This is a genomic window from Stieleria maiorica (assembly GCF_008035925.1).
In the GTDB taxonomy this organism is placed as follows: domain Bacteria; phylum Planctomycetota; class Planctomycetia; order Pirellulales; family Pirellulaceae; genus Stieleria; species Stieleria maiorica.
The window spans coordinates 1-57671 of sequence record NZ_CP036264.1 but is presented as its reverse complement, the minus strand read 5'-3'; the positions used below and the strand labels follow the sequence as shown (position 1 = coordinate 57671).

Genomic DNA, 57671 nt, shown 5'->3' with positions numbered 1-57671 from the left:
AAACGTGGTCCGGTTTTAGCGAAAGGCGATTCCCATGGCCAGTCCGTTCTGGAAACCGTCGATCGTTAGCGCCGATTTGATGTAGCTACGCTCGATGCGAGCGTGGAACGATCAGGAAACCACCTCCCACTTGTTCCCGGGTTCTACCTGAGAACACACTGCACTGGAGGCTCCGCCTGGCGTTGACAGCCTTCATGTTGACAGCGAAGGTGTGGCGGAGCCACACGGACGGTGCGTTCCCAGGCGGAGCCCGGGAACGAGGGCGATGAGGGTAAGATTGATCGACGCGACGGTTCAGAAAATTCCGGCGCCGAACTCGGAGTCGTTTCCGCCGGCGGGCTTCTCTTCCTGTCGGTCCGGACTGCGTTGCTTGGACGGACCCGGTGATGCGTGCGGAGGGTCGATCATCGCGGTGTCCACGTCTTCGCCGGCGTCCGAAAAATCGTCGTCGTAGCGCGATCGATAGCCGGGTTGCTGGCAACGGCTCAGCTCGGCTTCGAATTCTTTGATCACCGCATCCTGGATCAGCTCGCGGCAATCGCTGTTGATCGGGTGTGCGACGTCGGCATACAGTTTTTGTGGCGAGTCGAGCGCGCCTTCGCTTTCAAACGACAACTTGTTCCCGCAATGATTGCAGTAACTGGCCCGCAAATGGTTCTTGTGATGACAGCGATTGCAATGACCGGTCAACTTTCGACTGGGCATCGCCACGAACGGTCCGTTGGCACCGTCGATGATCTTCAAATCGCGAACCACAAAACAGCCATCGATCGTGATCGAACAAAACGCCCGCAGTCGATCTTCCGACGACTCCATCAACTTGATTCGAATCTCCGTTATCTCCACGATCTGAACTCCCTCGCTATTGACTGCGTTCTAGCTCGGCTCGATTTCAATGGGTGTCGCAGCAGGAACCGTGCGCGCCACTCGTAGCAATACACCAGGTTGCAACTCGGTCTTTAAACGCTTCACGATGTCCTTGGCCTGTTCGGCATCCTTGGCAATTCCAAAACATGCCGAACCGCTACCGGTTAGTTGACACGGTTGGAGTCCGCATTGCCACAGTGATTCTAACAATTCGCTCAGCTGTGGCAGAATTTTCAATGCCGGTTCGGACAGACGGTTCATCATCGCTCGACCCATCGATTCGCGGTCTTCCCGATCCATTGCCTGCAAAAATGACGCCGAACCGACCGGATGCTGCGGGACATTCAACTGTGCGTAAACGCCCGCTGTGGAGAGGCTGACCGAAGGATAGGCCACGACAAAGTGTATCAATGGACAAATCTGAAGTGGCAACAATCGCTCACCACGACCGGTCGCCCGGGCGGCGACCGCCGACTCTGGGCCGCCACCGCCGAGGAAGAACGGAACGTCGCTGCCGATCGACGCCGCGATCTCGTGCAACACTCTGGAGCTGTTGTCAATTTGGTGAATCTGGGCGGCACAGCTAATCGCATGGGCCGCGTCGCTGCTGGCGCCGCCCATCCCCGCGCCGGCCGGAATCCGTTTGCCGAGCCGAACGCGAAAGCCTGTTTTGACGCCGAAGGTGGCCCGAAAGGCGTCGAGTGCGCGGACGACCAGGTTGGAACCATCGGTCGGAATCCGCAACAACTCGGGCACTCGACCATCGCTTGTGTCCAAGCCTAACTCGCCGGCAATCGATTCGACCGAAGGCAACCAGGATGCCGTCAATTCGATTCGCCCCTGCGGGATCGGTTCGATTTCCAGTTCGTCGCGCCAGTCGATGGCGACCATGACGGTGTCGATTTCGTGATACCCGTCGTCACGGCGCGCGGGGATCTCCAGAAACAGGTTCAGTTTGGCCGGAGGTGAAGTTCGGACGACGGTCATGGTGTGAGTGCTTCGAGGGCTGCGAAAAGGGGTCAGGAACCAAAAACCAAATGGCCCGCAGGGTGCTTCGCATTTTTGGTTCCTGACCCCTTTTCGCGAATTGCCAGTTGACCCCAATTTTTAGGATAGACGAAGCACTACGCCCGTTGGTTGGACCACAGCGACAGCAATTCGACCAAGTGTTCGGTGGCGGCCACCATTTCATCCAAGCAGGCGAATTCGCGAACACTGTGGATATTGTGTTGGCCACTGGACAGGTTCGGTGTGGGCAGCCCTTTTTCGGTCAGCACACTTCCGTCGGTACCGCCGCGAATGATCTCTTTGGTGCACTCTCGGCCTAAGTTTTGGAAGGCTTGTTCGGCCAACGTGATCGACTCGGGCAACTTGGCCAGGCCTTCACCCAAGTTGCGGTACTGTCGCCGCGTCGTGACCTGGACTTTCAACCCGGGCCATTTCGATTCAACGTCGCCGGCGATCTGACGCAGCAAGTCGGCATAGGTTTCCAAATCGGCGGCATCGAACGATCGCAGGATCAATTCGACGGAAGCTTCCCCGACGCCGCCGGAGATGGAATTGGCGTGAATGAATCCCTGGCGTCCGTCGGTGGTTTCGGGCGTGTCGCGATCACGTGGCAGGGCGGCGACGAAATCGGCGGCGCCCCGAACCGCGTTGACCATGCGATCTTTGGCGATCGACGGGTGAATGTTGTCACCGATGAACCGCACCGTGGCGGCATCGGCGGAAAACGTCTCCACATCCACCACTCCCGCTCCGCCGCCATCAACGGTGTAGGCCACGTCGGCGGCCAGCTTTTCCAAGTCGATCTTGTCGGTCCCGTGGCCGATCTCTTCATCGCAGGTCATCACGACCTTGACGGGGCCGTGTTTCAGGTCCGGGTTCTCGATCAACGTCTCGGCCAATTCCATGATGATCGCCACCCCGGCTTTGTCGTCGCCTCCCAGCAGGGATGTTCCGTCGGTGGTGATCAAGGTGGCACCGACAAGCCCGTTGAGCGCCGGACAGGCGGCGACGCGGATCACTTCGCCGTTGGCAAGTTCGATGTCGCCGCCGGGATAGTTTTCGATCACTTGCGGCCGAACGTCTTTTCCGGGTGCGTCGGGCGAGGTGTCGACGTGGGCGACAAGCGCGACAACGGGTACGTCGGCATCGCCGACGGTGGACGGAACCGTCCCGTAGACCAACGCATGCTCGTCTTGATAAACGTCATCTGCGGACATCGCGGAAAGCTCCGCGGCAAGCAGCTTGCCGAGTTCCCGTTGGCACTCGCTGCTGGGATAGGTCTCGCTGCCTGGATCGGCGGGGGTCCCGATGCGAACGTACCTGAGAAAACGATCCAACAATCGGGCGCGGTTGATTTCGAACATGTCTTGTTTTGTGTTAAGCTCGTGCGGCAAGTGTCGGAAAAAGCCCCCACCCCAACAACGATTTTCAAACCGAGATCAAGGTGTTTGATGAGCGAAGACGTCTCCCATCTGGTATTTGACTGCGAAAGTATCGCCGATGGGGCGTTGATCGCGAAAGTCCGCTACCCCGGCGAGTCCCTCGCCCCGCAGGAGGCCATCGCGCGTTATCAAGCGGAGCTGATGGAGGAAAAGGGCACGACGTTCATCCCCTACACGTTCCAGGTCCCCATCGCGGTGGTCGTGGCCAAGGTTTCCAAAGACTTTCGCTTGATCGACATCGTTTCACTGGACGAACCGAATTTTCGTTCCCACGTGATCACGGCCCACTTTTGGAAGGGTTGGGAGGTCTACAAACGCCCCCAGTGGGTCACGTTCAACGGCCGAACGTTTGATTTGCCGCTGATGGAATTGGCCGCCTACCGTTTCGGCATCTCGATCGCACCCTGGTTTAAGAACGACGGCTATCGGTCGCCGCGGAATCGATTCAGCGTCGATTCCCACCTGGACCTGCAAGATCTGTTGACCAATTTCAGCGCTTCGCGGTTCAACGGCGGGCTGAACCTTGCCACCAAGCTACTCGGCAAACCCGGCAAGATGTCCGTCACCGGCGACCAAGTGCAACAACAGTACGACGACGGCGACTTAAAAGGCATCAGCGACTATTGCCGCTGCGACGTCCTGGACACCTACTTCGTGTTCCTGCGGTCGATGGTGCTGAGCGGAAAGATGACGCTGGAAATGGAGGTCGAGATCACGGCCGAAAGCAAAGCCTGGATCCAGGCCAAAGCCGACGACTGCGAAGCCTACGCCACCTATCTGGAGCACTGGGAAGACTGGGCCGATCCCTGGGAAAGCGACGCGGCCGATGCGGAGGGATGAGGGGGGCGTCGAAGGAGGTTTGGCAGAATGATACGGGGCAGAATGATGGGGGCAAAACAATTGCCGGCTGGCCAGAGGACATGGTGCTGGGGAAGTGGGCTTACATTCGCGCTACAACCGGCCTGATCATCATTCTGCCCCGTATCATTCTGCCTTCACATCGTTTTGCCCCCATTGTTTTGCCCCGCACGATGCTGCCGTCCCATCCACACGCACCTAAATTTCACCCTTCAGATATCGCAATCGGTGGATCACCTGGCCTTTGGGGTCGATCGGCGTTAACACCGGCAGAAACTGGAACCTGTCCGGGTCGACCTCGTAACCATGGAAGTCGCGGAGGAAGACGATGGTGTTGAGCATCCGCAGCAGTTCCGGTTCGTTCGTCGCGCGCTCCAGCGACCGATACATGGACGGTTTCGTCTCGACATCACTGTGGACCGCCAAGTATTCAACGGCCCGCATCACGACCAGCGGTTCGACGTCCAACAGGAACTTCTCGATCGTTGATGTCAGTGGCTTGGCGGCTTCGCCGAGCGTGCTGCAGGCGACCAACGCCCAGTAACGGACCCAAGGATCCGCGTCATCGAGCGCCGCTTGGATTCCCGGCAGCGCCTCTTCGATCGGCAGCAGCGCCAGGTTCACCGTGTCGATGTACCGGGTGATTTGACCGCTGTGCGATTCGCCGAACACCGTCGGATTGTTGATCGCTTCATCGACCATCACGGCTTCGATCACAAAGCTCAGATCCGGCAGCGACTTGAGCCGATCGTCCAGTTGATCGCGCATCTGTTTCAGTTGCGTCGCGTATTCGGGGTCCGACGCCAAATTGTTGACCTCGTCCGGATCCGCATTCAAGTCATACAGCGCCTCGGGCGCTTTCGCTTCATAGAATTGTTTGGCCGCACCGCTTAGCTTTCCTTGTTGATAGAGTTCGCGCCACTGCTGATACGCCAGGCAAAGGTAGCGGTAGTTGTTTTGCAATCCGTCCGGATAGAACGGTTCGAAGTTGCGGATGTATTTAAAATCACCGATCCGCAGCGTCCGCACCAAGTCGTACTTTTCATCGAACCGATCGGCGTACCCGAATGCTTCATCGCGTCGATCGACCTTTTCCGGATCGGCATCGATCCCCAGAAACGGTTTCCCGTCGACGCCTTCGGGTTGTTCCAATCCGGCCAGACTAAGCACTGTCGGTCCGAAATCGACGAACTCGACAAACCCCTTGGTCCGCGAACCGAGCTCGCGTGCCGCCAGCGATTGGAATTGATCCGGAACTCGCACGACCAGCGGCACGTGCAATCCGGCCTCGTACGCGTAGCCTTTGGACCGTGGCAAGACCCCGCCGTGATCGCCGAAGTAGAACACGAACGTGTTTTCCAACTGGCCGTCTTCACGAAGTTGTTCGATCACGCCGCCGACCAGTTCGTCGATTTTCATCATTCGGTCGTGGTACCGCGCCCGGGTGTAACGAAACAGCGGGGTGTCTGGGAAATAGGCCTGCAGTTTGACACCGGCCGGATCGGTCTGCGTCGGCTCCTGCATTTGGTCTTGGCTGAAGTGCAACCGGCTTTCATGTGAATCGCCGAACGTCTGCACATGGAAAAACGGCATCGATTCCTCTGGACGGTTCCTCCAGCTCGCCTTTCGACTCGATTCGCTCCAGACGTCGGAGCCCTTGACCGCGTTGTAGTCCTCCTTGCTGTTGTTGGTCGTGTAGTAGCCGGCCGCCCGCAGGTAGGCCGGAAACATCTGCAGTCCCTCGGGCATCGGGACGGAGACGAATCGTCGATGGAACTGCGTGCCGATCCGCGGGGCGTAACAACCGGTAATCAATGTCGTGCGGGCGACCGAACAGACCGGCGCGTTGGAAAACGCGCGATCGAAGGTCACGCCGTGGGCCGCCATCGATTCGATGTTCGGCGCCGGAGCCCCGTCGGGGTCAAAGTGTCGCAGATAGTCCGCCGAATTATCCTCCGACATGATCCACACGATGTTCGGTCGGCTCGGCGGATCGGCGGCTGCAGCGGTCGCCGCCATCTGGGACAGCAAGACAAGGCCGGCTAAAAAACCGGCTGCGAAGCGAGCGGTCGTCAAAGCACAAACGGGGGGGATGAGGCGAGTCATCGGGGAGAATTCCGGTGCGGATGGATCAATGAAGGAGGCGTCAGAGCAGCTGATTCTAACCCGAACCGGCCCCGCGGCGCAGGTTTCTGGAAACAAGGCTTGCCGAAACAGGGGGTCAGCGGGCATAATCCGCGACCCGAAAAATGGCATGCAACCCCACAATCACACCTGTCTGAATTGATTTTCGATGGCTAAGAGCAAGAAAAAGGCCGAAACGGTCTTCCTGGTTTGCGAAGAAACCGGCGATTACAACTACACCCTGAAGCGTAAACCGGGCGGCGAAAAGCTGCGTCTGAAGAAGTACAGCCCGCGACTGCGCCGCCACACCTGGCACGGCGAAAAGAAAAAATAAGCAACGCCCCGCCATGGGCGAGGTCGTGCGGAATCATGTCTTGTTCCCGGGTTCCGCCTGGGAACGGAAATCGCCCGGGCTCCGCCTCCGGCTGCAGGTCGGTTTGTGGGGGGAGCCACCGAGGGTGTCTTCCATTCAGATGACGTTACCGCTCAACTTGCTTCGCACGACGGACGAGCGGACGGCCTCCGCATCGCTGACGATGCCCCGGATTTGAAACGCGTCACGCGCCCTCAACAGCAAGTGAGTCCAAGGATGAAACGGAAATGGCGGATCGTTCCCCATGATGCCGCCCGCGTCGACCAATTGATCCGTGGATCCGGTTTGCCCCCCGTCGTCGCTCAGCTTCTGGTCAGCCGAGGCGTTTATGATCGCAACGCCGCCGACGCCTTCTTGTCGACTAAGCTGACGGGATTGCGAGACCCTCAGGAATTGCCCGGCGTGCCCGAGGCGACCGAGTTGGTCGCGGCGGCCATCGCTGAAAAGACGCCGATCGTGGTTTATGGCGACTATGACTGTGACGGGATGACCGGGACAGCGATCCTGTACAACGGATTGAAGTTGCTCGGCGGAGACGTCGCCTACCACGTCCCCAACCGCTTGGAAGAAGGCTACGGATTGAACGCCGATGCGATTCGGCGGCTGGCCGATCGCGGCAAAAAAATGATCATTTCGGTCGACTGCGGAATCACCAGCGTCACCTGTGCCGAACTGTGCAAGGAGCTGGGCGTCCAGCTGATCATCACCGACCACCACACACTTGATGACAGTCTGCCGGATGCCGATGCGATCGTGCACCCGAGATTACCCGGGTCCGGTTATCCCTTCGGCGAACTCTGTGGCGCCGGCGTGGCATTCAAATTGGCTTGGTCGCTGTGTCAAACGATTTGCGGATCCAAGAAGGTCAGCGAGCCGCTGCGTCGCTACCTGATGCAATCGCTGTCCCTGGCAGCGATCGGAACCGTCGCGGACGTCGTCCCACTGGTCGATGAAAATCGCATTCTGGTCGCGCACGGATTGCGGATGCTCGGCAGCGAGCCGTTGCCGGGTCTGGCCGAACTGATGCGGATCACGAAACTCGACGAAGCGTCAACGCTGAATACCGAGAGCATCGCCTTCAATTTGGCGCCCCGGTTGAACGCCTCGGGACGCCTCGGCCAAGCCCAGTTGGGCGTCGAATTGTTGACGACCACCAATCCGGAACGCGCCACGGCGCTGGCCGAATACATCGACCAGCTCAACAAGAACCGTGACAGCTTGCAACGCAGCGTCACGCTGGCCGCTCAAAAACAAGTCAAAGAAAACTTCGACGCCGAGAACGATCCCGCATTGGTGCTCGCCGGTGTCGGTTGGCATCAAGGCGTGATCGGCGTGGTGGCCGGTCGGCTGAGCGACAAGTATGCCAAACCGGTCATCATCCTCTCCATGGACGCCTCGGGCAAAGCCGACGCGGTCGGTTCGGGGCGGGTCGGGGGCACGGCGATCGACTTGCACGCCGCGCTGTCGGAATGCTCGGATCGACTGGTCCGTTTCGGTGGACACCAAGCCGCCGCGGGGTTGACGATCGACGAGCGTCAGATCGACGGGTTCCGCGAGGATTTCTGCGAAGCGGTTTCCCAGCAGTGGTCGGACGGTGAGATCGAACCTGAAATTGTCATCGACGCCGAAGCCTCCTTCGCTCAATTGAACCTGAACACGATCAAACAGATCGAAACATTGGAGCCCTTCGGCGCGGGCAATCCGCGGCCGACGTTGCTTTGCCAAAACGTCACGCTGGCCGAACCGGCGCGACGAATGGGCAGCGGCGACCGGCATTTGACCGTCCGTTTGGATCAAGGCGGAAAAACCATCCGCGGCGTCGCCTTCGGTGCCGGCGACTGGTGCGACGAACTCAACGCCTGTGACGGACCGATTCAAGTCGCCTATCGCCCGGTGATCAACGAGTTTCGGGGCTATCGACGCGTCGAAATCCACGTCGTCGATTGGAAACCCCTCCACGTCGGCGCAGCGACCGGTTGATCCCCTGCATCAGCCTCTTCGCGTACGACGGCCCACCCTATCACCTATCCACCAGCCTGCGCCGCAATTCTCTCGCCGCGGCGGCCGGATCTTCGGCGTCGTTGATCGCCGCCGTGACGGCGATGCGGTGGAAACCGCACGCGGTCACCTGATCCAGATTCGTCCGATTGATTCCGCCGATCGCGAAGGCCGGGCGGGGTGTTTGTCGGGTTTCGGCGTGAACTTGGTCTAAGAATGCCGTCCCGGCGTGCGAACCAAATGACTTTGTCGAACTGGGAAACGTCGGCCCGCAACCGATGTAATCCGCCCCGTCACGGATCGTTTGATGCACTTGATCGATCGTGTGCGTCGACACGCCGACCAATCGCTCGCTGCCGAGCACGCGTCGCGCCATCGCCGCGGGCAATTCGTCTTGTCCGACGTGCACTCCATCGGCGCCGGCGGCCAACGCGATGTCCGCGCGATCGTTGACGATGAACAACGCGTTGCAATCCTTGGCAATCGACGCACCGCATTTGGCCCGTTCGAACAACTGACGATCGTGGGCCTGTTTGTCTCGCAATTGAAACACGTCGACACCGGCATGCGACAACGTTTGCAGCCTTTCGATGAACTCGGATTCGGACCGGCCGCAATCGATCAACAGGTACAACACGGCCTCGGCGAGTCGTCGTTTTCTGCTTCCGGTGATCGCGTCGAGTTCAATCTGACGATGATGCGTGTACGCCCGATAGCGCAACGATTCGATCTGGCGGGCGAATTCAACGTCGACCGTCTTTCCGTATTCTTCCAGAACCCGAAGTGATTGCTGCACCCGCTCGGCCGCGGCGGTGATCACGTCGGCGATTTCGGCCCGCGAGTACTCCGCCGTCGTTTCCAACGCGGTGCCGACATCACCCTCGGTATCACGGGCCGCAAGCAATTCGGCACGGTTCAATCGCGACAGTGCCGTGGCGAGTTCGTGCCGCAGTTCCTTTGCAACCGCCGCGGCTTGTGAATCGTCCAATCCGAAACGGACAAACTCCTCGATCGTTCGAATCCCCTCGGCCGCCCGGTTGGCCGATGCGTCCAGAATTCGGTAGCTGGTCTGTCGAGAGTGGTCCAAGGACATGTTCCAAACGAAAACGCAATCGAAACGAGAAACCGGGCGGCGGTACACGACAGTTATCCCGCATTCCCGTCACGTTGTCGACCGTCATCGATCGGCTGATTAAATCAGCAGGCCGTCAGACTGCCGGCCAATACTGGGCAATCTTGCCTCGCAAGAAATCGGCGCTGCGGCGCAATTGGTCGATCCCCTCCACACCGTCTTCGATGCTGATCCAACTGTCGAACCCCTTGCCTGCCAACTCTCCGAAGATCGCGTCGTAGTCATTCAATCCCTTGCCGATCTCCCCGTGGCTGAGACGTTTGGCGTAGCCGACCGCCCCACCTTCTTCGCGGCGCAAGTCTTCCAAAGTCCCCTCGATCAAATAGCGATCACTGGCGTGCATCGTGACGACGCGATGGGAAACGCGTTTGAGCAATTCGATCGGATCGTCGCCGGCAAGGAACGCGTTGCTGGGATCGTAATTGACGCCGAAATTGGGATGATCGATCGCCGCGACCAGATCACAGAACACCTCCATCGCCTGGGCAAACTCGGGATATTCCCAGAAGTCGTCCTTGTAGTGATTCTCCAGTATCAAGGTCACCCCGTGCTGTTGTGCGAAGGGCAGACAGGCGCTGATGCTGTCTGCGGCAAGCCGAACGCCCTGGTCGCGAGTCAGTTCGGGCCGGCGCTGACCGCTGAGCACGCGACAGTAACTTCCGCCAAGTGTGTGGGTCATCTCGATCCAGCGCTTCTGTTTCGCGATCTCGGCGTCACGAAAGTCGGCGTCGGGGTGCGTGAAGTCGGGCGAGCAACAGAGCATCGGGATGGTCAGCCCCAAGTCCTCGACCTGGGTTCGCAGCAGGGGCCAATTGGCGGGATCGGCCAGTTCCAGAAACCCCGCGTAAAACTCCAAGCCATCGACGTCCAAGGTGGTTGCCAGTTGGAACCACTCGGCCAGCTTCATCGAGCCGTCTTTGCAGAGCGCCTGCATGTAGGCTTTCGGGAATGCGGCAAGTTTTGGCATCAACGACCTCAACTGGGTTTCAAAACAGATTTGACGACTTCGCCCTGGTGCATTTTTTCGAACGCCTCGTGCCACTGATCGATCGGCCAGACCCCACCGATGATCGGCTGGACGTTCAATTGACCGCTCGTAAGCAAAGCGAGAACGCGTTCCCAGATCGGCCAGTTGTGACTGAAACTGCCTTGCAGCGTGACGTTCTTTTGCACCAGGGGATCCAGATTGAAACCGAGCGGTTGCGGCCCCCAGCCGACCTTGCTGATCCAACCGGCCGGTCGGACGACATCGATCGCAATCTTCAACGTCGCACTGGCCCCGGCCGCATCGATGACACCATCGCATCCCAGACCGTCGCGTCGGCGGGCCCAGTCGCTCGCATCCCCGACGATGCTTTCACACCCATAATGCTCCTGGGCGATCTCCAGCCGTCGCCGATCCGATTCCAAACCGACCAAGGCGACTTCGGCACCGCACAGACGCGCCATCGCGGCACACAGGATGCCGATCGTTCCCGGCCCCAGCACGATCACGCGGTCGCCCGGTTCGATCCGCGCGTTGCGAACCACCGCGTTGTAGGCCACACAGCAAGGTTCGGTCAGACAGGCGTGTTCAAACGGCAACGCATCGGGAACGGCGTGCAGGATGCGCGCTGGAACGCGAACGTACTTCGTCATCGCCCCGTCGACGCCATATCCGAACCCTTTGCGGGACGGGTCCAGATTGTAGAGCCCGCGGCGTGTCATCGGGTTTTTCTGGTCGATGATCGCGGCCGTCTCACTGACGACCCGATCGCCTTCTTTCCAACCCTGGACCGCAGAACCGATTTCAGCGATGTGGCCGCCGAACTCGTGGCCCAAGACGACCGGATAATTGACCGGCCAGGAATGATTGGCGGTCCATTGGTGCAGATCGCTGCCGCAGACGCCGACGTTGGCCACTTCCAACAACACATCCTCCGGTCCGATCGACGGCCGATCGATCTCCCTCAATTCGACCGATTCCGGTTCGGGGGCAAAATTGACGACGGCGGCTGATTTCATGTTCGGGTCTTTTCTGAATCGGGAAAGCGATGACGCCGGAGTGTCGGGACCACAGGGATCCACCTTCTGGCGAAGGGAGCGACGGTTGGCGGGTCAGGCATCTGGGCTAGTTCACAGATTGTGCGTGGACCGCATCGCAGATCAACTTGAGCGATCCTTCCAAATCCCCGTCGGCGGTTTTGAAGGCGTCGGCGTCGATCGTCAGCGGGGCACCCAGCACGACCAGCGGTGCGCCGTACTTGGGACACTCGATCGCTTGTTCCAAGGAAAGTCCGCCGACCGCCTGCACAGGGATTTTAACCGCATTGACGACCTCGCGCAGCTGATCCAGCGGACTCGGCATCCGCAACCCACGCGCGGCGATCCCACGCCGTTCGTCGTAACCGATGTGGTGGATCACGAAATCACAGCCCAGGTCCTCCAGCCACTTCGCGCCGGCCACCATGTCCTCCGAGACCATGTTGTCCCCCATCACCTTGCAACCGAAATCCGCGCCCGCTTTGACGACGCAGCGGATGGTTTCTTCATGGGCGCGAGCCATCACGACGACGTGTGTGGCCCCCGCCTTGGCCATCATTTCGGCTTCCAGGTAGCCGCCGTCCATCGTCTTCAGGTCCGCCACGATCGGCGTCTCGGGAAAAGCCGACCGCAGGGCCCGCACGCCGTGCAGCCCTTCGGCCAAGATCAACGGTGTCCCGGCCTCCAACCAATCGACGCCGGCACGCATGGCGATCTCGGCCGTTTCGAGGGCTTCGTCGATGTTGGTCAAGTCGAGTGAGATTTGGACGAGGGGTCGCATGGAAAAAATGGGTGGGAGGTGGGAGTGAAACGGAGGGAGGGCCCGTAGGCTCGCGCCAAACGGCTGATCGTCGTTTTGAAATCAGCCGGTTCGCGCGAGCGTCCGGGCCTCGGCCTTACCTGAGCGGTATTCCGCCTACGGCAGTTCCATCACTTCGACTTTGCGAATGTGAACCTTGCTGCCCGGGTCGTGTTGTTGGAACGCGAAGTGTCCGGATTTGAAAGTCAAATCGAAATCCAAGTACTCGTACAACTCGTTTCCATCGACGGTGACCTTGATCCGCGTCATGTTGCGTCCCCGCCAGACATCGTCGCGAACCTCCAGGTCATAGGTGAACCAAGTCCCCGGCTTGACGTGTTGTTGGTAAACGTGACACATCCCATAGATCGATCCGGTGCGAATGGGGTCGGTGTGCGTGCTGTCGATTTGGGCTTCGTAGCCGTCGGTGAATCCCGGCTTGCGCGTGGTGCGGAAATAGAGCCCCGAATTTCCACCGTCGTTGATTTTGATTTCCGCGCGGTAGCGAAAATTCTTGTAGGGACCGGTCGTGTTGACCAGCATCGACGGCGGTCCGGAACCGGCGATCGCACCGTCTTCGACTTTCCAAACACTTTCCTCGTTGCCGACCTTTTCCCAGCCGTCGAGCGTTTCACCGTCGAACAAGGACACCCACTTGCCGTCCTCGGCCGAAGCGACCGATCCGGTCAAACAAAGCGACACGGCAACAACGCCACACATCAAACGACCCAAAATCATCATGGTGAGATCCCAAACACGTGAATGAATCAAGGAGGAACAGACGCCATCAACAGGCTGAATTCGTCAAACCGGTGGAATTCGGTGACCAGGCGGGAGCAACACTTTAGCCGCGCCCGGTCGCCATGGCTATCATGGAACGCAGTTTATCGTCAGCTTCTGACAGGATCGAAGCCGATCCCCTATTGAAACACCGAAACCAGAAATAGGATGCGAACTCTTTTTTTCATCGCGTTGAGCGTCACTCTTGTCAGCATCGCGTCTGCACAGGCGTCTGCACAGGCATCTGCGCAGGCATCTGCGCAGGCATCTGCGCCGCAGGAATCCGCACAACAGGTCGTCGATCGAACGACGTTGACCGGCAAAGTCATGTGTGGCTACCAGGGCTGGTTCAACTGTGACGGCGACGGCGCGAATCTGGGCTGGACCCACTGGGCGAAACGACGCGACCGCCCGTTCGGCCCCGGAAACGTGACCGTCGACCTGTGGCCCGATCTGACCGAGTACGCAGAACATGAACGTTTCGCCACCGGGTTCAAACATGCCGACGGTCGGACGGCCGAAGTGTTCAGCAGCACCAACCGCGACACGGTGCTGCGACACTTTCGATGGATGCAGCAATACGGAATCGACGGCGCGTTCGTGCAACGATTCGGCAACGGTCTGTCCAATCCCGTCTCGCTGCGGCACAAAAACAACGTGTTATCGCACGCGCGCGAGGGAGCCAACCGCGCCGGCCGCGCGTTTGCGGTGATGTATGACTTGTCGGGTCTCCGCGCGGGACAGGTTTCACGCATCCGCGATGACTGGGCCGGCTTGCAAACCGAATTGAAGATCGCCAAAGATCCGGCGTATCTGCATCATGAAGACCGCCCGGTCGTGGCAATCTGGGGGATCGGTTTCAGCGATGATCGCAAGTATTCGTTGGCCGAGTGCCTGGAACTTGTGCAATGGCTGAAATCCGAAGGCTGTACGGTGATGCTCGGCGTCCCATCCTACTGGCGCGACGGCACACGCGATGCCGTCGACGATCCGCTGCTGCACCGGATCCTGGAATCGTCGGACATCCTCAGCCCCTGGAGCGTCGGCCGTTACCGGACACCGGAACAGGCGACGCGCCACGCCGCAGACGTTTGGAGCGGCGACCGACAGTGGTGCGATGTGAGGCAAATCGATTTTCTGCCGGTCGTGTTCCCAGGATTCAGTTGGCACAACCTGACCGGCGAAAGGCTCGATTCTATCCCACGACTGAAGGGACAGTTTTTGTGGTCACAAATCGTTGGGGCCAAACGCGCGGGAAGCCAAATGATCTACGTCGCGATGTTTGACGAAGTCGACGAAGGCACGGCAATCTTCAAGTGCACCGATGACCCACCGGTCGGAGAGGACGTCCGCTTTTTGACCTATGAAGGCCTACCGAGCGACTACTATCTGAAGCTGGTCGGGCAAGGCGGAAAGCTGCTGCGCGAAGAAATTCCGCTGAGCGAAAAACTCCGCTAGTGCCGCGGAAAAGGGGTCCGGCACGAATGGACTCGTCGCCTCGTCCACTACCCGCAATGGACTCGCCTACTTGCCGCCTTTCTTGGAGACGTTGCGGACGGCAAAGGGGTTTTGTTGCGTGCGGCCGACTCGTTCTTCACCGTCCATCGTTTCTTTGCTGACGACGACCGATGCGATCGGCAATCCATACTTGTCCTCAAGGATGTATTGGATCGCAAACTCGTCCTGCTCCAGAATCTGAATGATCTGTTCGGGAACATTGCAGTCATCCAGGTCAAGCTTTTCGATGTTCTCGCGCATCGCCTGCTCGATTTTGACATTGCCCACCCGTCGTAGCTTTGCGGTCAGTTCGTCACTGACGGTGTACCAACCGTTGAGTGTTCCGCCGTAATCCATGGTGATCTTGGTGAGCGTGAAGTTTTCATCCAAGCGGTGCGGGAGATCTTTCTCGCTGTCCTTGATCATCCGTTTGATTTCGGCCTTGGTGATCTTGTCGTCCTTTTTGCTGTTCAGTGATTCCAAGTGGTCACAGCCCGACGAGGAGAGCAGGACGACGGCGAGAAACGTGACCGTGAATCTATGGTTGAATTGCATCGTTTGAACCTACCGGGTGAGATCATCTCTGTTGACGTAATGAATTGCATTTCCATCGTCTGAGACTACGGCGCATTTCATTTACGAACCCGAATCACCTGTCCCGGAGCCGGGAAACGGAACGTCCTCGGGGCATTGTCTCGCGCTGACCGTCAGAACTGTGACAAACGCACCTGGTCGGCAGCGAGACAAGCTTTCAAGACATCACTTTTTTGCTTCTTCGGCTTTCTGACATACGGTCCAGGTAGAGAACGTGTCCGTGACGACACGTTTCCGAAAACTCGATCGATCGCTGTGAAAGCGGAGTTTGATCGGACCTTTTCGGACGGCGGTTGGTTTCGCTTTTCGGAACCGGCGCTGCTTCTTTTCCGGGTTCCTTTTCACGTTGGAATGGCCCACTTAAGTCAACAGCGGATGTCTTCGATTTCGAAGGCTCCTCACATATGAGATTGAAAAATGAAAAAGTTCGCTAATAGCATCGTTGAGTTCTTGAAGGAAGAAGATGGCCCGACCGCAGTCGAGTACGCTGTGATGTTGGCCTTGATCGTCGTCGTTTGCTTGGCCGCTGTCGGCACGATCGGTACCGAATCGAACAAGAAGTTCGAAGAAGTGGGAGCCGCGATCGCCGCTAACTAAGCGGACGATATTCGCCCGAAGCGGTATCGCTTTTGTGGCACAGCCCGAACACGTCCCGGCGTCGATTCCTCGGCGCCGGGACGTTTTTTATTGCGCTCGATTTTTATTGCGCTCGATCGCGGACGCGCCTTCGGCTGATGTCGCGACCGCTGACGATTCGCTCCCTGCCTCATTCCAAGGCTCCGCCTTGGAACGCACTGCTGGTGTGGCTCCCGCCACACACGCCGACATGCAGCCAGAAGCGGAGCCGCTGGAAATCTCCGTTCCCAGGCGGAACCCGGGATCAGGGCACGTAAACCGCGCGACCTCGTGCCGGAGGGTCGAGCGCGGCGAGAACAGGGTTTCCGGCTTTCTGATCGGACCCGAACGATCCCGCCGCGGAGGGCCCTGCTCGGTGCAGTTGCTACATCCGGACCAACGTCACCCGCAACCGCCCCAGAATGCTTTGTCTAACTGGAGTTTTTTGACTCACCCGATTCCTGACATAGGTTTCCGTTGAGAGCAGATCACGACGATCTGCTGCCGAGGATTCGACCACGCGACGGTCACCAGAATCCCCGGACGGCCTGGCTCCCCAGAGAAAGGCAAACCGCACCGTAAGGGCGGGGCGCAAAGCTGCGGGTCCGTGGGCAAAGCGACTTGCTTTGTTTCAAGGATAGCCGAGCTGCCAAGGGAACGGTCGAGACCGTGACTGAGTCGCGGTCCCGATTGCCGAGGCAAGTCTTTTGGAGACGTGGCTGCTTCTTTTCCGGGATCCTATTCACGTTGAATCGGACCAGTAAGTCATCGTCGGAAGTCAACACAACAGGGCTTCCAACCGAGGAGTTTGGATAATGAAAAAGTTCGCTAATAGCATCGTTGAGTTCTTGAAGGAAGAAGATGGCCCCACCGCAGTTGAGTACGCTGTGATGTTGGCCTTGATCGTCGTCGTCTGCTTGGCTGCTGTCGGCACGATCGGTACCGAGTCGAACAAGAAGTTCGAAGAAGTCGGTGCTGCAATCGCTGCTAACTGATTTGGTTCTCGGCGGGCTTCTTGCTTTGAAGCGTCGCCGATGACCACCCGAGAGACTCTCGACGCATGGCCGGTGCCGGGCTTCATCGCATTCGCGCCGGTCACGTCGAGTCTCTTTTTTTGTGCCCCTGTCCCGATTGTGCACCTGTCCCGGGCGACCAGGGAACCCATCATGAACTATCCACTCCTTCCCGCTGATGCAGCCGAACACGTGTGGCAGCTTTCCTGCTGTTTCATCACGCTGTTGTTTGCAATGTTCAGCTGGATGCTGGGACCGCGCTGATCAATCATCGCGCGATCCACTCGCCGCTTGCCGCTCGTCGGCTCGCTCAAACCTCCTGCCACCGTTGAGGGCGTGCCGGCTTCCGCCGCGATTCCGCCACTCCTGGACTTCGACCACCAAAACACCTTTCTAAAGTATCGTCACGGGGAACTACACCATGGAAGCCATCATCCAGGGTCTGACCGAAAACTGGGCCGTCTGGTTTGTCACGGTCGTCTTGATCGTCGCCGCAGTCATCGATGGGGCCATCCTGAAGGTTCCCAATTGGCTGACCTTTCCCTTCATCGCCTGCGGTTGGATTCACTGCACCATCCAAGGCGGCATCGCCGGGCTGGGATGGAGTCTGCTGGGCACGTTCGTCGGAATGATGCTGTTGCTGGTGCTGCGAAATGTCGGCGGCATGGGCGGCGGCGACGTGAAACTGCTCGCCGGCGTCGGCGCCTGGTTGGGCACCGTGGTGACGCTTTACGCCTTCGCCGCCACCGCCATCGTCGGCGGGATCATGGCCCTGTTCATGATCTGGAAGAGCGGCAATTGGACAAAACACTACGCCATGGCGCTTCAAATTCTTGGGGAATGGAAGACGGTGAAGAAGCCGTCAGAGCTTTCCAAGATCGCTCGCGAGCGAAAACCGACCATGTATCTGTTGCCATACGGAATACCGATGGCGATCGGCTCAATTATCTATTTTGCCTACGCCGGAATGCTTATCTGAACGGAAGCTCAGACGTCTGTTTTTGGACACCTGAAATACCACCTGGTTTAGGTGAAAGACAACCCTCGGGACGAGCTATTTTTGGGAATTTATTCTAGTTAGCTCGTCCTCGGTGCTTAGGAAAAGCAAGCCTATTACACCAGCCATACGCCCGCCAATCGCACGGTTGCAGGCAGGTGCTGGTTGCAACCGAGTGAAGAGTGTGGGTCGACAGCCTCCTCCCAGCTCAGTCCTCCACACCCGAAACGTCAACACTGGTCTCGGACCAGCCAACGCTATGCGAAACAAATCACTTTTCTTGCTACTTGCCGGTATCTGCGGCACCGTTGCGGCCGTGGGCGTCGGACAGTGGATGCAGGCACAAAATGGCACTGCCACGGTGGACATGACCGAGATCTTGGTCACCACCGTCTCCATCAATTCGGAAGAACAAATCACGGCTGAAAAGCTGCGTCTGGAACAATGGCCGACCGACCGAATCCCCCAGGGAGCGTCGGCGGATCTGGGTCAGTTCGAGGGTCGATTCGCCAAGGTTCCGCTGTTCGCCGGGGAACCGATGTTGGATCTGAAGTTGATGGACGAAGTCGAAGACAAGGTGGTCCCGCGAGGGTATACCGTCGTCTCACTCCCGGCCGGCCGCGACGGAACGGTCAACTTGGTCAGCCCCGGCGACCGAGTTGACATCCGTGGCTTTTTCACCAAGGGCGAGATGTTCGCTCGTGACATGGCCTTGGACGTTTTGACCGGCATCAAGGTCTATGGAATCGACGGGATCACCAAGTTTGATCCCGACCAACCACGCACACGATCCGCCCGCGACATCCAGCTGCTGATCCGCAAGGCCGACGTCGAGGCGTTTGATTTCGCCAAGAAACTCGGAGAGATTTCGTTGTCGCTGGGAAGTCCGACGGCCGATGACGAAACCATTCCCGAAGGAGAGCCCAGCGAAGCGGCCCGCAACTTCCTGCGAGACCTGCAGGAGCGACGTGAAGAACAAGAACGGCTGCGAAAACTTGCCGAAGCGGAAAAACCCGCCGAGGTCGAGCAGACCGAAGCCGGTCCGAAGAAAGCCACGTTCCGCACGACAAAAATCATCAACGGACGAATGATTGTTTACGAATGGGTGGAAGGGGAACCGCTTCCGCGTGTCATCGGCGACACCGGATCGCTTGACCCGGCCAGCACCGACGACTCGGTTGAAACCGCCGTCGAGGAAAACAATCCGACGTCCGATGACTATCTCCGAGGAGCCGACAGCCCCTTCTTTCAGCCCGAAGGCGGAGAAGGATCTGAAGAGTGATCCCTCGATAGATAACCAGAGCAAATCAAGAACTCGTCGCCCAGCGGCGAGCGTGACCCGTCCCTTTTTTTACCCGACGTTACTCGCAACGAACTGAAGGATGCCGATGATGCAACTCATCGGCGCCGTGTTTCGGAGGATCCGAGACGATAGTTCTGCAAGGATGCACCTGCGATGCAAATGTTCCGAAATGCGGTTCGCCCATCCGCGCTCAAATTGATCGCCCTTCTCTCGGTGGCGTGTCTTGCGACTCATGCCGGCGCCCAAGAGGTCGACGACACTCAGCTGACGTCTGCCGCCTCGACGGCCGGCGCCGCCAACCACACGATCACCCGCTCGGTTGAGCGGATGCAAATGCTGGTCAAATCCAGCAGCATCCTGACACTGGAGGCGAAGATCCCGCGGTTCCAGGTTCACAACGAAGAAGTGCTCGGGGCCACACCGATTTCGCAGAACCAGTTGCAGGTGTTTGCCAAAACGCCCGGCACCACACAGATCAACTTGTGGGACACCGAGGACAAGCAGTACACCGTCGACATCACGGTGATCGCCGACGCCCGCGAGATCGAAGGCATTTTGTCGTCTCAGTTGCCGCTGGCGACCCTGAAGGTGATGCCGGTCAACGCCTCGGCAATCGTCTCGGGTTATGTCACCAGCGTCGACGATGTCGATCGGGCGATCGCGATCGTCGAGCAGTATTACCCGACCGTGGTCAACAACATTCGCGTCGTCGGTGTGCAGCAGGTCTTGCTGCACACCCGCATCATGGAAGTCTCGCGAACGAAGCTTCGCGAACTGGGCATCGACTGGGACTGGAGGGGCGACACCCGCAGCTTTACCAGCTATCCGGCCGGGATCGATACCAACACCGCGACGAACATTTTTCAGGGTGAAGAATTCAACGTGTTTGTTTCCGCACTTCGTCAACAAGACTTGGTGAAGTACTTGGCCGAACCGACGGTGATCGCCACGCACGGTCGACCGGCACGCTTCACCGTCGGCGGTCGGGTCCCCTACATCGTGCCCTCGGGCAACGGACAGGTGACGGTTTCCTATGAAGACTACGGCACCTCGGTCGACTTCCTGCCCTTCGTCGTCGGCCCCGGACGGATCCGCTTGGAAGTTCGCCCGGAAGTCTCCGAACCCGACGATTCGCGTTCGCTGGTCCTCTCCGGAACCAATGTCACGGCGTTCAGCCAACGCTATGTCGAAACGGCTGTGGAACTCCAGGCCGGCCAGACCTTTGCGATCGCCGGTCTGTTGCAAAGCCGCACCGAGGCGACCAGCCGTGCCACGCCCTTGTTGGGCGAGCTGCCGGTCATCGGTGCGTGGTTCCGTAGTGTCCGCGAACGACGCAACGACATCGAACTGTTGATCACGGTGACGCCCGAATTGGTCGATGCGATGGAACCGCACCAAGTGCCTCGTGGCGGTCCGGGTCTGCACAGCACGTCGCCCAACGATCACGACCTGTACATGAACGGTCACATCGAAGTACCGAACTTGTTGGGCGGCGATGGCTGCTCGATGAACAGCGGTCCGACCGTTTCCGGAAACGCGGCGATGATCCACAGCAACGTCATGCAGAACGGGGCCATGATGGCTCACGGCAGTCTGCTGTCCCCGGGCATGGGATTGCCGCCCGGTGCGACCCTGGACAAAGGTTCGGCCTTGCCGCCGGGAGCCATCCTCCCCGGCAACGAGCCGACGGTGGTCGGCGAAGGGGTCGTCATCAGCTCGCCCGAGGACAATTGAGTCCGATGGCTTGGGGCCGGGGGGCTTGGGGCCGGGGGGCTTCTGGCCTGGCGGCTTCCGGGCTGGGGGCAATCGGTTGTCGGTCACCCCGCCGACGACACCGCGGATCGGCGGCCACGTGGCCGCCGGATTGGGGAAAAGAATGAAGTTGAAATGAGCGACCGGATAGATCTGCAATGACAAACGTGCTACGAATCGCATTGGTCGACCCCAATGATGACACGCGTGATTCACTCAAGTCCATGCTTCTGGGCATGGACACCGTGTGGCTGGAAGCCGATTGTTCACGGTACGAGTTTTTCCCCGACGTGATCGAGCAGACCGCTCCGGACGTCGGCGTCATCTCGCTGGACAACGACAACGACAAAGCGATTCGGTTGGTCGAACGACTCGCCAGCGACGCGCCGGACACGGTGATCCTGGCGGCCAGTGAAAGCACCGACGGTCATTTAATTCTGCAAACGATTCGTGCCGGGGCGCGCGAGTTTCTCACGCTGCCGATGTCCCACGAAGACCTCGGCGCGGCGCTCAACCGTGTCAGCCAGCACAAGTTCGGAAGCAGCGAAGGCGGCGCACGGGGATGTGAAGTCGTCGCCATCGCCGGGGCGACCGGCGGCGTGGGAACGACCAGCGCGGCGGTCAATTTGGGCTGTATCTTCGCTGCCGACAACCGCAACAGCGTCGCCCTGCTGGACCTCGACTTGGCCCTCGGCGACGCCGACGTCTTTCTCGATGCGATCCCCGACTACACGCTCGCCGACGTCGTCCAGAACGTCTCGCGGCTGGACATCCAGTTGCTGAAACAGTCGTTGACCAAGCACACCAGCGGGTTGTACCTGTTGCCCCGTCCGGTCGAATTGCACGACACGGTGGGGATCACCGACGAGAGCATGCGGAAGGTCATCGGGCTGCTGAAAGCCTCGTTCACGCACCTGGTGATCGATCTGTCCAAGACCTACAGCGTGGTCGACATGGCCGCGATCGAAGCCGCATCGAAGGTGTTGCTGATCACCCAGCTGGACCTTCCCTGTCTGCGCAATGTGGTGCGTTTGATGATGAGCTTCGAGGAGGTCGAAGGGCTGCAAAGCAAGGTCGAAATCGTGGTCAATCGCGCCGGGCTGGAATCCGGACAGATCAGTCTGAAGAAGGCCAAGGAAACACTCGGCCGCGATATCTATGCGTTGTTGCCCAACGACTATCGCACGATGGTCGAAGTCCGCAACAACGGCGTGCCGCTGATCAACCAGGCCCCCAAGGCCGCCATCACGCAAGCGCTCCGCGACCTGGCCGCCAAACTCAGCGGCCAGGAACTCGCGGCCGAAACCGCCGAGGGCAGCAAATCGAACGAGAGCAAGTGGAAGATGTTCTGGCCCGGCGGAAAGTCTTAGAAGTCGATCGACGAATGGCCGTAGCGGAACTCGCCAAGAGTTTCGGCCCGCACCGCTCGCACAAATCCGTTCGTATCGCCGAAAGCCTTGGCGGCTTCCGCTACTTGGCCAACTCCAGGAATCGGCCTCCCCGAATCGCCTACGCCCCGGCCTGGTTTTCGACCCAGCGGATCAGCGTTCGGACCATGACACCGGTCGCGCCGGCGTCGCGATGGGGTTTGGGGCTGTCGGCGAACGCCGGTCCGGCGATGTCGATGTGAACCCAAGGCACATCGCCGACGAAGTTCTCCAAAAACTTGGCCGCGGTGATCGCGCCGCCCCAACGGCCTTCACCGATGTTCTTGATGTCCGCGACTTTGCTTTTGACCTTCTCGTCATACAGTTCGAACATCGGCAATTGCCAAACCGGCTCGCCCTCGGCATGCGCCGCGCCGGCGACCGCATCACACGCCGATTGATTGTTGGTCATCAATCCGGCGACTTCGTTACCCAGCGCCACCATGCAGGCTCCGGTCAGCGTCGCCAGATCGACCATCGCCGTCGGTTGCTGTTCGATGGCCACATCCAACGTGTCGGACAACACCACGCGGCCTTCGGCATCGGTGTTCAGAATCTCGATCGTCTTGCCGCTGCGGGTGACGATCACATCGCCGAGTTTATAACTGGAACCGCTGACCATGTTTTCGGCCAGCCCGCACAGTCCGATGACGTTTTTCTTGACGCCCAACTTGGCCAGCGCATGCATCGTGCCGATCACGGTCGCCGCGCCGCCCATGTCGCATTTCATGTCGACCATCCCGTCACTGGGTTTGATCGACAATCCGCCGCTGTCAAAGGTGACGCCCTTGCCGACGATCGCGATCGGCGGTTCGCCTTTCGCTCCGCCGTCGTGACGCAGGATCACCAAGCGGGGTGGTTGGTCACTGCCGCCGCCCACCGCCAGGATCGCTCGACAATTCTCCTCCGCCAATCGCGTTTCGTCCCAGACCTCACATCCCAGACCGACCTCGGCCGCCAACGCTTCGGCACGCTCGGCGAACGAAGCCGGATAGATGACCGAGGCGGGCTCGTTGACCAACCGCCGCGCCAGATTGACGCTGTCGCCGATCACGGTGCCCCGCTCGATCGCCGCCTTGGACGCCCCGGCGATCGCGATCGTCTGTGGCACATAGGTCGACGGTTTGGTGCGATAGATCGCCTGACCCTCCAGACCGTACAACGCGCCGGCAACGATGGCATCGTGATCGGCGGCGGCGAACGACTCCGGCAATGCGATCACCCACGTTTCGTGTGGTTTGGAAACCAAGGACCGGACCGCGGTGCTGGTCGACGTGAACGCGGCTTCACGATCCAGTTTTGATTTCTCACCCAAACCCATCAACAACACCAGCATCGGGCCGTCGCCGCCGGGTCCGGGGATCAGCATCGATTCACCCGACTCCGATGAGAGTTTTCCCTGGTCCGACAGTCGGCTGATCACACCCCCGGTGGCCTGGTCCAGCGCAGCCGCCGTCGCCGACAGCGGTGCATCGTCGCACAGGCCGACGATCAGAACGTCGCATTTTTCACCGATCGCGTTCTCGGTGACGACAAAACGCGGGCAAGGCAGTTGTGGCAAGACGGAATTCGGTTGAGACTGGGACGGGCTTTCCGACATAAGATGATGACACTGATTGAGACATTGTTGAAAGACGTCTGAAACACTTTTTAGTAGTTGTAGTTTATCGACGACCATGAAACACCGCAGCACCCGAGACGTCGTCCAGGATCTTCGCGCCGGCGGGAGATTGCTGGAGGTGAGCGACGCGGTCGATCCGAACCTGGAAATCGCAGAGATTCAGCGTCGCGTGTATGCAAACGGAGGCCCGGCGGTCCTGTTCACCCACCCCACCGGCTGTCGGTTTCCGATGGTTTCCAACCTGTTCGCCTCGCTGGACCAGGCCCGTTACCTGTTCCGCGACACGTTGGAATCGGTCCGCCGCCTGATCGAAGTCAAATTGGATCCCTCGGCCGTCCCCAAACGGCCCTTCCGCTATGCCGGCGTCCCGCTGACGGCCGCTCGCATGTTGCCCAAGTTCGTCCGCAGTGCCTCGGTCGCCGCAAATCGATGCACGCTGGCGGAATTGCCACAGTTGAAATGCTGGCCCCGCGACGGCGGCGGCTTTGTGACGCTGCCCCAGGTGTTGAGCGAAGACCCGACCGACCCGGGGAATCTGATGAAGATCAACCTGGGGATGTACCGCGTCCAGCTGTCCGGCAACGACTACACCGACCAGGAAGTCGGCTTGCACTACCAGATTCACCGAGGGATCGGAGTCCACCACCGTCAAGCGATCAAACAAGGCAAACCGCTGCGTGTCGCCGTCACCGTGGGCGGCAGCCCCGCGATGACGTTGGCCGCCGTGATGCCGCTGCCGGAGGGTTTGACCGAATTGACGTTTGCCGGCGCGCTTGCCGGTGGACGCATCGGATTGCTCCGCGGAAACCACGCGCCGGTGTACCGCGATGCCGACTTCGCCATCGTCGGAACGATCGATCCCGAGGCGACCAAGCGCGAAGGTCCCTTCGGGGACCATTTGGGGTATTACAGTTTGGAACACCCCTTTCCGGTCATGAAAGTCGATCACGTCTGGCATCGCCCCGGGGCGATCTGGCCGTTGACGGTGGTCGGTCGACCGCCGCAGGAAGACACGACCTTCGGCCAACTGATTCACGAATTAACCGACCCCATCATCCCCACCGTGATCCCGGGGGTCAAAGCGGTCCACGCGGTCGACGCCGCGGGCGTTCACCCCTTGCTGCTCGCGATCGGCAGCGAACGCTACATGCCGTACTTGAACGAATCCGCCCCGCAAGAATTGCTGACCCAGGCCAATGCGATTCTGGGCAACGGCCAACTGTCGCTCGCCAAGTATTTGATGATCACCGACGACCGTGCCGACCAGCTGGACATTCACGAAATCGACGCGTTCATCCAGTTCGTCTTGCAGCGCGTGGATTGGAAACGCGACCTGCATTTCCAAACGCAAACGACCATCGACACCTTGGATTACACGGGCACGGGATTCAACAAGGGTTCGAAAGTCGTCATCGCAGCGGTCGGTCCGGCCAAGCGAACGTTGCCCACCGAGCTGCCCGGTGATCTGCAATTGCCCGACGGATTCCACGCTCCACGCGTGGTGATGCCGGGCGTGTTGGCAATCGAGTGCCAAGCGTTCGAGAGCGCGACGGGAGGCTCCGACGTCGTGCGTTTTTGCGAACAGTATCGTCCCGAAGACTCGATCAACGCGTTTCCGTTGATCACCCTGGTGGACGACAGCGAATTTGCATCCCAATCGCTGAGCAATTGGTTGTGGACCACATTCACCCGCAGCAATCCGGCGACGGATCTGTCGGGCATCGGTGCCGAAACGATCGCCAAACACTTCGGATGCCGCGGCAGCGTCGTCATCGACGCCCGATTCAAACCCTGGCAGGCACCGCCGGTGATCGAGGATCCCGAGACGGTCGCCAAAGTCGACGCCCGTGCCGCCCGCGGCGGCCCCTTGGCAAAGTACCTGTAGGTCCCACGGATTGTGCCGATGAGTCGATTGAAAACCGTCTACGATTGTGACGCCCCGGTCGCGCTGGTGACCGGCAGCGGTGCCCCACGCGTCGGCCGCGAAATCGCAATGGAACTGGCCCGCAGCGGATGTCGCATCGCCTTGCATGCCAACACCAGTGTGGCCGAAGCGGAACAGGCGGCGAAACTGTTATCGCAACGGTACCGGTGCGAATCGATCGTCACGCAAGGTTCGCTGGAAAAGGATGACGTGCCGCAGCGTCTGGTCGACGAAACCGTCGCCGCGTTCGGCCGCTTGGACATCCTGGTCAATAGCGCCGCAATCTGGTCGCCGACACCGATCGAGCAAGTCACCGCCGCGGAGATGCGTCGATACTTTGACATCAACACCGTCGCCGTGTTTCTGGGCGCCCGCGCCGCCGCGGCGGTAATGGCCGACCAAGCCACCGGCGGATCGATCGTCAACCTGGGCGATTGGGCGACCGCGCGTCCCTACCTGGATCACGCCGCTTACTTCCCCAGCAAAGGTGCGATCGACGTGATGACCCGTTCGCTGGCCGTCGAGTTCGCCACACGCAACGCCGCGATTCGCGTCAATTGTGTCAAACCCGGCCCAGTGCTGTTGGCCGATGAAGTCCCCGACCGACAACGATTGAAACTTTGTACCAGCACCTTGACCGGCGGCATCGGGACCGCCGAGCATGTGGCCCATGCCGTCCGCTTTTTGTGCGAAAACACCTTTGTCAACGGCGTCTGTTTGCCGGTCGATGGCGGCCGATCGATCTACTCACCCGACGGGTTGCAGGTCGGTGAGAACACCGGTTAACAAAAAAACACCTGCCCGGAGGTGGTTCCGGACAGGTGTATCGCTGGCAAGACAATTCGGTTTCGCCGCCGTGCTACTCAAAGACGACTCCTTTCTTTACCTCCCTAAAAAGGTGCGTTTGAACCAAGCATTCTTTTTTCGGTCAAATGCTTTCAATTTGTCGATCACACTGGGGTTCGCGTCCTCCTGGACGTCAACACTCCGAGGTGGCTTCTTGATCGGCTCCGTCTCCGATGGTTCCACCGCGTCGTGATAAATCGCTCGGCGGATCGGTGGGACAATCGCGACCGGTGGCTGGCTGGCATCCAAGACAGGTGCCGGGACGGAGTTGCCGACAAGGGTCGAATGTCCGAAGTTCCATGGTGCAGCCGCCGCGGCACCGGCAACGCCGAGCACGAGGAGGGCGACAAGGGCTATCTGTTTCATGGAGTCTAAACTCCTTTTGATGAGAAGGTTTCCGAGACACCGAAACATTCCCGCCAGTTAGCCGAACGCAATCAGAAAGCGGCGCTGATGCCGGCCAATCCACCGAGATCAGCGTTCAGGACGACCCGTTATGTTGAATCCAGGCGACTTTGCAGGTTATCGAAGCTGGACGACCGGCCGACGCGGGAGGGGGCTGCAAAAAGGGGCCAGGCCCGGACGCTGGCGCGATCCGGCTGATCTCAAACCATGACCAGCCGTTTGGCGCGAGCCTACGGGCCCTAACGGGAGGAAACACCGCTTCACTGATGCGGTATTGGACGAAGGCCTACCCCGCGTTGGCGATCCGATCCTTACGCTTGGGGTCGCGCCAGTTTTGTCAGCAAGCGATCGAACGCGGCCGCGAAGGCTTTTTTGTCTTTCGCACCGTAGGGCGCCGCACCGCCGGTCGCCGCACCGGTCCCGCGCAGCTGGTCCAAAAAATCCCGCATCGACAGGCGAGAGGCGATATTGGATGGGTTGTATTCATCGCCGCGCGGGTCGATCACCGCGACCTGCTTGTCGACCAATTGGGCCGCCAAGGGGATATCTGCGGTGATCGCCAGATCCCCGACTTGGCTATGGACAACGATGTACTGGTCGGCGACGTTGGCCCCCTGGCGGACGACCACCGACCGCACGGTGACCGCCGACTTGGGAATCGACTGGGCCGTGTTGGCAACCAAGACGGTTTCGATCCCCAATCGATCGGCCGCGCGAAAAACGACCTCCTTCACCTCTCGCGGCGCTGCATCGGCATCCACCCAGATCACCATCCCACACGCTCCCACTGTGATGCCCACTGATTCATTTCACATCCATCTGTACGGTCCCCGACCAGACACGAACCTCTCCTCCGGCGGTCCGATGCCGCCGATCCCCACCAGTTTCGAAGCCGCCGGCGAGCGGCTGCAACGGTCACTGCCGATGGTGTTGCTCGAGCCCGACGGATCGTTCGCTTGGGCCGGCAAGCATCACCAGGTCGTCGGCATGATTTACGACGCCGCGATGGAGATCCAATATGTGGAATTGCGGGGCCATTGCGACGCGAAAAACTTGCGAAAACTGGTCGAAACGTTGGCGGGCACCGTCGAAATCGACCCTTTCGCGGTGATGGTGCTGCCAGAGCGGCAGTGGAAAAATTTTCAATCCTTTGCAAATTCACTCGTCGCTTCCGCCCCCTAGCACGTCACTGCTGCCGGTTTTTGAGTGACACAAGGACGGATTGGGGTCCAAAATCACGGAGAACGGGAACTTTTTCGCGAACTTCCCGTCAAAATCTCGTCTCTGGTCCACTGATTGGCACGCTTGATGCATTACCGTTTTTTCGTCAGATCGCGTTGATCCGACACAATCGGTTTAAAGTAATCAAATCCTTTTGATTCTCTAAACCAAGGAACCAGAACCGCTGATGCGAGTGTAAGCGTTGGCCCTGTTTTTAACGAGGGATTGAACATGATGACTGCTGTTTGCCACAACGATGTCTTGGAATCGGAATTGACTGCTCAAAATGAGACGACTAGCCAAGAAATCAACTTGTCAGACGACGAAATCATGCGTCGAGTGCGCGACATTCGTGCGACGTGGTCGCTTTCTGAGCGTGCGGCGCGGCGTGAAGAAGCCGACCGCCGATTTGAAAACCTGATCGAAACGATCTTCGCCGAGGCGGCTTGATTGGGTGCCGGAAAGAACCTCCGAACCCCTCCCGGCGGGACGGGTTCGGTGCGTGGTTTCGCGCCTGCGACGTCCCGTTCGCTATTCCAACGTGTCACCGCCGAGCGGCTGTTGGTCGATCGATTGTCCGACCAAGACGCCGTGATAACGACAGGCTTCTAAAAACGACTCGAGTAACACCAATGCGGCGACGGCATCGAGCTGTTTCTTTCTTTTCTGGCGACTCAATCGCCCCCCGGAAAGCCGTTCTTTGGCCGCTGCGGTACTGAAGCGTTCGTCGAACAAACGCACCGGCAATCCGGTTTGATCGTTCAACCAACGCGCAAATTCACGGCACTCCTTGCTCTTCTGACTTTCTCCGCCGTCACAGTGGATCGGCAATCCCACGACGAAGCCGGCTAATCGTTCTTGCCGCGCCAGATCGCGGAAATAGTCGGCGTCTTTGGCCTCACCGCGAACCTGATACACCTCCACGGGACTGGCCAAGATCCGATCTGGGTCGCAAACTGCGATTCCGATCCGTACCGTCCCATAATCGACGCCGGCCAACCGCCCCGATTCGGGGAAGGACGGCTGCGACCGCTGGGAATCCGCCTGGCTTAAATCGGGTCGATGTTCTGCAGTCATCGAATTTCGGGTTGCTGATGCGTTCCGAGTGTCGCCGTGTTCTCCGAACTCAGCGAGCGCGAACAAGCGAAGTTTTGCCCAGCGCCGACCTGGGAGAGGACGGCGACTGTCCAGCCCGATCGAATCCAACGCCGCGCTAGACCACCAGTGCGGCGTCCCAATCTCAAACCACGTTTTGAGCGGCCCTGCTGGCCAAGTGATTCTTAACCGCTTGGACGGGCAGCGGGATGCCTCGGATCACTCCATCGACAACCAATTTTTCGCCAACGACACCTTGGAAATCCGCCACAATCATTCGACCGCGACGCGCTTTGCTCAACCGGATCATCAAGATCAGCCGATCGCCGGGGACGACCACGTCGCGGAACCGGGCGCTATCCACACCACCAAAGCCGACCATTTCCGCACCGAGCAGATCGTGCTTTTGGGCAAAGAAACTTGACAGCTGCGCAACCGCTTCGAGCTGGATGACGCCCGGCATCACGGGCATTCCGGGCATGTGCCCGCGGACCCAAAATTCGTCGTGCCCGACGTCTTTGTACCCGGCGCAGGTGAGCGTCTCGACATCCTCGTAGAGGATCCCGGACAGATGCTCCATTTCATGTCGTTGCGGGTTGAGCTCGCGGATCGCGTCTAAATCGGCGACCAGCTCGCTGTCGCGGAGCAGAGAAAGATCAACAATAAAATCGGTTTTTGGCACAGCAATCGCCTCGGAGTTTCAGAGTCCCGAGCAATCTCAGGTCTTGATCTTCTTGCGTTTCGCCTTGCGAGCCTTGGCGTTTGCTGGACGACGGCCGTGGTTGGCCTTTTTCAATTTGTGGTGTGGCTTTGCCATCTTGTTTGTAAATACTGGAGTGAAAGGAAACGGGTTCGGGGATGATTTGAGTCCCGGAAAATAGCAGAACACCTGCTCTCGCGGTAGCCTGACCGTTGTCCTGGGCCCACGGTTCGGGGCACATTAATTTAGCAGTTCAACCGGCGTCCGGCACCGTCCGCTGGGCACCGAGATGTGCAAACCGGCGAGATTTCATCGTCCGATCGGTAGATCATAGTCGGAAATCGGCCGAGATCAGCGATAGATCGTGCTGGGGCGAGCCGACGTCGCCATCGGAGACGGATTCGCCGAGCCATAACTCAACTCATCCTGGGGCTGGGAAACCGAGTAGCGTCCGCTGTCGATCACCGATGGCGGTCCCAGTGGGCGGGTCGTCGACGCCTGCGGGGCGGGACTGGCGGCGGATTCGCGGCCAGACGATGCAGCCGAGGCGATTTGGCCGAGGGCCGTCTGCTCACGACGCCGTTGGTACCAGCTGGAGGATGTCTGCGACGGCGCCGCCGGTCCGGTCAGTGCCAGGCTGCGGGGGTCGGCAAGACGACCCGCCGAGGGTGCGGGGGCTGCCGCTGCGAGCGACCGTGATGGCTTGGTCCGGGTCGATACAAACGATTCGACCGGGCCGCTGCCCTGGGCCACCCATGCCAACCACTGGTCTTGCAGCTGCTTGAGCGACTCGTATCCGTAATGGGCTTGGACATTCGCCGTCCACGACGAACTCTCCATGTACCCCTCCAGAAATTCGATGAATTGTCGGGGCCCGGATTGTTCGATCAAGAACCGGCACACCGAATAGCCTTGCGCGTACATCGGCAGCATGTCACTGGGGTACTCGGTCAACAGGAACAACCGATTCATCGGAATGCCACGACGATTGCTCAAGTATTCGCGTAACTTCACTTCGTGCTTGTTGCGTTCGGCGGAATGCTCCACCGTCGTGCAGATCCCCTCATCTGCCCAGCGCGGCAAGGGACGCCCGAAGTGGGTGGCCATCACCGTGTGGGTGACTTCGTGTGGCAGAACGCTGTCCAGAATGCGCTCCCGCGACCCGATCACCCGCATTTGGAAATTGCCGACCGGCGAGCGGTTATAGGTCGTCGCTCCCTGGGCAGCCAGGTGCGGCCCGCAAACCACTTCGATGGGACAGGGGGTCGACCAAGGCGGCAACGGTTTGCCGAGCCAATAGACCGCCAATTCATCGCGGAATCTCTCCGCGTCCCGCGCCACCGATTCGGCCAGCTCTTGCGTCGGCGCGTGGACCAGAAAGTTCTGCGTGCGGGCGTTTTGGGCAACGACGTGTGGATCGGAACCGCCCCACACCAGCGCGACCAACACAGCCGACAAAACACTCCAACGTCGAACGGCTTCCATGCCGTGGCTCTCCGAATTGCGAGACTCCGGACCCTCATGCTTTCAAAACCGCGTCCGTTGCGGCCCTGACACGGGACTTCCGGGCAGTCTAGGGATCACCGCCGACCGCTGAAAGAGAAGTTTTTTCAACCCGCGCCGTCGGTGTCCAGCCTGCAAACGCTCCCCCGTCGCCTAGCGACTCGGGGGAATCGGCTAAAGCCTAAACACCAACACGCACCGCGATTACGCGCCGACTTTGGCCTTGGTGCGCGCCTCGCGGAGGCCGCGGCTGAGGATATCGCGGAGCATCGGCGAACAGTCTTCGTACTTGGTTTGATCCGGCGCGCCGTTGCTGAACTGATAGATCGCGTCGCGCGGTTTCACGCCCAGGGCGATCAACGAACTGCTGACGGTGCCGTAATCCTGGTTGCGAATCACCATGCTCGGTCGCCCCGGTCCGACCGGTGCTCGGGCAAACACGCGGCTGGCGACTGCCAAGAACTTGACGGGCGAATCGAGGGTCTGCAGTGTCAACAACCGTCGCGCCATCCGCACCCGTTCGTCATCAGGATCGTTCAGATTGTGGGCACCGATGATGTTCAATCCCGGTTCCATCTCGACGACTTGCTGATGCTGGTCCGAATGAATCGCATAGCCAGCTTTTGCATCGGCGATGATCAGGTTACAACCTTCATATTGCGTCTCGCCGAGTTCGGCGAGCGCTTTGTCCAACGCCCGAGCCGAACTCGTGCATCGAAGCAGGTCCATCGCAAGTGATCCGCGTGAGCGCTGGCCGAACAGCGGCATCGCCGTCGCCCGGTTGCAAACTCCCACAAACAACCCGTTTTGATTGACACCGAGCCAGGTCCCACCGGCTTTTTGATCCACACCGCACAACACGCGAGGCTTTCCCGACTGAATTGACGGCGTCAAACTCGGCCGGTCAAAATACTCTTCGCGATTCGCTGCAACCAGGATCGGACTCTCTGGGACCAATTGATACTGAACGGCCAATAAGCACATCTCGAAGCTTTCTTTTCAAAGATCAGTTGGGATTTGGATCACGGGTGCGACGCCGACGAAAACCAAGGCGGTTGCCGTCGAAATCCACGCCCGCCAATCTATCCACGTCGCCGACGAATCTGCACCCCCTGATGGGGTAGAAGAGGCGAAAAACAACCGCAAATTCCGCTTGCGGGCCCGCCAGTCACCCCGCCGGGCCAGTTTTTTGGGTCGTGGCCTGTTCAAAATGCCTATTTTCGGCTAGCTAGCATCCGCGGGAGAGCGCCACGACCACTAATTCTTGCGCTGCTTCTTCTTCTTTTTCTTCTTCTTTCCCGCCGCCGCTTTGCCGCCCAGGGCCCCGGACGGGCCGCCAAACGCCCCGTCCGCCTTGCCGCGGAACTTCCCGCCGGGTTTGCCGCCTTTTCGAAATCCGCCCGGACGGCCACCTGGATGAGCACCCGAATCTCGCTGACCCGGTCCGCGATCGGGACGAATCCGCAGCTGTTTCCCCGAGACCCAGGCGCGTTGTAGTGTCTGGTAAACGTCTTTGGGCATCCCCTCGGGCAAATCCACCGTGCTGAAGTGCGGATAGATCTTGATCGGCCCGATCATCTGGCTTTGGATGCCGGCTTCATTGGCGACCGCACCGACGATGTTGCGGGGTGCGACGCCGTCGTTGCGTCCGACTTCGATTCGATAGCGGACCATGCCCGGTTCGGGCGGCCCGAGCAACCGCGGCCGCTTGCCGAATTCCGCCCCGCCGCCGCGATCCTCGCGGCCACGACGCCCCTCACCACGGTCTCGGTCCTCGTCTCGGGCGCGTCTGGGACGATCTTTGACCAAAAATGTGCGTCCGTGTTGCCCGATCTCCGCCAGCGCTGCGGCGATCATCTCCATCGGTTTGCCGGTTTCCTGGGCATACTGTCCGATCAAATCCTTGAACAGCGTCAAATCCTTGTCGGCGATGGTCTGTGTGATCGACGCTTTGAAACGTTCGATCCGCATCGCGTTGATCGCATCGGCCGAGGGAACCTCAACCAGCTCGATCGATTTCTTGGTGGCCCGCTCGATCAGTTTTAATTTTCGCCGTTGGGCGGGTGTCAAAAAGATGATCGCTTCACCGCTACGTCCGGCACGGCCGGTTCGTCCGATCCGGTGGATGTACGATTCGGCGTCGTGCGGCAGATCAAAATTGAAAACGTGGCTGATCCGGGTGACATCCAATCCCCTGGCGGCCACGTCGGTCGCGACCAACACATCCAAACGTCCGGATTTGAGTTGGTCGATGGTTCGTTCACGTACCGTTTGAGGCATATCGCCGTTGAGTGCGGTGGCGGCAAACCCGTTGCGGATCAGCTGTTCGGCCAAGCGGACGGTGGTGTCCTTGGTTTTGGTGAAGACGATCACCCCGTCGGTCGCTTCGGCTTCCAAGAATCGCGTCAGCGCGCTGGCTTTTTCCTTGGGGGGAACGATCACCGCGCGTTGCCGAATCGATTCGGCCGTGACGTGCTTTTTTTCGATCGTCACCAGAGCGGGATCGACCAAATACCGGTCGGCGATCGAGCGGATCGGGCCGGGCATCGTGGCCGAGAACAGTGTGACCTGGCGTTTCTCCGGTGTCTGTTCGAGCACGAACTCGACGTCCTCCAGGAACCCCATGTTCAACATCTCGTCGGCCTCGTCCAAGACCAGACACCTCAGCTCGCTCAGATCAAGCGTCCCGCGCTTGATGTGATCGATCACGCGTCCGGGCGTCCCGACGACGACGTCGACGCCGCGGCGCAGCGCTCGAAACTGATGCTCGTAGTCCTGGCCGCCATAAATCGCCAGAACGCTGAAACCTTTCAAGTTCTCAGCATACTTCTCGAACGATTCGGCGACTTGAATTGCCAATTCCCGCGTCGGTGCCAGCACCAACGTCTGGACCGAGCGCTGCTTGGAATCGATCGTCGACAGAATCGGCAACGCAAAGGCCGCGGTCTTTCCCGATCCGGTCTGCGACTGGGCCAGCACGTCGCGGCCAGCCAACATGTGCGGAATCACTTGCTGTTGCACCGAAGTCGGCTCGGAATAGCCCGACTCGACGACCGCATCAAACACCTGTCGGCGCAATTCCAACGCCGCAAACCCGGTCGGTGCTTCTGCCTCGGGTTCGGCCACGTCGTCGCTCAAGCCCGCCTCAACCTCGGCGTCGTCGGAAACTGCACTCGGGGCCGATTCACTAACGGGGGCCGATTCACTAACGGGGGCCGGTTCACTAACGGGGGCCGGTTCACTAACGGGGGCCGGTTCACTAACGGGGGCCGACTCACTCAATTCAGGTTCATTCTCGACCGTTACCTGATGGTCTTCTATCGACAAATTCAATTCGTTCTCGGATCCCATGATCACTTCTAGGCGTCAAATTTTCGTGCTCTTTCAATAAACAGGAGACTATCCCAAGGCCTTCGAAAGCGGCAGGTCGTAAATTCTGAATTGGCGACAATGACCGCAGACTGCCTCTTAAGTGACAGATCGCACCACTAGTGACGGATCTCCATCGGCACCGGCGGGGTTTCGTTCGGTTAAATTCTCTCGCAATCCTCAGCCAACGGGGGATTCGCTTGCTTTCCCATCGGGCTTTCCCGACAACCCACCCACCACCACCGATGACGACCTCGTCCCCGAATCAACCGGACAGCGATCGCATGGTCGACGCCGATGACCAAAGCGAACCGATCGACATCGGCCCCTTGCGTCTGGTCGACGTGCCGGGATTCCTGGTCGGGCGCCGGGCGTCGATGGAACGGACGATCGCCTCCAAAGCGTCCCTGGCGTTGGGCGCGGCTCTGGTCGCCACCGCAGCACTGGCCCGGGAGTACGACGCGGTCAGTTTCCTGCATCAGCCGTTGGACCTGCTGGCCCCCTTTGCCGCGTCGGTGTTGGTTTCAGCGATTCTGTTTGTGGTCCTACGGAGCTTCCACGCGATCACCCGAATCGACAACCCCGCCGGCATCGTCGACGACTACCGCGTCTTCTTGTCCGGCTACTGGATGACCGCACCGCTGGCATGGTTGTACTCGATCCCGATCGAAACGATGACCGACGAAGTGGCGGCGTTGCGGTTTAACCTGACACTGCTGTCGATCGTTTCGATCTGGCGCGTGCTGCTGCTGGCGCGATTCGTCTCGGTGCGTTACCGCGTCTCTCTACTCGCCGCGTTGTCCTGGGTGCTGGCGCCTTGCATGGCGATCGCCGTGGTGGCATTGTTCCAACGAATCATGTCGATGGTCTCGATCATGGGCGGGTTGCGGCTGACCGAGACTCAGCAGATCCTGTTGGAATTCCGCTCCAACGTGTTCGGTCTGTCGTTCTATGGATTCATCCCCGCACTGCTGTTGGGTATCGGTCTTGCGATCGCGATCCGAAAAGGTACCGACCGCACCGCGGTACGCCGTTTCCGACCAAGCATCACGTCTCGATCGGCATGGGCGATTCCGATCGTTGCGTTCGCCGTGTTGGCCATCGCGGCGTGCTACTTTCAACCGGATCGCTACCGCGCAGCCGAAGTCGACCGGCTGCTGATCGACGGCCGACTCGACGATGCGATCGCGGTGATGCAACAACACGGCCGGCATCAGTTTCCAAGCGTCTGGGATCCGCCTCCGACGTTTCCCACACGCCGTCGCCCCGTTCCGCCGATGTCCGAATTGCTTTCGGCAATCCAACGGAATACCCCCGATCGCTGGGTGATCGATCGGTTGCTGGTTCAAGCCGATGAACTGTTGATGTGGGAATTCGGATGGACGCAAGGCGTCCGAGATGAATCCTACCTCGAATCAACCCTCTACATCACCGACTCGGACGCGCTGACCGAACTGCATGAACACTTTCAAACGCTCGCTGAGATGCCCGCGGGCGAGGAGGAACGCAACCGCCGCATCAGGCTGCTGAAAATCGTTAAAGAGTCGATCCCCAAAGCGGAAGCGTTCGAGAAGGATTTGCCGGTGTCGGAGGTCGCGGACTCGGAGGTGGAAGACTCCAACACGGAGCGGCAGCAAACCACCAGACAGATGGCAGAATGATTCGGGGCAGAATGATGACTTGGCGTGGGTTGCCGCGAAACGGCTGATGGCAAGGGTGTACGACGTCCTTTCTAGGTCGTCGCGCGGAGCCCCATGGGCGACGGCCCGGAAGGGCCATCGTACCCTGAGAAAACCGATCGCCCTGAGCTGGACGCTCGATTAGACGCCAACGCGTGCCCGGTTCCCTACGGCAGCGGGATCTCCATCCAGATCGGCTGTTCGGCTGGCAGGGGCACCGTGACGCGAACGTTCGTGACCGCCGGCCCGCCGGGGATGTCGATTTGTGTTCCGGGATACACCGCGCCGCTTTGAATCTCCAGCATGACCGCACGTGGCGATACGGACTCATCGTACGTTGCGTGGTCTGACGAGGGTATCGTCCAGACCTGACGGATGGGCAGCCCCTTGTACTGCCACTTGTCGGACACCGTCAACGGACAGTTGAACGTCCAAAAGTTGGTCACGTCAGTCGTCAATTCCAAGCGACGGTACCCATTGCTGCCGGAATCCGCGTGGTCCATCGGAAGCCGTGCTTCGGGAATCGGTTGCCACCCTGTCGTCTGTTGGTCCTGCGGGCGGATCGTCTGCAACGCGAACGATCGCGGCCCCTCGGGTTGCTGTGAATCTGAATCACGGTCATTAACATCCGGCAACAGCCGCAACGTTCGCCACTGGAAACGCGCATCGAACTGCGTGACGAATTGCACCGATTCCAGTGGAACACTGCCTTCGGCCTGGTGCGGAATCAGCCCCATCCGATTTGGAAAGTTTGAATCGAAGATCACTTCGACGACCACCCGTGCGCCTGATGGAAAGGCTGGATAGTGAGCGAACAGACGCATCGTTTCTCCGTCTTCGGAAATCCATTTTTCTGACCGTCCCGATCGCGGGACGTTTACTTGATCGGTTGTCTCCAAAGAATCGGTCACGACCAACGTCGGTCGGTCGGGTTTTGACGCATCGGGCCCGAATGCGACTTCAGGCAGATCGACCGAAGAGGAACCGGCCTGCATCGGACGGACGGAGATCGCATTGAGTACCTTACCGGGACGGAAGTTTTCGTCGTCCAATACCGCACGATAGGACGGATAAATGGCCAACAAGCCGTTCCAATCGCGGCCCTTGCTTAACAACCGCATGCCTTGGCGATGGCCCCAGGACGGCATGAAGGGACTGTCACCTGGTGCAACAAACTGCTTCGGCCGTTCGGATGGATACCCTTTGGGCACGATGGAAAGCATGTTCCCTTTTGCATCGTATTCCGGCGGCAGAGACAGTGAACCGAACTTTTTGCCGGGATGGTTCTCCATGTAACGAAGCTGTCGCAAAACAAGAGGTTTGTCCAGGTCGAACGCCTCCGCCGTCGGTCCCCCTTTCCCGTTACTGCTGCTACTGGACGTTTCAATCCAATCCGGCGGATGCGTCTTGATGATCGCTTCGGTGTCATCGACGAACACCTGCGTGACGAATTCCTGATCGGCCGATCGGGTGTATTGCAGATGAATGGTGTGGACGCCCGTCGGCAGATCAAACGATACAAAATCTTCTGGACCACCCATCGAATGGATCCCTTCGGTCGCCAGACGCAGTTCCATTTCCGCATCCGCCGGCAACGAGTATTTCCAGCCGTGAATGTTGTGCCAAATTCCGGGCAGACTGCGCAAACACAACTTCTGATCATCGATGACCTGCAAGTGCGTCGTCAACGCCCGCATCTGATCGACACTGTTCCGCAGTTCTGGAAGGTCTCTGATGGCAAAGACGGTCGGCAACCAAGCCGCGACCAGCAAGGTCAGTAACATTAAATCCAGCACACTGAATCGCAACCCGCGTCGTTGCGGCGACGGCGTGGGGAGATCCGCCGCCGATACTTGGTCACCCGTCATTTTTGAACCTCCGGCATCCGGTCGATCTTGCCCTGCGCCCATTGCTCAAACGCGTCTCGTCGATCGGATTCCACCAGATACGTCACGATTCCGGGGTAGAGTGTCGGATCACCTCCCTCGACCGGCTCACGGCCGCGCAGACGCAGCAGACAGATCGGCTCGTCCACCGAAAACGACTTCGACGGCGTCTCGGCCGTCACGACCGACTCCACGACCAGATCGTCCAACGAATCCAGCGGCAGATCGTCCGCCAAGGATGACGAACTGGATGACCCGCCTTGAATTCGACTGGAAATCCATCCGGTTTCGTTCTTGATCAGCGCGATCGTCAACACGGTTTCGACGGGATCCTGTTCTTTGCCACCCCAGCTGCTGTCACGCCCACCGGCGCTTCGTGGGGAATCGGCCGCGATGGCGCGGCGTCCCGTAATAAAGCTCGGCCCATATCCGGCCGGCAAATAAATCCGATACCTCCAAACGTGCGCAGCGGCGACTCCAGGTGGGATCTCGTCGGGTCCGACCGGAACGCGACTGATATAAACACGCTTCGGATCGGTCACTTCCAGCAAACCGACTTCCTCAATCAATCGCGCCCGCTGTCGACGCAGATCAAACAACTGCCGGTTGAAATGAATCGAACTCGCAATCCCGATCGCCGCACCAAGCACAATCAACCAGGTCACTGGACGACGTGAACGCGATCGGGATTGCAACGTGGTGTCTCCGTGAAGGGGCGAGGTGGGCGACAACATTGTAGTGGTTTATCGACTCCGGATTTGGCGTCGTGCTGGCATTGCAACCACCGCGATCCATGCCAGCGGGAAGCGTTCGCGAGCGGCACGTGCTTAAACCACACCACCGTCGGCCACTCGCTCACGCGTCGTGCTGGCAATGTGTTCAGCGACCTAACTCATAGAGCATCTTCATCGGATACAGACCCGAGGAATGGCCGTCGCTGAAAGCGATGTTATACGCGTACGATCCGACCGGCTTCATCGACGTAATCGTCAGCGGTCGAGCTTCCTCGGCCTTGAGCACCGGCAACGTCAGTGGCATCGACGGCTCTTCGTCAGCTTTCTCATCGGCCCGCTTTTTCTCGCGACAGGTCGCACACGGACAGGCCTGGCGCAACTCCCTGGCGGTCAAACGCGAGACTTGGCCGTCGGTCCACGTGATCACGATCGCGGACTCGCCATCGCGGGCGATCGATTCGGGGAGAATATCCAAGGTCACCGGTTCCCAGTTTGATTACCGACCGCGGTGTGTTTTCCCGGACGCCACCACGCATCAAGTTTCGTTTGCAACGTCCCGACCATCGGCTGATGCTCCGGTTCATCCGCCAAATCACGCTGCTCGTTCGGGTCGTCCACCAGATTGTAGAGCTGGCGAGAATCCCCGTAATCACCCCACACCTTCCCCTTTTGTCGGTGCGGCACGATCAACTTGTAGTCCCCGTCGCGAATCCAACGGTAGGCGATGTCGGCCGATGGATTGCCCAACACGCTCGCATCCCCGGGATAGATCTCTCCGAACACCGGCTCCGGGGACATCGAATCGGTTTGACCGGTCGCCAACGGCCAAAGGCTGCGACCGCGGATCGGCCGCGGAACGTCCATGCCACAGGCCTGCAAAACCGTCGGCACGATGTCGACGCTGCTGCACAGCAACGGATGGGTTGCCGATCGCGTTTGGCCGCTCAAGTGAAACAGGATCGGCGTGCGCAGCCCGTCGTCAAACGGCGACCGCTTGCTCCGCCGCGTGTAGTTGTAACCGAACCCGTCGGGCATCGGCTGGTTCGGATCCGGTCGAAAACCGTTGTCGACGACGAACACGAACAGCGTGTTGCGCCCCGCCGAGTGCTTTTCCGTCATCTCGATCAGTTCCCCGACGGTTTCATCCAACTGGCTGCATGCGGCATAGTAGGCCCGCTGATGTTCGGGAACCGAAGTGTCGTAAAGATCGAAGAAACGTTTCGGACTGTCATGCGGCAGGTGCGGCAAAAACGGCGCGTACCAGATGAAGAACGGATCGCCACTTTCGTCATCCAGAAAGTCTTTGATCGGCTGCATGGTTTCACGACCGATCGCCAACCCGGCGTCACCGTTGCCGTGTGCCACCCATTGCCCGTCGGCCAGTTGCTTGTTGCCGTGCCGCGCACCGGCGACCGGTTTGCCGGTCGTCATCCCGTCGGTGAATCCGGCGTTCTTCCAATGCCCCTCCCAGTACTTTCCGGTTTGCAAGCACCGGTATCCCTGCGACGCCAACATCCGCGGCAGCGTGTCGACCCTGCGAATCAACACCGCGGCGGCTTCCCGGGCCGCTTCGTACCGATCGCGGTCGTAGGTTTTCGTCAGCGTCGAAAAACCCGGCGGCGGGTGGTTGAAATGAACCCCGTGCTGGTGCGGATACAGTCCGGTCAACAGTGTCACCAACGACGGGCGACAGACACTCGAGGGGACATAGCCGTGGGTGAATCGGGCAGACCGCGCCGCCAACGCATCCAGGTGCGGCGTTTGCACGACTCGGTTGCCCATGAAGCCGAAATCAGAATACGTCTGGTCGTCCGAGATGATCATCACCACGTTGGGACGATCCTCGCCACGTGCGATCGTTGCCGACTGCCCAAGCAAACAGAGGACAACCAAAGCGTGTTTGAACCGTCCCATCACGCTTGGACAGGTTGACGTGCCTTCTGCAGCAATTCGATCCAAGCGCCGATGTAGTGACCGTTGTCATGGAAGGTTCGCCCGCTGACCAGATTGCCGTCGACCACGCAGGGCTCATTGACAAAGGTCCCGCCACAGACTTCCAGATCAAACTTGCACTTCGGCACCGTGGCCATCCGTCGGCCGCGAACACAATCGGCATAAGCGGGGATCTCCACACCGTGGCAAACGCTGGCGATCGGTTTGTTTTCCGCAAAGAAATGCTTGGTCACCCGCACCAGGTCTTCGTCGTAACGGATGTACTCCGGCGCCCGACCGCCGCTGAACAGGATTCCCGCGTAGTCCTCCGGATCGATGTCGGCAAACGCCACGTCCGCCTGCAGCGTGTAGCCTTCCCATTCCTTGGTGATCGTCCAACCCGGTTTCACTTCGTGCATCACCAGTTGATACAGCCGCTTCTCCGGGGCCGCGACCACCGGTTGGAACCCGGCTTCGATCAACCGGTAATACGGGTACATCGTGTCGAGGGTCTCGGTGGCATCACCGATGACGATCAAGACTTTGGGCTGGCTCATGGTGGGATCCGGTGGCGGGAGGGGAAAGGAGGGTTTTGGCGGAGTGATGGCGTGTTGGGTCAGTTGACATTGCGACGCTCGCCAGATTCACCTCGTTCCTAGGCTCCGCCTTGGAACGCGATGTCGAGGTGGCTCTGCCACACGTCGCCCGTACTCCGTGAGGCGGAGCCTCCAAGTTCAGTGTGTCCCCAGGCGGAACCTGGGAACAAGTGGATACGTCGCGATCAATCCTACACCAATTTGACTCGCCGGAAGTCGATCCCACTAGGAGTTGGCGACTTCTTCTCCCGATTCGACGTCCAACTCCGAGGCGTCGTCGATCATCGGGGCTTCGTCCGCCGGGGCAGCAAATCCGCCGGCTTCCATCACCTTTTGTTTGATCTCGTCGGCCACATCGGTGTTTTCGATCAGGAAATTCCGCGCCTTCTCTTTACCTTGTCCCAAGTAGGTGTCCCCGTACTTGAACCAGGCACCGCTTCGATTGACAACCTTGTGGGTCGTTCCCAGATCCAACAAGTCGCCTTCGTAACTGATGCCGTTGCTGTGCATCATGTCGAATTCTGCGACGCGGAACGGCGGTGCGACCTTGTTCTTGACGATCTTGGCTTTGACCCGTTGACCGACCTGCTCTTCGCCGTCCTTGAGCGCGCCGATGCGACGGACGTCGATCCGGCAGGAGCTGTAGAACTTCAACGCCCGGCCGCCCGGTGTCGTCTCGGGGCTGCCGAACATCACGCCGACCTTCTCGCGGATCTGGTTGATGAAGATCACCGCGCACTTGCTCTTGGCGATCGCACCGGTCAGCTTCCGCATCGCTTGACTCATCAACCGAGCTTGCAGACCGACGTGGCTGTCGCCGATCTCGCCTTCCAATTCTTTCTTGGGGACCAAGGCCGCGACCGAGTCGACGACGATCGTGTCGACCGCGTTGCTCTTGACCAACATCTCACAGATCTGCATCGCCTCTTCACCGCTGCCCGGTTGGCTGACCAGCAATGTGTCCAGCTCGACACCCAGCTTCTTGGCCCAACTGGGGTCGAACGCGTGCTCGGCGTCGATGATCGCGGCGATCCCACCGGTCTTCTGAGCTTCGGCGCACACGTGCAACGCCAACGTCGTCTTACCGCTCGATTCGGGGCCGAAGATCTCGATGATCCGGCCACGCGGAATCCCCTGGCCCCCCAGAGCCATGTCCAGCGACAAACTTCCCGTGGGGATGCCTTCGATTTCCAAGTGCGTCGACGCGCCCAGAGGCATGATCGATCCCTCGCCGAACGATTTTTCGATCTGCTGAAGGGTCGTCGCCAGACCCGGTTCGCGCTCCAAAACGGCTTTCAAGTTCGGATCGACCTTGGGACCTTTTGCAGCTGCTTTCTTCTTTGCCATGTTTGATTCCTTCTGATTCCAGAGTGGAAAAGTCCGACGAGTGGAAAAGGTCCACACGCCACTCCGCTCTACCGGACCCCCCGGAGCGGTCTGCGACGCCAACAGAAACTTAACCGCCGTCGACGCCCATCACAACCAAACGGAAGTGGAAAACCCGTCGGTGACATCTGATTTATCGCGACCGTACAGACACATCTGGTCACGCGGACACCTGCCGACGTTTCGCCCTCCCGTGGACGCACGGTTCGACACTCTGTTTGACGCACCGGACACCCCCGCACAGAACCTCAAACCCCTCCACTTTGCTAGCAAGGTCAGTGCCAGCCCGACGCGTCAGCGAGGGGCCACGTGAGGCCGTTTCTTCGCCGTCTACAGAAATCGGCTAAGACGATTTCGGGGTAAGAAAATGATTGAATGCACCACCCATTCGATTCAACTAATTTTCCTACCTCCAAAATCTTCCGACCTCTCCACCCCGCCACGACGTCCTGGCGAGCGAAGCAGGCATTCTACTGGGCCTCCTTGCCCCGTATGTTATCTCGGTAGCAACCACCCGACCGCTTGCCCCACTTTTGCACCCGTCGATTGTCCGAAGACGAACTGACTGTCGATTCGATCCTCGCCGCCGACGGCCGCATCGCCGCCCGGATGCCGAACTACGAGCCTCGGGAGCAACAACTGCAAATGGCCAACGCCGTCGCCAAGGCGCTGCGGACCGGTCAACATCTGGTCGCCGAGGCGGGGACGGGCACGGGGAAGAGCTTTGCCTACTTAGTTCCCGCCGTGTTGCACGCCACCGGCGAGCCGATCATCAAGACGTCGGAAGAAAAAACCCGCCGCCCCCGCGTCTTGATCTCCACCCACACGATCAGTCTGCAAGAACAGCTGATCGCCAAAGACGTCCCGCTGCTCAACAGTGTGATCCCGCGTGAGTTTTCCAGCGTGCTGGTCAAAGGACGCAGCAACTACCTGTCCAAGCGGCGACTGGAACGCACGCTGGGCAAGATGACCTCGCTGCTGGGGTCGGACATCCAGTACCAACAGCTGCGTCAGATCAAATCGTGGGCTGCCGATTCGACCGACGGCAGCCTGTCGTCGATGCCGCTGAAGCCGGACCGCGAGGTCTGGGAAGAGATCGTCAGCGACACCGGCAACTGCCTGCGAAAGAAGTGCGACCACTTCAAAGACTGTTTCTACTTCCGAGCCCGTCGCCGAGCCACCAACGCACAGCTGTTGATCGTCAATCATGCGTTGTTCTTCAGCGATCTGGCACTGCGCAACGAAGGCGTCGCGCTGCTGCCTGATTACGACGCGGTGATCTTGGACGAATGTCACACCGCCGAAGCCGTCGCCGGCGAACACCTCGGATTGCGGCTGACCAGTGGTCAATTCACGTTCCTATTCGATCGTCTTTACAACGACCGCAAACAGAAAGGCTTGCTGGTCGAGAAAGACCTTCGGGGGCTGCAAAAGGAAGTCGACCGATTGCGATTCGCCCACAGCACGTTCTTCGCCGACATGCTGGACTGGAAACGCGATCATGCGCCCAACAACGGACGTGTGGTCGCCGCCGACGTCGTCAGCAACTCGCTGTCCAAGCCGATGAAGGAGCTGGCGCTGAAATTGTTGACCCAAGCCGAGGGTCAAAAAGAGGAATCGGATCGGATGGAGTTCGAATCCTCGCACGACCGCTTGATGCTGCTAAGTTCATCGCTGGATCGCTGGTTGAAACAGGACGACGAGGACACGGTGTATTGGGTCGAAGCCACCCCGATGCGCAGCGGGATGGACCGGGTTCAACTCTCCTCGTCGCCGATCGATGTGGGGGCGGCACTGCGCGAGTGTCTGTTCCAAAGCAAGATGATTCGCAGCGTCGTGATGACCAGTGCGACGATCGCATCGGGCAACGACGACAAGTTCAAATTCTTTCGCTCCCGCGTGGGATTGACCGGCGGCATGTCCGTCCGCGTCGGCAGCCCCTTTGATTACCAGAAACAATCGCAGATCGTCGTGGTCCGCGACCTGCCCGATCCATCCAAAGAGCGTGACGCGTTCGAGCGTGCGTTGCCCGACCAGATCAAACGCTTTGTCGAACACTCCGGCGGTCGAGCGTTCGTGTTGTTCACCAGCTATGGTCTGCTCAAACAATGCGCCAGCCGGCTGAGCAGTTGGCTGGCATCGAAGAACCTGTCGCTGTACACCCAAGGCGGCGATCAAAGTCGCTCGCAGATGGTCGATGCGTTCAAGAAAAGCCCCGGTGTGTTGTTCGGCACCGACAGCTTTTGGCAGGGCGTCGATGTTCCCGGTGACGCGCTGACCAACGTGATCATCACCAAGCTGCCGTTCGCCGTCCCCGATCATCCCCTGTTGGAAGCCCGTCTGGACGCGATCCGCAAAGGCGGCGGCAACCCGTTCACGGATTACCAATTGCCAGAAGCCGCGATCAAATTCCGGCAGGGCGTGGGTCGATTGATCCGCACCCGATCCGACCGCGGCATGGTCGTCGTGCTCGATCCGCGCGTCTGCACCAAACGCTACGGCAAACTGTTTTTAGAATCGTTGCCCTACCAGCCGGTGCACTTTGTCTCCAAAGTGCCGCGGAAGCGTTAGCGGTCTACCGCAGCTTCGTATTCGGCTGGGCTGGACAGTCGCCGTCCTCTCCGAGGTCGGCGCGGGGCAATGCTTCGCTTGTTCGCGTGCGCCGGGGTCGGAGAACACGGCGACTCTCGGGACGCATCGTCCAAGACGCAAATTGCGTTGCACTAGGGTACTCGTGGGCCAAGCTGGGGGCCTATCCCACATTTTGAATCGCTACGCGACCGACTTGACCAGTTTGCTCAGACGGCTCTTGGATCGCGCGGCGGCGTTCTTGTGGATCAGCTTCTTCGCGGCGGCTTGATCGAGTCGCTTGCTGGCGACGCGGAATTCTGATTGAGCTTTGTCGCTGTCGCCCGCCGCGACGGCTTCACGAACGCGACGCAATTGCGTCCGCATGCGGCTGCGGAGGGTACGGTTGTGAAGACGTCGTTTGTCGTTCTGACGGAGCCGTTTCTTGGCACTCGCTGTGTTTGGCATTTCGTTACGTGGATGGTTGCCGGAAAATTGTGTTTTTTAAGGGCCGCGTAGTATGGCGATGCTTGCCCTGGATGTCCAGAGTCAACTTGGAAGTCGGTTTTGTCGCACCAACTTGGACGTCCAGGACTACGAAAAACCGGCCCGTTACGTTCAATTATCCCTATGAAACCAACCGTTTATCTGATCGGCGCCGGTCCGGGCGACCCGGAATTACTCACCCTCCGGGGGGCTCGCTGCCTGCGTGGGGCCGACGTCGTGCTCTATGACGGCTTGAGCAACGCCGAAATCCTGGCCCTGGCACCGGCCGCCGAGCACATTTGCGTGGGAAAACACGGGCAAAGCCGGATCTGGCGGCAGGACGAAATCATCCAGGAAATCCTCCGCCACGCGGCCCTGGGAAAGACCGTTGCCCGGCTCAAAGGCGGCGATCCGGCCGTCTTCGCCCGCACGTCCGAAGAAGTCGACGCGCTCAATCAAGCCGGGATCCCCTTCGAAATCGTCCCCGGAATCACCGCCGCACTGGCCGCCGGATCCTACGCGGGCATCCCGATCACCGATCGACGTCTGGCCTCGGCGGTCGCCCTGGTCACCGGACACGAGGAACCCGGCAAAAGCGAATCGGCATTGGATTGGGACGCACTGGCGAGATTTCCCGGCACGCTGGTCATTTACATGGGCGTGACCACCGCGAAAGTCTGGACCGACGCGTTGATCTCCGCCGGTAAAGATCCCTCGACCCCCACCGCCCTGATCCGCCGCTGCAGTCTGCCGGACCAAGCCACCATTCACTGCCGGTTGGACGAAGTCGCCGATCGCCTGACCCCGGCGAGCCAGTTTCGACCGCCGGTGATCGCGATCATCGGAGCCGTCACCACGCTGGCCGAATCGATGCGTTGGGTCCAACATCGGCCGCTGCACGGTCAAACCATCCTCGTCACCCGGCCGGCCGACCAGGCCGACACGCTGGCCGACGCGATCCGTGACCTGGGCGGCTACCCGCTGATCGCCCCGGCGATCGCCGTCAAACCGGTCGACGATTTTTCCGCGCTTGACCGATCGATCGAAAACCTGGACCGCACCGACCTGCTGATTTTCTGCAGTGCCAACGGGGTCCAGCACTACTTTCATCGGCTGCAAGACCTTCAACTCGACGCGCGACGACTTGCCGGGACCTCCATCGCCGCGATCGGCAAAAAGACAGCGTCAAAACTGCTCGAACATGGCATTCGCGCCGACATCCTGCCGGACGACTACCGCGCCACGTCGCTGGCGAATCAATTGCAATCCTCCGCAGCCGGCCAATCGATCACGATCATCCGCGCCAGCCGCGGAAGCGACGAACTGCCCGGCAAGCTGAAAGCGGCAGGTGCCCGGGTCGATGAAGTCATCGCGTACCAGAACGTGGATGTTGACACGCCCGACCCATCGATCGCCGCCGCCCTGGCCGATGCGACGATCGACTGGGTCACGGTCACCAGCACCGCGACGGCAAAGAACCTGTATCGTTTGTATGGCGATGGTCTCCAACAAGCCCGACTGGCCGCGATCTCCCCCGTCACCGCCGCCGCGCTAGAAGAGCTCGGATTGAAGGTCCACGCCGTCGCCGATCCCTACACGACCGAATCCCTCCTCAACGAGATTGTGAAACAGTCATGATTCCCAAACCGTACAAACGAATGCACACGGACTATCCCGAGTTGATGCAATCCTACGAGGCGTTCGGAAAGGCGGCCAAAGAGGCCGGTCCGCTTTCGCCACGCGAGGTCGCGCTGGTCAAGCTTGCGATCTCTTTGGGTGCCGGATTGGAAGGCGCCGCACACTCGCACTGCCGCAAAGCACTCGAAGCCGGATGCTCGCCCGATGACCTCCGCCACGTCGCCGTCGTCTCCGCCCCGACGATCGGTTTCCCCACCATGATGCGCGCCAAGAGTTGGGTCGAAGACGTGATCGAAAAGCAGGACGCTTCGTAGCGACGCTCGCCTCCATGCCTCGTTCCCAGGCTCCGCCTTGGAATGCACTGCCGGTGTGGCTCCTGCCATACGCGACCGGCGAGGCGGAGCCTCGGGACATTTCCGTTCCCAGGCGTAGCCCGGGAACGAGGCTAACACACTTCGCAGCTACGCTCACCAGAGCGTGGTCCATGCCTCGTTCCAAGGCTCTGCCTTGGAATGCACCGCCGGTGTGGCTCCTGCCACACGCGACCGGCGAGGCGAGGCGGAGCCTCGGGACATTTCCGTTCCCAGGCGGAGCCTGGGAACGAGGCTAACACACTTCGTAGCTACGCTCGCCAGAGCGTGGTCCACCGCCGTCTGGCGACGGCAGCTCCATCGCTCCGTTGACTCGTCACACGCCCCATGCCGCTCCCCGATCCCAAACTGCTCGGCGTCGTCCTTTGCGGCGGCGCCTCCAAACGCATGGGGCGGGACAAGGCGGCGTTGATGACGCACCGAGGACTGTCGTTTCTTGACCATGCCTGCCAGCGGCTACAATCGGTTTGCGGCACCGTCTGTGTTTCCTCGTCCGTCCGCCGCGACACCGAGCTTCGACACATCCTCGATCCGCCCAAATCCCACGGCCCGATTTCCGGCATCCACGCGTCGCTCACGTTCGCCCGCGATCATGGCTTTGACGCCTGTGTCTTCAGCCCCGTCGACACCCCCGCCCTGACATCCGACGACCTGAAAACCATGCTGGCTGTGTTCGCGGACCATCGCGATCGAGTCGTCTGCGCCGTCTCCGACCAAACGACCGATTCGATCGAACCGCTGATCGCGATTTATCCCGCCACGGTTTGCGACGTGGTGGATCAATCGATCCAAAATGGACAGTACAGCCCGCGACGACTGCTTCGATCGTTGTCGGTCGTCACGGTGCCACTTTCCTCAACTTCCTGTCACAACATCAACACGCCAGCTGACCTGAAGCCCCCGTCACCCGAATCATGAAACAACCCTTTCAATATTCCGACCCGGACGCGGCGATCACGGCGCTCGCCGAACGGCTTTCGGTCGCCGGCGAAACCGAGCGGGTCGCCAATCCGATCGGACGAATCCTGGCCGAACCGATCGTGGCGGACCGTGACAGCCCCGCCGCGGATGTCTCGGCGATGGATGGGTATGCGATCCGCATGTCCGACCTGCGATCCGATTCTGCCGTTCCGGTCAGCGGCATCAGCCAAGCCGGATCGCCGCCACCGGTGATGATCGATGGCCAGGTCGTCCGCATCTTCACCGGCGCGATCATTCCCGCCGGGTGCGAGGCCGTCGTCAAACGCGAAGACACCGAAGAGCTGGACTCATCGATTCGCTTCCTGCCGGCGGCGATCGAATCGACGGTCGAGGGAAGCCACATCCGCCGTCGCGGTGAAAACGCCCCGGTCGGCTCCGGCGTCATGGAGATCGGCACCGAAGTCACACCGGCCGTCGTCGCGGCGCTGGCAAACTTTGGTTGCACGAATCCGGTCTGTTTCCGCCGCGTGAAAGTCGCCGTGTTGACCACCGGTGACGAAGTCGTCGATCCGGCGACCGAAAAGTTGGAACCGTGGCAGCTGCGGAACAGCAATCGGTCCGCCGTCCAGGCCATGCTTGATCTGGTGTCGCTGGCTGACGTGGAAATCGTCGACCATGTCCGCGACGACCGCGATTCGATGCAGCGTTCGCTCTGCTCGGCGATCACCGATTGTGATGTCGTTGTGCTGACCGGCGGCGTTTCGATGGGCGACTATGACTATGTGCCCGAAACCATCGAGCAGCTCGGCGCGGATATCGTCTTCCATGGGCTGCCGATTCGCCCCGGCAAACCGATTTTGGGAGCCGCGACCAAAGACGGAAAACTTGTCGTCGGCCTGCCGGGCAATCCCGTCAGCGCGACGATCAACTGCCATCGTTTCGTGCTGCCCCTGCTGCGTCGCATCGCCGGCAAACACGCTTGGAGGGACACACCGTCGCTGGTGACGCTCACCCAACCGCCGCAAAAAGCGATTCCGCTGCACACGATGTTGCTGGCCCAGGCGACCGCTACCGGCTCCGCCGAACTGGTCCCCGCCAAGGGATCCGGTGACCTGGTCGCACTCGGTCGCAGCGACGGTTACGTCGCCGTCCCACCGATGACCACCACCACCGGCCCCTGGCCGATGTTTCGTTGGTGACCGAAGGATCGCTTCCTGTATGTCGCTTTCCTGTACGACGCTTTCCTGTACGACGGCCCTTCCGGGCGGTCGTCCGCTGAACGCTCCGCGACGACCTGAAAAGGACCTTGTATAAAAATCCACGGGCGACAGCCCGCCGACGACGGCCCGAAAGGGCCATCGTACCTCGAAAAGCCGACTGACCGGCGAAATGCTCACCGCCAACCTTACCCGCGACGCAATTCCATCACCCGGATCGGATGTTCCGGGTCGTCTTTCATCTCGATCTTGTGCTCGGTGTAGCTCCAAGGCCGCTTCCCGATCCACTCTCGGAATTCGTTGGCAATGATCCGATACGGGTCGCTCAGCAAGACCACGCCACCGGGGGCCAAATGATCCATCAAGCACTGTTCCAACTCCGGCCACAATTGCCGCAGGTAGGTGACGTCGCTGCCCAGGATGATCGGAAAGGTCTGGTCCAGTCGATCGATCCCGAACCGCAAGCGACGGATCTCACAGCGATCGGCGATCGCGTGGCTGCTCATCCGCACCAGATGCAGGGGGTCTTCCACTCCGTCGGTCAGAATCACTCGCGCTCCTCGCAGGGCGGCCGAGATGCCGGCGTGCCCGGTGCCACAGCCGAGTTCCAAGACCGATTGACCGTCAAGTTGTTGAGTCTCTAAAAACTGGTCCAACCCCGAAGCCGCCCGCCAAGTGGCTGCCCAAAACGGGTCGATGACCCCGGTTTCCCCGTTGTCCTGCCGTTTGCAAGCATCAATCAGCATCGCATCGGGATCCGCCGCGACCGCCAGCGGCCAGGTATGACCGGCGATCGGAGTTTGCTCCCAGCGCCAATCCAGCACCGCGTCGGCTTTGGCGATCAATGCCGGCGGAATTTCGCCGTGGATGTCTGTGGCCGCTGTGTTTTCGGTGGCGGTCGGTGTGGCGTCGTCGTGTGTCATGTCGGCAATGTAACATGCCATCGAATTGTTGCGCCCCATCCGCAAACTTTTCCCTCCCTACTACACTTCGTTTCGTCCCCGCCCGCCTTCCAATCCCAGCGAGAGCCGTTTGTCCGATTCTGCCCCGCCCGATTCTCGCCCCTCCGATTCCCCCCCGGAATCGTCTCCGCCCGAACCGTCCGGCCCGAACCCCTCGCGGCTGGGTCCGGCCGTTTGGATCACCGCTGCCTGCTTCATCGGCCTGTGTGCCAGCTACGCCTGGGCGAGCGTCGCTTCGTCTTCCGTCGCCGCGAACTTGACGCTGGCGGTGTTCCAAATCTCGATGATCTCGATCGTGATTTGGCAAGCCTGTGAACCGTTCGCCGACGCCGCCCAATACTTGGGTGAACAGTGGCGGATCCCCAGCAGCGTACGCGGCGCCACGCTCGATGCGATTGCCAGTTCGCTGCCGGAATTGTTCACCGGGTTGTTCTTCATTCTCTATGCCATGAGCACGTCGGTGTTGGAACCGGGGAACCGATCCGACCTGCACGCCGGCGAAGGCTTCGGGGCAACGATCGCGACCTGTGCCGGGTCGGCGGTCTACAACATGATCTTGATCCCCGCGTTTTGCGGCATCGCGATCGCACTGACGCGGCATCGAAAACCGGTCATCGAGATCCATCGCACCGTGATCACCCGCGACGGGTTTTGGTTTCTTGTTTGTGAAGTCGTCTTGGTCGCGTTTCTATTCAGTAAACAACTTTCCTGGCACCTGGCCGCGATCCTACTGGGGCTGTATCTGGTCTACCTGGTCTGGCTGTGGGTCGATGCCCGCAAGTACCGCTTGGCACGCACGGTGGCAGTCCAGACGCTGCAATCGATCGACCAACCCGGTGAACAACAGATCCATGAAGCCTTGACCAACGGCGGGATCAACGCGACGCCCAGTCTGATCGACTACGTCGACCGTGAACTGCGAAGCAACGGCAATGGGGAAGAGGAAGAAGGGGATGACGAAGTCGACTCGGCGGGCATGCTGTTCGGCCGGATTCAGATCCCGCTGCGACCGTCGATCTCGTACAGCTTGCTGGTCGGTTCGACCGCGATCACCGCCATCGCTTGCTACTGGTTGGTCGAAGTCACCGTTTCGATCGCCAGCACGCTGGATGTTCCCGTGTTTTTCGTCGCCGTGATCGTTGCCGCGGCGGCCAGCAGTGTCCCCGACACGCTGCTGTCGATCGGGGCAGCCAAACGGGGCGATGACGACGGTGCGGTCAGCAACGCGTTCGGATCCAACATCTTTGACATCTGCATCTGTCTGTCGGTTCCGCTGGTCGCCGGCATCGCACTCAACGGCGGCCAGCCGATCGATCTGTTGGTCGATGGAAAGCCGATGCCGGGGTTGTTCGGACTGCAGGTGCTGTTGCTAACGTTGACCGCGATCACCCTGGGAATTCTCTCGCACCGGCTGCAGTTGACGATGCGAAAATCGCTGCTGCTGGTCGCCATGTACCTGGTGTTCATCGCCTACGCCGTGTTGGGATCGATGGGCTTTTAGGACATGATCCCTGCCCGCTGCGTCAGCAAGGGGCCGAGCCTGGGGCTACGCAAAATCGTTCGATCCGTTCGTAGGATTCTAACGCTTTCGATTCCGCCAAACCCTCTTGGGATCAGCCGTTTGGCGCCAGCCTACGGGCCTCCAACGATGCCGGGGCCTCCAACGATGCTGGGGCCCGAAAGACACTGGGACCCGAACGCTCGCCCGAATCGGCTGATATCACTGGTGGTTTGTCGCCCGCTGGCTGTGTCAGCGGCGATCGATCACTTGGTCAGCACGGCGAAGCGGATGTCGCTGACCTTGGCGTCGGGCAGTTGCTTGGTGATGTGTTTGATGATCGAACGTTTTTGAAACGTCAATTCCTGGATCGTCACCGAGTCTTTGGCAAACACCTTCAACACACCCCGGTTGAGTTTCCCGACGGTGACTTCCGCCGCCAGTTCCTTGCCGACCGCCGCGGCGATCGCTTCGTGGAATTGGTCCGTTGCGGCGATCTGGGCGTACCCGCGCCGCGAGATCAACTGACTGACCAGTGAGCCGATCGATTGCACGCGGGGCTTGGGCGGATCCGACGGTCGGTTCATCGGCGGTGTTTCAACAGTGGCAGCGGCTAAACAGTGGCTTCAGCTTTTTCGCTGATCATCGTTTCCAGCTTGCGGATGTCGGCGGCAAAGCGGCGGATCCCCTCGGCCGTTTTCTCGGTCGCCATCGCATCTTCGTTCAGCTGGAACCGGAACGTGTTCTCATCCATCGACACCTTCTCGACGTCACTCTGCTTGGCCGCCGCTTCGTCCAATTTCTTTTCGATCGGATCGGTCGACGATTGCAATTCCGCCAGCAGATTGGGGCTGATCGTCAACAAGTCACTGCCGGCCAATTCGATGATCTGGCCGACGTTGCGGAAGCTGGCCCCCATGACTTCCGTCTTGTAACCAAACTTCTTGTAGTACTGGTAGATCTGGCGGACCGATTGGACGCCGGGATCGTCCGCACCGCTGTATTCCTGGCCGGTCGACTTCTTGTACCAGTCATAGATCCGGCCGACGAAGGGCGAGATCAATTGCACCTTGGCTTCGGCACAGGCGATCGCTTGGGGCAGCGAAAACAGCAGCGTCAAATTGCAGTGAATGCCTTCCTTTTCCAGCACTTCGGCCGCCCGGATGCCTTCCCACGTCGACGCGATTTTGATCAGCACTCGATCCCGGTCGATGCCTTCGGCGGCGTACAGGTCGATCAGCCGCTGGGCCAGTTCGATGGTGCCTTGGGTGTCAAACGACAAACGGGCGTCCACTTCGGTCGACACCCGCCCGGGAACGATTTTCAAAATTTCTTTGCCGAACAGGATCAGCACACGATTGAGGATGCTGTCGATGCGTTCCTGTCCGGACAGTGTTCCGCCGGCGTGTTCATCGATCGCCTGTTCGATCAGGTGGGCGTATTGCGGCTGGCCGGATGCGGCCAAGATCAACGAGGGGTTGGTCGTGGCGTCTTGCGGTGCGAATTCCCGCATCGATTCGAAATCACCGGTGTCCGCGACCACTTTGGTGAACTGTTTGAGTTGGTCGAGCTGGCTGGTTGAAGCGGAGGCGTCGTTCACGAGTCGGTTTCCCTTGAAAGCGGTGTGAGGTTTTTTCGAAGCGGAGATCTGATTCTACCGCCAATGGGCCGGCTGGGACATTCCACCCGCCGCCGCTCATGACGAATCGCCCGCCAGCGATCCCCCACTAACGATCACGGGACATCGGCATGATCACGTACGAATAGCCGTCGTCGGTGGTCATCAACGCCGGAGAGGATCCGGATTCGATTTCGATTTGAAAGCTTTGTTCGCGATCGAGCACCTTGCAAAAATCCGCCAGGTAGCGGTGGTCCATCGTCAGTGTGATCGGTTCACCGTCGTAGGCGATCGGCAGTTCGATTTGTGATTGCCCGACGTCCTTGGTGCTTGCTTCCAATTTCAACGTTCCGTCGCCGAAGGTGAAATCGATGCCGCGGCTTTCTTGGTCGGTCACGATCGCCGCTTGACGCAGGGCGGCAAAGACGGGGCCGACGGTCAGGTCCAGTTGGACGGCATCGTCACGTTTGGGCAACACCTGGCGCCAGTTCGGATAACGGCCTTCGACAAGACGCGAGTAGATGACGGCCGACTTGGTTCGCAACAACAGATCACTTTGACGCGCCGCGACGTCCACGGTGTCTTCACTCTCGTCGACCGCCCGTTCCATCAATTGGATCGCCCGCGTCGGCACGATCGTGCTGGTGCCGACCGTTTCATGACCGCCGACCGCTTCCCCTTCGCCCTCCATACAGGCCAAACGCCGCCCGTCGGTGCCCACCGCGGTGACCGAATTGCCGACCAATTCCAACAGCACGCCGCCGAGCGCGAATCGGCTGTTGTCGGTGTCGGTCGCAAACACCGTCCGCCGCACCATCGAACGGAAGAACCGCGTCGAGATCACGTGGTATTTCTCTTCCTCGAACGAGACCACCGGCGGAAACTCGTCGGGGTTGCTGCCGGGCAGACGAAACTTGCTCCGCGCCCCGCTGACTTGAATCCCCGAATCGTCGGTCAGCAGCGTCAATGTCTCGTCATTGCTTTCCCGCAAGATCGCCATCGTCCGCTGGACCGGCAACAACGCCGTGCCTTCGGTTTCGATCTCCACGCCCTCTTCGACCTCCAGCCGGATCCCGACTTCCATATCGGTGGCCGTCAGGGTCAGTTTTCCGCCCGACGCGGTGATTTTGACGTTTTGCAAGATCTCCTTGGGAGACCGGGCCGGGGCCACACTGGCAGCCAGTGAAAAGGCGTTGGTCAGGGGTTCACGGGAACAAGAAATCTTCATGGGTGTAACGCAATCGGCGGGAGGTGCGATTTTTCGGTTCCATGTTGTACCGGAAACCATCGTTGACGGCACCGTGGCTGGAACGGACGTCCGTGGTTCACCCGGTGGGTTTTTATTCTCATGAGAGATTTTTATCTATCGTCGTTATCGTAACCTTTCGGCCGATGCGGTCAGTGGCCGCCGTTTGGCAACGGTAACCTGCTCGATCACAGTGACTTAGGTGATCGACAGGGATGTGGAAAAGCGGTCATTGGGGTGTCGGCCGGATGTTGTCCCGCGGTCGATTTTCCGACAGCGACGAACAGCCTGGTGGGACAGGCACGAATCGACCGACGCGCCGCTCGTCAGAACACCGACCGGGCGGTGACGGGTTTTCCACGACAAAAAAAGCGGGGAAAAAAACATCCCCAAGCTGCAAGAGCGATGCGGCAGCCGGGGACAGACCCCGCACTTCCACCTGATACTCGAGGGACAGACCTCGGGAACGGCGGTAGCGGAAATCGCGAAGAGTTTCGATTGCTCGGGGGCGTCGGCCGAACGCGGTTGGCGGCGTCGACTAGGCGGCCAGTTTTTCGGTGGCTTCGACCATCATTCGACTCAGGTCTGCGTCCTGCTCAAGCAACGTTTCCGTCTTGCGGATCGCGTGCAGAACTGTCGAGTGATCTCGGCCGCCGAAGTAGGCGCCGATCTTGTCCAGACTGGACGAAGTGAACTTACGGGCCAGCAGCATCGCCAGCGAACGGGCGCGGACGACGGATTGTTTTCGCGATCCGCTGCGAAGATCCTTCGTCCGATGACCCCAGATCCGGGCCACGATGCGAGTGATTTGGCCAAGATCAATCTCCGATCGTTGACCGGCTGCGTTGATCGCCGATTGCACCGCCGCGACGTCCGGCGGCGATTGATTCATCCGGCAAAACAAGTCGACTTGCTTGATCGCCGAGTCCAAGGCCAACACCGAGATGTCGCTGCGTAAGCCGGCATCGAGCAATCCGATCAAATCATCTGACAATTCCAAACCGCGGAGCAACGCCAGCTCGCGGAGGATCGTCAAGCGGGATTCAGCGGCCGGGTAGGCGATCGGGATGGTCAAGCCGATCACGCAGCGGCTGGCCAATTGCGGGCGGATCGATCGGATCTCCGATGGCAGCCGTTTGCTGGCAATCAGCGTCGGCTTGCCAGCAGCGATGCGTCGTTCGATGCGATTGGACAGTTCGTCTTGAGCCGCTTTTTTGCCCGCGATCGAATCCAAGTCATCGATCACCAAGACCGCCGCGTCGTCGATCGTTTCGCGGAGCGGCGGTAAATCGTCGGCGGCCACCGCTTCGGCATACTCCCGGGCGAAGTCCGATGCCAGTGAGTACTTCACCGCCGTGGCGTCGCCGCCGAGTGACAGCGACGCGGCGATGCGGGCCGCCAAATGCAACACCAACGCCGTTTTGCCGCATCCGGTCGGACCGATCATCAGGATCGGTTGCGACATCGCGATCGACGGATCCGACTGGGCCACAAATGACGCCAGCCGGTTTTCTTCGCCGCTAATGAAGAACGGTAACGATGCTGCGGCGCGTTGCCGGGCAAGCTTCGCGTCGCGAGACCGCTGGCGCAACAACGGTCGCTCCAGCGGAAACGTTTCGGTCTTCGATGCGGCGGGTGAGGGATTCAC

Annotated in this window: 52 protein-coding genes and 1 riboswitch; of the genes, 21 read left to right on the top strand and 31 right to left on the bottom strand. The window is 59.9% G+C overall.

The genetic code is table 11. The annotated features are described in order from the left end of the window. Window positions 1–294: 294 nt before the first annotated feature. The 3 genes from Mal15_RS00255 to pepT all read right to left on the bottom strand — a co-directional run bounded on the left by Mal15_RS00255 (window position 295) and on the right by pepT (window position 3239). Window positions 295–846 (bottom strand): SpoVG family protein, encoded by a 552-nt coding sequence (locus Mal15_RS00255; protein ID WP_147865908.1) that lies wholly within the window; start codon window positions 844–846, stop codon window positions 295–297. A gap of 30 nt (window positions 847–876) precedes the next feature. After that, window positions 877–1854: a 4-(cytidine 5'-diphospho)-2-C-methyl-D-erythritol kinase gene (locus Mal15_RS00250; protein ID WP_147865907.1), complete on the bottom strand. Its 978-nt coding sequence runs from the start codon at window positions 1852–1854 to the stop codon at window positions 877–879. Window positions 1855–1991: 137 nt separating this feature from the next. Continuing rightward, complete coding sequence (gene pepT / locus Mal15_RS00245) at window positions 1992–3239, bottom strand: peptidase T (RefSeq protein ID WP_147865906.1); 1248 nt, start codon at window positions 3237–3239, stop codon at window positions 1992–1994. 87 nt (window positions 3240–3326) lie between these two features. Between pepT and Mal15_RS00240 the strand changes: the two genes are divergently transcribed. Continuing rightward, complete coding sequence (locus Mal15_RS00240; RefSeq protein ID WP_147865905.1) at window positions 3327–4157, top strand: 3'-5' exonuclease; 831 nt, start codon at window positions 3327–3329, stop codon at window positions 4155–4157. 216 nt (window positions 4158–4373) lie between these two features. Here the strand turns inward: Mal15_RS00240 and Mal15_RS00235 are convergent, their stop codons facing one another. After that, window positions 4374–6281, bottom strand: coding sequence for a sulfatase-like hydrolase/transferase (locus tag Mal15_RS00235; protein WP_147865904.1), 1908 nt, complete (start codon window positions 6279–6281; stop codon window positions 4374–4376). Window positions 6282–6468: 187 nt separating this feature from the next. On the opposite strand from Mal15_RS00235, the gene rpmG reads away from it, so the two are divergent. Then, a complete protein-coding gene (gene rpmG / locus Mal15_RS00230; protein WP_095736658.1) occupies window positions 6469–6633 on the top strand; it encodes a 50S ribosomal protein L33 in 165 nt (54 codons plus the stop codon). Between the two features lie 255 nt (window positions 6634–6888). Next, on the top strand, window positions 6889–8652 hold the full coding sequence (gene recJ / locus Mal15_RS00225) for a single-stranded-DNA-specific exonuclease RecJ (protein WP_147865903.1): 1764 nt from the start codon (window positions 6889–6891) through the stop codon (window positions 8650–8652). Between the two features lie 40 nt (window positions 8653–8692). On the opposite strand, the gene Mal15_RS00220 is transcribed toward recJ, so the two are convergent. The 5 genes from Mal15_RS00220 to Mal15_RS00200 form a co-directional block, all read right to left on the bottom strand. Then, window positions 8693–9757 (bottom strand): thiamine phosphate synthase, encoded by a 1065-nt coding sequence (locus Mal15_RS00220; RefSeq protein WP_233903201.1) that lies wholly within the window; start codon window positions 9755–9757, stop codon window positions 8693–8695. 121 nt (window positions 9758–9878) lie between these two features. Then, the gene (locus Mal15_RS00215; RefSeq protein WP_147865901.1) at window positions 9879–10769 is read right to left on the bottom strand and encodes a sugar phosphate isomerase/epimerase family protein; all 891 of its coding nucleotides are present in this window, start codon (window positions 10767–10769) and stop codon (window positions 9879–9881) included. A gap of 8 nt (window positions 10770–10777) precedes the next feature. After that, window positions 10778–11806: a zinc-binding dehydrogenase gene (locus tag Mal15_RS00210; protein WP_147865900.1), complete on the bottom strand. Its 1029-nt coding sequence runs from the start codon at window positions 11804–11806 to the stop codon at window positions 10778–10780. A gap of 106 nt (window positions 11807–11912) precedes the next feature. Then, window positions 11913–12605 (bottom strand): orotidine 5'-phosphate decarboxylase / HUMPS family protein, encoded by a 693-nt coding sequence (locus Mal15_RS00205; protein WP_147865899.1) that lies wholly within the window; start codon window positions 12603–12605, stop codon window positions 11913–11915. A 135-nt stretch (window positions 12606–12740) separates the two neighbouring features. Next, window positions 12741–13361 (bottom strand): 3-keto-disaccharide hydrolase, encoded by a 621-nt coding sequence (locus Mal15_RS00200; RefSeq protein ID WP_390623522.1) that lies wholly within the window; start codon window positions 13359–13361, stop codon window positions 12741–12743. Window positions 13362–13571: 210 nt separating this feature from the next. On the opposite strand from Mal15_RS00200, the gene Mal15_RS00195 reads away from it, so the two are divergent. Further along, the gene (locus tag Mal15_RS00195) at window positions 13572–14861 is read left to right on the top strand and encodes a glycoside hydrolase family 71/99-like protein (protein WP_147865897.1); all 1290 of its coding nucleotides are present in this window, start codon (window positions 13572–13574) and stop codon (window positions 14859–14861) included. A 66-nt stretch (window positions 14862–14927) separates the two neighbouring features. On the opposite strand, the gene Mal15_RS00190 is transcribed toward Mal15_RS00195, so the two are convergent. Continuing rightward, complete coding sequence (locus Mal15_RS00190; protein WP_147865896.1) at window positions 14928–15455, bottom strand: hypothetical protein; 528 nt, start codon at window positions 15453–15455, stop codon at window positions 14928–14930. A 456-nt stretch (window positions 15456–15911) separates the two neighbouring features. Between Mal15_RS00190 and Mal15_RS00185 the strand changes: the two genes are divergently transcribed. The 6 genes from Mal15_RS00185 (at window position 15912) to Mal15_RS00160 (ending at window position 22544) form a co-directional block, all read left to right on the top strand. Beyond that, the gene (locus Mal15_RS00185; protein ID WP_095736646.1) at window positions 15912–16091 is read left to right on the top strand and encodes a Flp family type IVb pilin; all 180 of its coding nucleotides are present in this window, start codon (window positions 15912–15914) and stop codon (window positions 16089–16091) included. A gap of 573 nt (window positions 16092–16664) precedes the next feature. Beyond that, window positions 16665–16763: riboswitch (cyclic di-GMP riboswitch) on the top strand. A 161-nt stretch (window positions 16764–16924) separates the two neighbouring features. After that, window positions 16925–17104: a Flp family type IVb pilin gene (locus tag Mal15_RS00180; RefSeq protein ID WP_095736646.1), complete on the top strand. Its 180-nt coding sequence runs from the start codon at window positions 16925–16927 to the stop codon at window positions 17102–17104. 439 nt (window positions 17105–17543) lie between these two features. Continuing rightward, a complete protein-coding gene (locus Mal15_RS00175) occupies window positions 17544–18101 on the top strand; it encodes an A24 family peptidase (protein WP_147865895.1) in 558 nt (185 codons plus the stop codon). 277 nt (window positions 18102–18378) lie between these two features. Further along, window positions 18379–19401 carry a Flp pilus assembly protein CpaB gene (cpaB, locus tag Mal15_RS00170; RefSeq protein ID WP_147865894.1) on the top strand — a complete coding sequence of 341 codons (1023 nt, stop codon included), beginning with the start codon at window positions 18379–18381 and terminating at the stop codon, window positions 19399–19401. 174 nt (window positions 19402–19575) lie between these two features. Further along, window positions 19576–21156: a type II and III secretion system protein family protein gene (locus Mal15_RS00165; protein ID WP_233903200.1), complete on the top strand. Its 1581-nt coding sequence runs from the start codon at window positions 19576–19578 to the stop codon at window positions 21154–21156. A 176-nt stretch (window positions 21157–21332) separates the two neighbouring features. Next, window positions 21333–22544 carry an AAA family ATPase gene (locus tag Mal15_RS00160; protein WP_147865893.1) on the top strand — a complete coding sequence of 404 codons (1212 nt, stop codon included), beginning with the start codon at window positions 21333–21335 and terminating at the stop codon, window positions 22542–22544. Window positions 22545–22683: 139 nt separating this feature from the next. On the opposite strand, the gene Mal15_RS00155 is transcribed toward Mal15_RS00160, so the two are convergent. After that, on the bottom strand, window positions 22684–24162 hold the full coding sequence (locus Mal15_RS00155; protein ID WP_233903199.1) for a leucyl aminopeptidase: 1479 nt from the start codon (window positions 24160–24162) through the stop codon (window positions 22684–22686). Between the two features lie 115 nt (window positions 24163–24277). Between Mal15_RS00155 and Mal15_RS00150 the strand changes: the two genes are divergently transcribed. Further along, the gene (locus tag Mal15_RS00150) at window positions 24278–26107 is read left to right on the top strand and encodes a UbiD family decarboxylase (RefSeq protein ID WP_147865891.1); all 1830 of its coding nucleotides are present in this window, start codon (window positions 24278–24280) and stop codon (window positions 26105–26107) included. Between the two features lie 18 nt (window positions 26108–26125). Further along, on the top strand, window positions 26126–26932 hold the full coding sequence (locus Mal15_RS00145; RefSeq protein ID WP_147865890.1) for an SDR family oxidoreductase: 807 nt from the start codon (window positions 26126–26128) through the stop codon (window positions 26930–26932). Window positions 26933–27028: 96 nt separating this feature from the next. On the opposite strand, the gene Mal15_RS00140 is transcribed toward Mal15_RS00145, so the two are convergent. Both Mal15_RS00140 and Mal15_RS00135 read right to left on the bottom strand, forming a co-directional pair. Beyond that, window positions 27029–27358, bottom strand: coding sequence for a hypothetical protein (locus Mal15_RS00140; RefSeq protein ID WP_147865889.1), 330 nt, complete (start codon window positions 27356–27358; stop codon window positions 27029–27031). A gap of 350 nt (window positions 27359–27708) precedes the next feature. Beyond that, window positions 27709–28170 (bottom strand): YaiI/YqxD family protein, encoded by a 462-nt coding sequence (locus Mal15_RS00135; protein WP_147865888.1) that lies wholly within the window; start codon window positions 28168–28170, stop codon window positions 27709–27711. Between the two features lie 19 nt (window positions 28171–28189). On the opposite strand from Mal15_RS00135, the gene Mal15_RS00130 reads away from it, so the two are divergent. Then, complete coding sequence (locus Mal15_RS00130) at window positions 28190–28579, top strand: hypothetical protein (RefSeq protein WP_147865887.1); 390 nt, start codon at window positions 28190–28192, stop codon at window positions 28577–28579. Between the two features lie 270 nt (window positions 28580–28849). Further along, on the top strand, window positions 28850–29068 hold the full coding sequence (locus Mal15_RS00125; RefSeq protein WP_167546536.1) for a hypothetical protein: 219 nt from the start codon (window positions 28850–28852) through the stop codon (window positions 29066–29068). 81 nt (window positions 29069–29149) lie between these two features. Here Mal15_RS00125 and ruvX read toward each other — a convergent pair whose 3' ends face one another. The 6 genes from ruvX to Mal15_RS00100 form a co-directional block, all read right to left on the bottom strand. Continuing rightward, window positions 29150–29695, bottom strand: a complete 546-nt coding sequence (gene ruvX, locus Mal15_RS00120; RefSeq protein ID WP_147865886.1) for a Holliday junction resolvase RuvX — start codon at window positions 29693–29695, stop codon at window positions 29150–29152. Window positions 29696–29858: 163 nt separating this feature from the next. Next, window positions 29859–30395, bottom strand: a complete 537-nt coding sequence (locus Mal15_RS00115) for a 3-hydroxyacyl-ACP dehydratase FabZ family protein (protein WP_147865885.1) — start codon at window positions 30393–30395, stop codon at window positions 29859–29861. Between the two features lie 36 nt (window positions 30396–30431). Next, on the bottom strand, window positions 30432–30530 hold the full coding sequence (locus Mal15_RS35035) for a 50S ribosomal protein bL37 (protein WP_390623451.1): 99 nt from the start codon (window positions 30528–30530) through the stop codon (window positions 30432–30434). A 234-nt stretch (window positions 30531–30764) separates the two neighbouring features. Beyond that, window positions 30765–31898 carry a hypothetical protein gene (locus Mal15_RS00110; protein ID WP_147865884.1) on the bottom strand — a complete coding sequence of 378 codons (1134 nt, stop codon included), beginning with the start codon at window positions 31896–31898 and terminating at the stop codon, window positions 30765–30767. Window positions 31899–32120: 222 nt separating this feature from the next. Then, entirely contained in the window at window positions 32121–32900 is a 780-nt protein-coding gene (locus Mal15_RS00105; RefSeq protein WP_095736631.1) for an NRDE family protein, read from the bottom strand. A gap of 273 nt (window positions 32901–33173) precedes the next feature. Beyond that, complete coding sequence (locus Mal15_RS00100) at window positions 33174–35267, bottom strand: DEAD/DEAH box helicase (protein WP_147865883.1); 2094 nt, start codon at window positions 35265–35267, stop codon at window positions 33174–33176. A gap of 263 nt (window positions 35268–35530) precedes the next feature. Between Mal15_RS00100 and Mal15_RS00095 the strand changes: the two genes are divergently transcribed. Next, window positions 35531–36946, top strand: a complete 1416-nt coding sequence (locus tag Mal15_RS00095; RefSeq protein WP_147865882.1) for a hypothetical protein — start codon at window positions 35531–35533, stop codon at window positions 36944–36946. A 185-nt stretch (window positions 36947–37131) separates the two neighbouring features. Here the strand turns inward: Mal15_RS00095 and Mal15_RS00090 are convergent, their stop codons facing one another. The 6 genes from Mal15_RS00090 to recA form a co-directional block, all read right to left on the bottom strand. After that, window positions 37132–38832, bottom strand: coding sequence for a hypothetical protein (locus Mal15_RS00090; protein ID WP_147865881.1), 1701 nt, complete (start codon window positions 38830–38832; stop codon window positions 37132–37134). After that, the gene (locus tag Mal15_RS00085; protein WP_147865880.1) at window positions 38829–39515 is read right to left on the bottom strand and encodes a hypothetical protein; all 687 of its coding nucleotides are present in this window, start codon (window positions 39513–39515) and stop codon (window positions 38829–38831) included. The genes Mal15_RS00090 and Mal15_RS00085 overlap by 4 nt, the downstream gene beginning before the upstream one ends. Window positions 39516–39729: 214 nt before the next feature. Then, on the bottom strand, window positions 39730–40065 hold the full coding sequence (locus Mal15_RS00080; protein WP_147865879.1) for a gamma-butyrobetaine hydroxylase-like domain-containing protein: 336 nt from the start codon (window positions 40063–40065) through the stop codon (window positions 39730–39732). Next, complete coding sequence (locus tag Mal15_RS00075; RefSeq protein ID WP_147865878.1) at window positions 40062–41498, bottom strand: sulfatase-like hydrolase/transferase; 1437 nt, start codon at window positions 41496–41498, stop codon at window positions 40062–40064. The genes Mal15_RS00080 and Mal15_RS00075 overlap by 4 nt, the downstream gene beginning before the upstream one ends. Then, complete coding sequence (locus Mal15_RS00070; RefSeq protein WP_147865877.1) at window positions 41498–42073, bottom strand: DJ-1/PfpI family protein; 576 nt, start codon at window positions 42071–42073, stop codon at window positions 41498–41500. The genes Mal15_RS00075 and Mal15_RS00070 overlap by 1 nt, the downstream gene beginning before the upstream one ends. Before the next feature lie 264 nt (window positions 42074–42337). Next, window positions 42338–43459: a recombinase RecA gene (gene recA, locus Mal15_RS00065; RefSeq protein ID WP_147865876.1), complete on the bottom strand. Its 1122-nt coding sequence runs from the start codon at window positions 43457–43459 to the stop codon at window positions 42338–42340. Window positions 43460–44107: 648 nt separating this feature from the next. Here recA and Mal15_RS00060 point away from each other — a divergent pair. Beyond that, the gene (locus tag Mal15_RS00060; protein WP_147871770.1) at window positions 44108–46069 is read left to right on the top strand and encodes an ATP-dependent DNA helicase; all 1962 of its coding nucleotides are present in this window, start codon (window positions 44108–44110) and stop codon (window positions 46067–46069) included. A gap of 201 nt (window positions 46070–46270) precedes the next feature. On the opposite strand, the gene rpsT is transcribed toward Mal15_RS00060, so the two are convergent. Further along, window positions 46271–46534: a 30S ribosomal protein S20 gene (gene rpsT / locus Mal15_RS00055; RefSeq protein WP_147865875.1), complete on the bottom strand. Its 264-nt coding sequence runs from the start codon at window positions 46532–46534 to the stop codon at window positions 46271–46273. Between the two features lie 162 nt (window positions 46535–46696). On the opposite strand from rpsT, the gene cobA reads away from it, so the two are divergent. From cobA to Mal15_RS00035, 4 genes are all read left to right on the top strand, one after another. Beyond that, the gene (gene cobA, locus Mal15_RS00050; RefSeq protein WP_147865874.1) at window positions 46697–48190 is read left to right on the top strand and encodes a uroporphyrinogen-III C-methyltransferase; all 1494 of its coding nucleotides are present in this window, start codon (window positions 46697–46699) and stop codon (window positions 48188–48190) included. Next, on the top strand, window positions 48187–48504 hold the full coding sequence (locus Mal15_RS00045) for a carboxymuconolactone decarboxylase family protein (RefSeq protein WP_199773783.1): 318 nt from the start codon (window positions 48187–48189) through the stop codon (window positions 48502–48504). Before cobA ends, Mal15_RS00045 begins: the two co-directional genes overlap by 4 nt. Before the next feature lie 384 nt (window positions 48505–48888). Then, entirely contained in the window at window positions 48889–49479 is a 591-nt protein-coding gene (gene mobA, locus Mal15_RS00040) for a molybdenum cofactor guanylyltransferase (RefSeq protein ID WP_147865873.1), read from the top strand. Then, on the top strand, window positions 49476–50681 hold the full coding sequence (locus tag Mal15_RS00035; protein WP_147865872.1) for a molybdopterin molybdotransferase MoeA: 1206 nt from the start codon (window positions 49476–49478) through the stop codon (window positions 50679–50681). Before mobA ends, Mal15_RS00035 begins: the two co-directional genes overlap by 4 nt. A 206-nt stretch (window positions 50682–50887) precedes the next feature. Here the strand turns inward: Mal15_RS00035 and Mal15_RS00030 are convergent, their stop codons facing one another. After that, window positions 50888–51643, bottom strand: coding sequence for a class I SAM-dependent methyltransferase (locus Mal15_RS00030; protein WP_233903198.1), 756 nt, complete (start codon window positions 51641–51643; stop codon window positions 50888–50890). An 88-nt stretch (window positions 51644–51731) separates the two neighbouring features. Here Mal15_RS00030 and Mal15_RS00025 point away from each other — a divergent pair, with 88 nt between their 5' ends. Beyond that, on the top strand, window positions 51732–53162 hold the full coding sequence (locus tag Mal15_RS00025; RefSeq protein WP_147865871.1) for a sodium:calcium antiporter: 1431 nt from the start codon (window positions 51732–51734) through the stop codon (window positions 53160–53162). A gap of 263 nt (window positions 53163–53425) precedes the next feature. On the opposite strand, the gene Mal15_RS00020 is transcribed toward Mal15_RS00025, so the two are convergent. From Mal15_RS00020 to Mal15_RS00005, 4 genes are all read right to left on the bottom strand, one after another. Then, window positions 53426–53746 carry a DUF721 domain-containing protein gene (locus Mal15_RS00020; protein ID WP_147865870.1) on the bottom strand — a complete coding sequence of 107 codons (321 nt, stop codon included), beginning with the start codon at window positions 53744–53746 and terminating at the stop codon, window positions 53426–53428. 26 nt (window positions 53747–53772) lie between these two features. Beyond that, window positions 53773–54759 (bottom strand): transaldolase, encoded by a 987-nt coding sequence (gene tal / locus Mal15_RS00015; protein ID WP_147865869.1) that lies wholly within the window; start codon window positions 54757–54759, stop codon window positions 53773–53775. A 127-nt stretch (window positions 54760–54886) separates the two neighbouring features. Next, window positions 54887–56005 (bottom strand): DNA polymerase III subunit beta, encoded by a 1119-nt coding sequence (gene dnaN / locus Mal15_RS00010; RefSeq protein WP_147865868.1) that lies wholly within the window; start codon window positions 56003–56005, stop codon window positions 54887–54889. A gap of 556 nt (window positions 56006–56561) precedes the next feature. Next, window positions 56562–57671: a helix-turn-helix domain-containing protein gene (locus Mal15_RS00005; RefSeq protein ID WP_199773782.1), complete on the bottom strand. Its 1110-nt coding sequence runs from the start codon at window positions 57669–57671 to the stop codon at window positions 56562–56564.

Excerpts from the sequence above, each read along its gene's own strand:
- Mal15_RS00195 (WP_147865897.1), top strand. The coding sequence starts at position 13,572 with ATGCGAACTCTTTTTTTCATCGCGTTGAGCGTCACTCTTGTCAGCATC.
- Mal15_RS00190 (WP_147865896.1), bottom strand. The coding sequence starts at position 15,455 with ATGCAATTCAACCATAGATTCACGGTCACGTTTCTCGCCGTCGTCCTG.
- pepT (WP_147865906.1), bottom strand. The coding sequence starts at position 3,239 with ATGTTCGAAATCAACCGCGCCCGATTGTTGGATCGTTTTCTCAGGTAC.
- Mal15_RS00140 (WP_147865889.1), bottom strand. The coding sequence starts at position 27,358 with ATGAAACAGATAGCCCTTGTCGCCCTCCTCGTGCTCGGCGTTGCCGGT.
- rpsT (WP_147865875.1), bottom strand. The coding sequence starts at position 46,534 with ATGCCAAACACAGCGAGTGCCAAGAAACGGCTCCGTCAGAACGACAAA.
- mobA (WP_147865873.1), top strand. The coding sequence starts at position 48,889 with ATGCCGCTCCCCGATCCCAAACTGCTCGGCGTCGTCCTTTGCGGCGGC.
- Mal15_RS00130 (WP_147865887.1), top strand. The coding sequence starts at position 28,190 with ATGCCCACTGATTCATTTCACATCCATCTGTACGGTCCCCGACCAGAC.
- Mal15_RS00060 (WP_147871770.1), top strand. The coding sequence starts at position 44,108 with ATGCCGAACTACGAGCCTCGGGAGCAACAACTGCAAATGGCCAACGCC.
- Mal15_RS00180 (WP_095736646.1), top strand. The coding sequence starts at position 16,925 with ATGAAAAAGTTCGCTAATAGCATCGTTGAGTTCTTGAAGGAAGAAGAT.
- Mal15_RS00200 (WP_390623522.1), bottom strand. The coding sequence starts at position 13,361 with ATGATTTTGGGTCGTTTGATGTGTGGCGTTGTTGCCGTGTCGCTTTGT.
- recJ (WP_147865903.1), top strand. The coding sequence starts at position 6,889 with ATGAAACGGAAATGGCGGATCGTTCCCCATGATGCCGCCCGCGTCGAC.
- ruvX (WP_147865886.1), bottom strand. The coding sequence starts at position 29,695 with ATGACTGCAGAACATCGACCCGATTTAAGCCAGGCGGATTCCCAGCGG.
- Mal15_RS00110 (WP_147865884.1), bottom strand. The coding sequence starts at position 31,898 with ATGGAAGCCGTTCGACGTTGGAGTGTTTTGTCGGCTGTGTTGGTCGCG.
- Mal15_RS00145 (WP_147865890.1), top strand. The coding sequence starts at position 26,126 with ATGAGTCGATTGAAAACCGTCTACGATTGTGACGCCCCGGTCGCGCTG.
- recA (WP_147865876.1), bottom strand. The coding sequence starts at position 43,459 with ATGGCAAAGAAGAAAGCAGCTGCAAAAGGTCCCAAGGTCGATCCGAAC.
- cobA (WP_147865874.1), top strand. The coding sequence starts at position 46,697 with ATGAAACCAACCGTTTATCTGATCGGCGCCGGTCCGGGCGACCCGGAA.
- Mal15_RS00210 (WP_147865900.1), bottom strand. The coding sequence starts at position 11,806 with ATGAAATCAGCCGCCGTCGTCAATTTTGCCCCCGAACCGGAATCGGTC.
- Mal15_RS00235 (WP_147865904.1), bottom strand. The coding sequence starts at position 6,281 with ATGACTCGCCTCATCCCCCCCGTTTGTGCTTTGACGACCGCTCGCTTC.
- Mal15_RS00135 (WP_147865888.1), bottom strand. The coding sequence starts at position 28,170 with ATGGTGATCTGGGTGGATGCCGATGCAGCGCCGCGAGAGGTGAAGGAG.
- Mal15_RS00075 (WP_147865878.1), bottom strand. The coding sequence starts at position 41,498 with ATGGGACGGTTCAAACACGCTTTGGTTGTCCTCTGTTTGCTTGGGCAG.
- rpmG (WP_095736658.1), top strand. The coding sequence starts at position 6,469 with ATGGCTAAGAGCAAGAAAAAGGCCGAAACGGTCTTCCTGGTTTGCGAA.
- Mal15_RS00035 (WP_147865872.1), top strand. The coding sequence starts at position 49,476 with ATGAAACAACCCTTTCAATATTCCGACCCGGACGCGGCGATCACGGCG.
- Mal15_RS00165 (WP_233903200.1), top strand. The coding sequence starts at position 19,576 with ATGCAAATGTTCCGAAATGCGGTTCGCCCATCCGCGCTCAAATTGATC.
- Mal15_RS00215 (WP_147865901.1), bottom strand. The coding sequence starts at position 10,769 with ATGCCAAAACTTGCCGCATTCCCGAAAGCCTACATGCAGGCGCTCTGC.
- Mal15_RS00070 (WP_147865877.1), bottom strand. The coding sequence starts at position 42,073 with ATGAGCCAGCCCAAAGTCTTGATCGTCATCGGTGATGCCACCGAGACC.
- Mal15_RS00095 (WP_147865882.1), top strand. The coding sequence starts at position 35,531 with ATGACGACCTCGTCCCCGAATCAACCGGACAGCGATCGCATGGTCGAC.
- cpaB (WP_147865894.1), top strand. The coding sequence starts at position 18,379 with ATGCGAAACAAATCACTTTTCTTGCTACTTGCCGGTATCTGCGGCACC.
- Mal15_RS00185 (WP_095736646.1), top strand. The coding sequence starts at position 15,912 with ATGAAAAAGTTCGCTAATAGCATCGTTGAGTTCTTGAAGGAAGAAGAT.
- Mal15_RS00125 (WP_167546536.1), top strand. The coding sequence starts at position 28,850 with ATGATGACTGCTGTTTGCCACAACGATGTCTTGGAATCGGAATTGACT.
- Mal15_RS00045 (WP_199773783.1), top strand. The coding sequence starts at position 48,187 with ATGATTCCCAAACCGTACAAACGAATGCACACGGACTATCCCGAGTTG.
- Mal15_RS00090 (WP_147865881.1), bottom strand. The coding sequence starts at position 38,832 with ATGACGGGTGACCAAGTATCGGCGGCGGATCTCCCCACGCCGTCGCCG.
- Mal15_RS00150 (WP_147865891.1), top strand. The coding sequence starts at position 24,278 with ATGAAACACCGCAGCACCCGAGACGTCGTCCAGGATCTTCGCGCCGGC.
- Mal15_RS00105 (WP_095736631.1), bottom strand. The coding sequence starts at position 32,900 with ATGTGCTTATTGGCCGTTCAGTATCAATTGGTCCCAGAGAGTCCGATC.
- Mal15_RS00030 (WP_233903198.1), bottom strand. The coding sequence starts at position 51,643 with ATGGCATGTTACATTGCCGACATGACACACGACGACGCCACACCGACC.
- Mal15_RS00100 (WP_147865883.1), bottom strand. The coding sequence starts at position 35,267 with ATGGGATCCGAGAACGAATTGAATTTGTCGATAGAAGACCATCAGGTA.
- Mal15_RS00175 (WP_147865895.1), top strand. The coding sequence starts at position 17,544 with ATGGAAGCCATCATCCAGGGTCTGACCGAAAACTGGGCCGTCTGGTTT.
- Mal15_RS00205 (WP_147865899.1), bottom strand. The coding sequence starts at position 12,605 with ATGCGACCCCTCGTCCAAATCTCACTCGACTTGACCAACATCGACGAA.
- Mal15_RS35035 (WP_390623451.1), bottom strand. The coding sequence starts at position 30,530 with ATGGCAAAGCCACACCACAAATTGAAAAAGGCCAACCACGGCCGTCGT.
- Mal15_RS00020 (WP_147865870.1), bottom strand. The coding sequence starts at position 53,746 with ATGAACCGACCGTCGGATCCGCCCAAGCCCCGCGTGCAATCGATCGGC.
- dnaN (WP_147865868.1), bottom strand. The coding sequence starts at position 56,005 with ATGAAGATTTCTTGTTCCCGTGAACCCCTGACCAACGCCTTTTCACTG.
- Mal15_RS00240 (WP_147865905.1), top strand. The coding sequence starts at position 3,327 with ATGAGCGAAGACGTCTCCCATCTGGTATTTGACTGCGAAAGTATCGCC.
- Mal15_RS00250 (WP_147865907.1), bottom strand. The coding sequence starts at position 1,854 with ATGACCGTCGTCCGAACTTCACCTCCGGCCAAACTGAACCTGTTTCTG.
- Mal15_RS00160 (WP_147865893.1), top strand. The coding sequence starts at position 21,333 with ATGACAAACGTGCTACGAATCGCATTGGTCGACCCCAATGATGACACG.